Here is a 56,469-nt window from a genome sequence, read left to right as displayed (position 1 = left end):
CGCTCCTTCGGCGCGTGGCGCGAAGCACAGGACCTCGCGCCACACGTCCCCGGACCCGAAGGGCTCAGACGCGGACCAGCTCCCGGTCCTCGTCCGGATCGCCCGGCCTGTCGGCGAGCTCCTTGTGGAGCTTCTCGCCCTCCACGTCCACGTTGGGCAGCACCCGGTCCAGCCAGCGCGGCAGCCACCAGGCCTTGTGCCCGAGCAGGGCCAGCACCGCCGGCACGATCGCCATACGGACCACGAAGGCGTCGAAGAACACCGCGATCGCGAGGCCGAAGCCGATCATCTTGACCATCTGCTCACTGGAGCCGATGAAGCCGGAGAAGACCGCGATCATGATGACGGCCGCCGCGGTCACCACGCGCGCCCCGTGCCGGAAGCCCGTCACGACGGCCTCACCGGGGCGCTCGCCGTGGACGTACGCCTCCCGCATGCGCGTGACCAGGAACACCTCGTAGTCCATCGCGAGACCGAAGACCACGCCGATCATGAAGATCGGCATCATCGACATGACCGGGCCGGTCTGCTCGACGCCGAACAGCGAACCCAGCCAGCCCCACTGGAAGACCGCCACGACCGCGCCGAGCGCCGCGACGACGGAGAGCAGGAAGCCGAGAGCGGCCTTGAGCGGCACCAGCACCGACCGGAAGACGACCATCAGCAGCAGGAACGCGAGACCCACGACGAGCGCCAGGTAGGGCAGCAGCGCGTCGTTCATCTTCTGCGAGAAGTCGATGTTCATCGCGGTGGCACCGGTGACCAGGACCTCGTCACCGCTCCTGTCGCGGATGTCCTGCACCAGCTCCTCGGTGGCGACCGAGGACGGACGGTCCTTCGGGACGACAGTGATCACCGCGGTGTCACCGGCCTTGTTCAGCGTCGGCGGGGTCACGGCGGCGGCGCCTTCGAGGCCCTTGACGACCTCGACCGTGCGGTCGGCGGCGCTCCTGCCGCCGTCGACGACGACCATCAGCGGACCGTTGAAGCCCGGGCCGAAGCCCTCGGACAGCAGGTCGTACGCCTTGCGCTGCGTGGTGCTGACCGGCTGGGCGCCGTCGTCGGGCAGGCCGACCTCCAGCGAGGCGGCCGGTACGGCCACGGCGCCGAGGCCGACGACGCCGGCGAGCAGGACGGCGACCGGGCGGCGGAGCACGAAACGGGCCCAGCGGGTGCCCGCGTTCGGCTTGTCGGAGACCGGCTCGCCCTTGCGGGCCTTGCGGCCGAGGACCCGCTTGCCCGCGAAGCCGAGCAGCGCCGGGATCAGCGTGAGCGCGATGAGGACGGCGATGACGACGGTGCCCGCCGCGGCGAAGCCCATCTTGCTCAGCATCGGGATGTTGACGACGGCGAGGCCGACCAGGGCGATGACGACGGTCAGGCCGGCGAAGACGACCGCGGAGCCCGCGGTGCCGACGGCACGCCCGGCCGCCTCCTCGTGCTCGCGGCCCTCGGCCAGCTCGGCACGGTAGCGGGAGACGATGAAGAGCGCGTAGTCGATGCCGACCGCGAGACCGATCATCATCGCCAGCGTCGATGTGGTGCTGCCGAGGTCGAGGACGCTCGCCAGGGCGGTGATCGTGGAGATGCCGATGCCGACACCGATGATCGCGGTGAGCAGCGGCAGTCCGGCGGCGACCAGCGACCCGAAGGTGATGACCAGCACGATCCCGGCGATGACCACGCCGATGATCTCGCCCGCACCCTGCTCCGGCATGGTCTGGAGCGCGTCACCGCCGATCTCCACCGTCAGCCCGGCCTCGCGCGCCTCGGTGCCGGTCTCCTCCAGCGCCTCGCGCGTGGCGTCGGTCAGCTCCATGGAGGTGACCTTGTAGGTGACGGAGACGTACGCGGTCGAGCCGTCCTTGGACACGGCGCGCGCGGTGTACGGGTCGGTGACGGAGGCGACCTGGTCGGAGCCGGACTTCAGCTCGGAGACCGCCTTCGCGACCTCGTCCCTGGGGCCGGCGTCGGTCATCTTCCTGCCGTCGGGCGCCTTGAAGACGACCCGGGCGGTGGCGCCGTCGGCGCTGCCGCCGGGAAAGCGCTCCTCCAGCAGGTCGAAGGCCTTCTGGGCCTCCGTGCCCGGGATCGAGAAGGACGAGGACGTGGCGGTCGGCGCGGACGCCGCGCCGGCGCCCGCGAGCACGAGCAGGGCCACCCACAGCAGGGCGACGAGACGGCGGCGCCGGAAGGCGGTCCGTCCGAGTGTGTAGAGGAACGTGGCCACGAGGGCTACTCCCGTGTGTGAGGTGAACAGGGCAGGGGAGCCGGCCCGACGACGAGAGCGGCGCGCGTCAGGTGGTGCGGGTGAGCGGATCGTGCGGGTGATCCGGGGAAGGCGGCGGAGTGGGGCTCCGCCGTGTCAGGCGCCGAGGGCGGGGAAGACCACGGCGTCGAGGTAGTCGGTGAGGAAGGCCCGGTCGGGTGCGCGGTCCTCGATGAGCTGCCGGGCGACGACAGCGCCGAGGAACATGTGCGGGACGTATCCCAGGGCACGGTTGTCCGCCCTGATCTCGCCCCGGTCCACGGCCCGCCGCAGCAGCACGTCGAGTCCGGTGATCTCCGGCTCGATGAGCAGCTCGCGCAGGGCCGTGTGCAGATCGGGGTTGGAGTGGACCGCCTGGGCCAGACCCCGCATCAGCGCGGAGTCCTTCTCCATACGGCAGTCGTCGGTGCGGGCGAGCATCGCGTGGAAGTCGCCGCGCAGCGTGCCGGTGTCGATGTCGCCGACGTGCACCGGCTTGCTGTGCCTGAGCGCCCTGGCGACCAGCTCGGGCTTGCTCCGCCACTGGCGGTAGAGCGTGGCCTTGCTGGCCCGCGTGCGCCCGGCCACGGCGTCCATGGTCAGGGCGTCGTAGCCGACCTCGCGCAACAGGTCGAGCACCGCTTCGTACAGCTCTGCCTCGCGCTCGGGGGTGAGCCGGCTGCGCGTCATGTCGGCCTCCCTCGATCGCTGCCGAACGAAACTGTTTCGTACACCTTCACTGTACCCAGCCCTCGAACGAAACGAAACCGTTTCGCTTGTGGGCTGGATCACGCGCCGCCCGACGCGAGTCACCCGGCGCCACGAGTTGCCGCGCCCCCCGGGCGCGGAAAGCATGGGTGGGGTGAGTGACGACGCCGCGTATCTCCGCTTCCCGCACCTGCACGACGACTTGCTGTGCTTCGCGGCCGAGGACGACCTTTGGGTCGCGCCCCTGGTCCCGGAGGGTCAACGGCCGGGCCGCGCCTGGCGGCTGACCGTCGACCGGACCAGAGTCGGCCACCCCCGCTTCTCCCCCGACGGCAGCCACATCGCGTACACGAACTGGCGCAGTCTCGATCCGGAGATCCACCTCGCGCCGGTCGACGGCGGCCCCGCGCGGCGGCTCAGCTACTGGGGCTCGACCGACACCCGGGTCTGCGGCTGGACCCCCGACGGCCAGATCCTCGCCGTGTCCTCGCACGGCCAGCCCTTCTCCTACTTCTCCTGGGCCTACAGCGTCTCGACCGACGGCGCGCCCGGCGGACGCCTGCCGTGGGGCCCGGTCTCCGACATCGCCGTCATGGACGTGGCGGCCGGGCCCACCCACGCCGGCGGCGCCGGCTGCGAGCGGCGCACGCTGCTGCTCACCGGCAAGCCCCCGCACGAGCCGGCCGCCTGGAAGCGGTATCGGGGCGGGGCGACGGGCCGGCTGTGGCTGCACGGCAAGCGGCTGCTGCCCGACCTGGACGGACACCTGGACTGCCCGATGTTCATCCGCGGGCCGGGAGCCGACCGGTGGTCGCCGGAGGAGGGCGGCCGGATCGCGTTCCTCTCGGACCACGAGGGCGTCGGCAACCTGTACTCGTGCCTGCCCGACGGGACCGGTCTGCTGCGCCACACCGACCACGACGCGTTCTACGCCCGGCACGCCTCCAGCGACGGCCGCAGGATCGTCTACCAGTGCGCCGGCGACCTGTGGATCGTCGACGCGCTCACCCCGGACGCCGTCCCCCGCAAGCTGGAGGTACGGCTCGGGGGGCAGCGCGCGGGCCGGCGCACGTACCAGGTCCCGGCAGCGGGCAATGTGGACGCCCTGTCCGTCGACGAGACCGGCCGGGCGAGCGCGGTGGGCGTCCGCGGCAGCCTGTACTGGCTCACGCACCGCGACGGGCCGGCCCGTTCGATCGCGGACACCCCGGGCGTGCGGGTGCGGATCCCGGCGATGCTCGGCAACGGCCAGGTCGCGTACGTCACCGACGCGGAGGGCGAGGACGCCATCGAGATCGCGTACCTGCCGCGCGCGAGCGGCGACCGCGAGCCGCGGCGGCTGGCGCAGGGCGCACTGGGGCGGGTGCTGGAGATGGCGCCGGACCCGGACGGGGAGCGGATCGCCGTCGCCTCGCACGACGGCCGGCTGCTGCTGGTCGACGCGTCGGAGGAGGGCACGGGCGAGGTCACCGAACTGGTCAGGTCCGACAACGGCCCGGTGCGCGACCTGGCGTTCTCACCGGACGGCGGCTGGCTGACCTGGTCGCACCCCGGCATCGGCCGCTCGCTGCGCCAGATCAGGATGGCGCGCATCGCCGAACCGGGGGCGCACACGATCGTCGATGTCACCAACGGCCGCTTCGAGGACGAGAACCCGGTCTTCACGAGCGACGGCCGCTACCTCGCCTTCCTGTCCTGGCGCGGCTTCGACCCGGTGTACGACGTGCACACCGGCGACCTGTCGTTCCCGCTGGGCTGCCGCCCCTACCTGGTGCCGCTGTCGTCGACGACGCCCTCGCCCTTCGCGCTCACACCGGAGGGCCGGCCGGCCGCGGGCGGGCTCGACCCGCTGGAGGACTCCGGCGACCACACGGCGATGGTCGAGATCGAGGGCCTGGCGAACCGGGTCGTGCCGTTCCCCGTCACGGCCTCCAAGTACTCGGCGCTGCATCCGGTGAGCGGCGGCGGCCTGGTGTGGCTGCGCTGGCCCATCTCGGGCGCGCTGGGCGAGACGTTCGCCAACCCGGCCGACGTGTCGGGGCGTCCGACGCTGGAGCACTTCGACCTGTCCAAGGCGCGCAGGACGGAACTGGTCGACCACCTCGACTGGTTCGCCGTCAGCGGCGACGGCAGCCGGCTGGTGGTCGTCGACGAGGGCGAGCTGCGGGCCGTACCCGCGACGGAGACCGGCGACGGCGACTCCACGGTCTATCTCGACATGCGCCGCATCCTGCACGAGGTGGACCCGGCGTCCGAGTGGCGCCAGGCGTACGGGGAGGCGGGCCGGCTGATCCGGGACTACTTCTGGGAGCCGGACATGTGCGGCATCGACTGGGACGCGGTCCTCGAGCAGTACCGCCCCCTGGTCGAACGCGTCGCGTCCCCCGACGAGTTCGCCGACCTGCTCCGCGAGGTGCTGGGCGAACTGGGCACCTCTCACGCCTATGTGACCCCGGCACGGCGCAACGAGGGGCCGCCGCACTACCAGCGGGCGATGGGGCTGCTCGGCGCCAACCTGGTCTGCCGGGACGGCAGGTGGGTGGTCAAGCGCATCCTGCCCGGCGACTCGTCCGACTCCAAGGCCCGTTCGCCGCTGGCCGGTACGGGAATCCGCGAGGGCGCCGTCCTCACCCACGTCGACGGGCGGCCGGTGGACCCGGTCACGGGCCCCTACCCGATGCTGTCGGCGGCGGGCGGCACCACGGTCGAACTCACCTTCCTGACCGCGGAGGGCGCGGAGGAGGGCGAGGCGCACCCGCGCCGGGTCGCGATCGTTCCGCTGATCGACGAACGCCCGCTGCGCTACCAGGACTGGGTGGCCAAACGGCGGGAGGTCGTACGCGAGCTGAGCGACGGCAAGTGCGGCTACCTGCACATCCCGGACATGGGCGGCTCCGGCTGGGCGCAGTTCAACCGGGACCTGCGCATGGAGGTGTCGCGTCCGGCGCTGATCGTGGACGTGCGCGGCAACGCGGGCGGCCACATCAGCGAGCTGGTCGTCGAGAAGCTCACCCGCAAGATCCTCGGCTGGGACCTGACCCGCAACGCCGAGCCCGTCTCGTACGCCTCGAACGCGCCGCGCGGCCCGGTCGTCGCGATCGCCGACGAGGCGACGTCCTCGGACGGCGACATGATCACCGCCGCGTTCAAGCTCCTCAACCTGGGGCCTGTGGTGGGCAGCCGCACCTGGGGCGGCGTGGTGGGCATGACCGGCCGGCACCGGCTCGGCGACGGCACGGTGATCACGGTGCCGATGAACGCCGCCTGGTTCGACGCGTACGGCTGGTCCATCGAGAACCACGGTGTCGAACCGGACCTGAACTCGCTGCGCACCCCGCTGGACTGGGCCGAGGGCCGTCACACCGACATGGACGACGCGGTCCAACTGGCCCTGGACATGCTGAAGTCCTCGCCCGCGGCGCTCCCGCCGGACTACTCGGCGGCACCGGACCTGCGCCGCCCGCAGCTGCCCCCGCGGGAGCCGTGACCGCTGCCTCGGCAGACGGCGAAGGCGCACCCGCGAGGAGCGGGCGCGCCTTCGTGTGTACGCGGGTTCGTGTGTCCGCGGGCCTTCGTACGCGGCGTGTCAGGCGTCGTAGTCCTGGTTGAACCGGTCCAGTTCCTCCTGCAGCGCCTCCTGCGTGTCCCGTGCGTCGTCGGGTCCCGTCCCCCACGGCGGCGGTGCCTTCTCACGGTCCTGGCCGGTGCCCTTCGACGGCTGCTCGCCCTGTGCCTTCTGCTGCGCCCGATCGGCGCTCTCCTGCGACTTTTCCTTGGACTGGTCCGGCATTCCCATGAGACGTCACTCCCGGAAGGATGAGGAGGTCGGGGGCGGGCACACACCCGAGAGGTCCGCCGCCCCCTGCACCACGACCAGCCTCGCACGCGGGCATATCCCGTGCATTTCGATCAGCGGCCAGGGCCCCGCGCGGTCGAGGCGTCCGTCGCGCGGGCCGACTCGTCCGCCGCTCCACCCGCTCCCACCAGGCTCTTCGAGACGCCCGCGAGCCTGGGCGCGAACCGCCGCACCTCCCGCTGGCCGACGGTCCCGATGACCGCGGGCAGGCAGCCGCGCACCGGCTGCATGCCCCGCAGCCACCACTGCGCGTACACGTGTGCCGAGCGGCGCTCGATCCCGGCCACGATGCGGTCCACCGCCGGACCCAGCGGATACGTGCGGTTCGCCGGCCACGGCAGCCGTTTGCGCAGGTCGCGCATCACGTCGTCCTGGTCCGCTCCGCGCACCATGTCGGTGTCCGTCCAGGACAGGTAGCCGACGCCGACCTTCACGCCCCGGTGGCCGACCTCGGCGCGCAGGCAGTGCGCGAACGCCTCCACGCCCGACTTGGACGCGCAGTACGCGGACATCATCGGCGCGGGGGTGATCGCCGCCAGCGACGCGATCTGGAGGAAGTAGCCCCGGCTCTCCACCAGCGCGGGCAGGAACGCCCGCCCCGTCACGGCGCTGCCGATCAGGTTGACCTCGATCACGCGCCGCCAGGACACCGGGTCGGAGTCGAGGAACGGACCGCCCGCCGCCACGCCCGCGTTGGCGACGACGATGTCGACCTTGCCGAAGCGCTCCTTCACCTCCTGCGCGACCCGCGCCATGGCCTCGTGGTCGGTGACGTCCGCGTACCAGTGGTCGCACTCGGTGTGGAGGCGGGCCGCGACCTTCTTCAACTCGTCCGGTTCGAGACCGACGAGCGCGACCTTCGCCCCGCGGGCCGACAGCTTGCGGGCCAGCAGCTCTCCGACGCCGCGCGCCGCGCCGGTGACGACCGCGACCTGTCCTTCCAGGCTCTTCCTGCTCATGCGACCTCCTCCTTCGTGGTCAGGTACGTGCCGGTCAGCTCGCGGATCTTCCCCGTCACCGCCTCGGGCGCCTCGACCGGTGTCATGTGTCCCATGCCCGCGAGTTCCACCAGCTCGACACAGTGCGGCAGATCGAGAGCGAGGCGCTTGGCGTGCACCAGCGGCGTGAGCCGGTCCACCGTGCCCGCCACCACGACGGTCGGCACGGTCAGCGCCCGTACGCCCTCGTCGAGGTCGAGCTCGCCGAGCACGTGCGACCACGCCACGCGGGCCGTCCGCGGACAGGCGTGCACGATGCGGGCGCACGCGTCGACCCGCTCCGGCGACGAACCGGGGCCCATGGTCGCGTACTTGAGAATGCGCCGGGACAGCGGCGTGACCGGCCCGAGCGGGGCGCGCGCACCGAGGATCAGATGCGTGAGCCGGGTGCGCAGCGGACCGGGCCGCATCGGCACGACCAGTGACTCGGCGGTGAGCCGGGCGGCTCCGGTGCTGCACAGCAGCGACGCGGCGGTGTGCTCGCGGAAGCGGGGACGCCGGGACGCGGCCATGATCGTCATGCCGCCCATGGAGTGTCCGGCGACGACGGCCTTCTCGCCCGGGGCGAGCGCCGCCCTGAGCACGGCCTCCAGGTCGTCGGCGAGCCGCTCGGTGCCGACGGGCCCGGCCGGGGTGCGGCCGTGCCCGCGCTGGTCGTACACGACGACGCGGTGGTCGGCGGCGAGGTCGCGTATCTGGGCCGCCCAGAAGAGGGTGGAGCAGGTCCAGCCGTGGGCGAGGACCACGGCCGGCGCGTCCTCGCGGCCGTGGACCTCGACGTGGATGCGCGAGCCGTCGGCGGAGTGCGCGGTCAGTTCGCGGTCGGCGACGGGGTGCGCGTCGGTGCGCCGGGCGCTTCGGAGCAGGCGGCTCATGCGACGACCTCCGCGTCCTTCGTGTCCTTCGTGCCCTTCGCGCCCTTCGCCGCCCGGACGCCCGCGGCGGCGGCCGGAGCCGGGGCCTTGCGGGCGCGGATCACCTCGTACTCGGCGAGGTCCACCCGTCGCGTCTCGCTGCGGAACTCGGTCGTCGTGCCCGGCCAGATGGTGGTGTTGCGGCCACTGGCGTCGAGGTACCAGCTGGTGCAGCCGCCGGTGTTCCAGACGGTGCGCTTCATGCGTTCCTGCACGCGCCGGTTCCAGGCGTGCACGGCGGAGGGCCGGGCGGCAAGGACGCTGCCCTCGCCGAGCAGGCTGAGCTGGCGCATGTAGTCGGCCATGTAGTTCAGCTGCGACTCGATCATCAGGATCATGGAGGAGTTCCCGAGCCCGGTGTTCGGGCCGATGATCGTCATGAAGTTGGGGAAGCCCGCCGCCGAGGCGCCGCGCAGCGATTCCATGCCGTCCTTCCACGCCTCGGCCAGCGTGATCCCCTCGGCGCCGACGACGCGCTCGGCGATCGGCATGTCGGTGACGTGGAATCCGGTGCCGAAGACGATCACGTCGGCCTCGGTCCGCGTGCCGTCGGCGGCGACCAGGGTCGAGCCGTGCACCTCGGCGAGGCCGGACGCGACGACGTCCACATTGGGCTGCGCGAGTGCCGGGTAGTACGTGCTGGAGAGCAGGATGCGCTTGCAGCCGATGCGGTACGAGGGCGTCAGCTTGGCGCGCAGGGCGGGGTCCTTGATCGCCTTGGCCATGTTGGCCTTGGCCAGCCGCTCCACGATCCCGAGCTCGCCCGGCCGCTTGGTGAACGCCTGGACCTGGATCTCCCGTATGCCCCAGAGCAGGCCGCGCCGCGCGGTCCCGGTGAACGGCAGCTGACGGTGCAGCCAGCGCTCGGCCCCGGAGATCCTGCGGTCGATGCGCGGCATGACCCAGGGCGGCGTGCGCTGGAACACGGTCAGCCGGCCGACCTCGGGCTGGATCGCGGGCACGATCTGGATCGCCGACGCCCCCGTCCCGATCACGGCCACGCGCTTGCCGGTGAGGTCGTAGTCGTGGTCCCAGCGGGCCGAGTGGAAGACCTTGCCCGGGAAGCCGTCCAGGCCGGGGACGTCGGGGGTCCTCGGGTCGGACAGCGGTCCGCTCGCGGAGACGACGACGTCCGCGGTGAACCGGCCGCGCGAGGTCTCGATGTCCCACCGGAGGGCGTCGCCGTCCCAGCGCATCATCAGCACCTCGTGCCTCAGGCGCAGGTGGGGACGGAGCCGGAAGGTGTCGGCGACGTGCTCCAGGTACGCGCGGATGTGTTCCTGCCCGGAGAAGGTACGCGGCCAGTCGGGGTTGGGCGCGAAGGAGAACGAGTACAGGTGCGAGGGCACGTCGCAGGCACAGCCCGGGTAGTCGTTGTCGCGCCAGGTGCCGCCGACCGAGTCCGCGCGCTCCAGGACGACGAAGTCGGTGATGCCTTCGCGGCGCAGCCGGACCGCGGCGCCGAGGCCACCGAATCCGGATCCGATCACCGCCACTCGTACGTGCTCGTGCTGCTCGCTCATGCCGCTGCCTCCCGCTGAAACCGCTGGACGTCCCGGATCGCCGTACCGCAAAGAAACTGCCAGCAATCACTGGCATGGTTGGGAGGGTAGAGCAGCCGCATACCGAGCGGTAGGGGTCGGGGGCCACAAGTTACCGGCGGTACAACATAGGCTTCTGCTGTGACCGAGGCGCGCGAGTACCGCATGGAGGAATTGGCCAAGGAGGCCGGCATCACGGTGCGCACCCTGCGCTTCTACCGCGAGCGCGGCCTGATCCAGCCGCCTCGTCGCGAGGGCCGCATCGCCTGGTACGACGAACACCACCTGGCCAGGCTCCGGACCATCGCCGCCCTGCTGGAACGCGGCCACACCCTCAACGGCATCGCGGACCTCGCTACCGCGTTCGAGAGCGGCCGGGACGTCGGCGAGGTCCTCGGCCTCGGCGAACCCACCGAGGAGACCCCGGTCCGGCTCACCCCGGAGGCCCTCGCCGACTACTTCGAGGGCGAGGTCACCCCGGAGAACTTCGCCAAGGCGCTGGAGCTGGGCTACCTGGCGACCGACGGCGACGAGATCGTCCACATCAGCCGCAGACTCCTGGACGTCTCGGCGGAGCTGGTACGGGAGGGCGTGCCGCTCGCGGCCGTCCTGGAGGCGGGCCGCCGGGTCCGCACGCACGCGGACGCGCTGGCGGAGCTGTTCATCGACGTGCTCACGGCCCACAGCGCGGAGTCCGAGCTGGAGCGTCTGCGCCCGCTGGCCAAGAGCGTGGTGGACGCGGAGCTGTCGATGGCGATGGACCGGCGGCTGCGCAAGCCGTCACCGCACGAGGCACACGAGAGCCCCGAGCACCCGCCCCCGGCCCCGGCCGGCAGCCCGGACGACGGGCCCGGCCGCCCGGACGCCGCTCAGAGTTCGTAGACGGCGCTCACCGGCGCGTGGTCGCTCCAGCGCTCGCCGTGCGTCGCGGCGCGCTCCACCCACGCCTTCACGGCCCGCCGCGCGAGGCCGGGCGTCGCCACCTGGAGGTCGATGCGCCAGCCCGTGTCGTTGTCGAAGGCCCGCCCGCGGTAGGACCACCACGAGTAGGGGCCCTCCTGGTCCGGGTGCAGGGCGCGCACCACGTCGACGTAGCCCGCCTCCCCGTACACGCGGGTGAGCCAGTCGCGCTCCTCGGGGAGGAAGCCCGAGTTCTTCCGGTTGCCCTTCCAGTTCTTGAGGTCGGCCTCCTGGTGGGCGATGTTCCAGTCGCCGCAGACCACGACCTCGCGGCCGTCCGCGGCCGCCCGTTCCCGCAGCTCCTTCAGGTATGGCAGGAACTCGCCCATGAACCGCGTCTTCTCGTCCTGCCGCTCCGTGCCCACCTCACCGGAGGGCAGGTACAGGCTCGCGACGGTGACACCGGGGAGGTCGGCCTCCACATACCGGCCGGCGCCGTCGAACTCGCTCGACCCGAAGCCGATCCGCACCCCGTCCGGCTCGCGCCGCGTGTACAGCGCCACCCCCGCACGCCCCTTCGCGGCGGCCGGGACGTGCACCGTGAACCACCCCTCGGGGCTGCGCACGTCGGCCGGCAGCTGGTCGGCCTCCGCGCGTACCTCCTGGAGGCAGACCACGTCGGCGGAGGAGCCCGCCAGCCACGGTCCGAAGCCCTTCTTCGCGGCGGCGCGCAGCCCGTTCACATTCACGGAGGTCACGGTGAGCATTGGGGCAGCCTACCGACCCGGCGGCGGGCCCGAGCGTCGCCCGGCTCCCTCTCGCATGCCCGTACGCTTTCGGCATGCAGCTCAGAGCCGTGGCGTTCGACCACCCCGACGCCGTCAAACTCAACGACCAGGTACAGCTGGAGTACGTCGAGCGCTACGGAGACGGCGAGGGCGACGCCACCCCCCTCGACGCCTCGATGTTCGCGCCGCCGAGTGGCCTGTATCTCATCGCGTACGACGTCGACGAGCGCCCGGTGGCCACCGGCGGCTGGCGGACCCAGGACGAGAACCCGATGGGGTACTCGGACGGCGACGCCGAGCTGAAGCGCATGTACGTCATCCCCGAGGCCCGCGGGCTCGGCCTCGCCCGCCGCATCCTCGCCGCCCTGGAAGAGGACGCCCGCGCCGCTGGCCGGACCCGGATGGTCCTGGAGACGGGCGACATGCAGCCCGAGGCGATAGCGCTCTACCGGTCCAGCGGCTATGAACCGTGCGCGAAATTCGGCCACTACCGCTGCTACGAGAGCAGCCTGTGCATGGCCAAGCCTTTGACGCGCTCCTGACATAACCGCGCCCTTCGTGGCACCCTGCCTCACGCACGCCCTTCCGCACCGCTTCGTCCCCCACCCCGCCCTCGTGCGCCACTGGGCGGGCACGGCAGAAGGAGACCTGCGTGAGACGCCATCGCACCCTCGCCGGCACCGTACTGGCCGTCGCGGCCCTGTTCGCCGGGGCCCTGTCGGCCACGTCCGCCGCCGCGGCCCCCGTCCCCTCTCCACCCTCCACCGCCGCGTCCTTCACCCCCGCGCAGGCACCGATGGGGTTCTGGACCGCCGAGCGCATGCGCGCCGCCACCCCGCTCGACCTGATCCGCACCGCTCCCGGCTCGCTCAGGGCGCCGAAGTCCGGCGGCGAGAAGACGGTGATCGCGCCGACCGCCTTCCCGCAGCCCGGTGGCCCCTGGACCGGCGGCGGCGCCGTCGTGAAGACGTCGGGCCGGGTGTTCTTCACCTTCCAGGGCCGCACGGCGTCCTGCTCCGGCAACTCGGTCACCAGCCAGAACGGCAGCACGGTCATCACCGCCGGCCACTGCGTGAAGTACCAGGGCTCCTGGCACACCAACTGGGTCTTCGTCCCCGCGTACAACAACGGACAGGCTCCCTACGGGCAGTGGAGCGCGACGAAGACCCTGGCGACCGACCAGTGGGCGGCGAGCGAGGACATCAACTACGACGTCGGCGCGGCCGTCGTCGCCCCGCTGAACGGCAAGACGCTCGCGCAGACCGTCGGCGCACAGGGTCTGCAGTTCAACGGCGGCTACAACAAGGCGATGTACGCCTTCGGCTTCCCCGCCGCCGACCCGTACGACGGCAGCAAGCTGATCTACTGCAGCGGCAACAGCTCGAAGGACTTCCTCTTCTCGCAGGACCACAGCCTGGGCTGCAACATGACCGGCGGCTCCAGCGGCGGTCCGTGGTTCACCTCGTTCAGCGAGGCGACCGGCACCGGCCTGCAGGTCTCGGTGAACAGCTTCGGGTACACCTTCTGGCCCAACCGGATGTTCGGCCCGTACTTCGGCAACGAGGCCAAGGCGGTCTACGACAAGGCCCAGGTCTCCTGAGCCCCTGTCGTCCCTGTCCCGCGTGGCCGGACCGGATCGGGGTCCGGCCACGCGGGGCCTGACGACCACGGCCGCACGGCCCTCCCGCGGCCGTGCGGCCGAGCGCCACCGCGAGCAAGTCCCCGACCTCCCGGTCCAGTTCCCTCTCCCGGTCGCCGTTCACGAGGTGTCGCCCCGGCCGGCGCGACGGTCCGCGCCGTCCTGCGCCACGCGTCCTGAGTCCCTCGCCGCATTCGACCCCCGGTGGTCCGCGACGCTCCCCGGGCTCGCGACGACGGAAGAGACATACGCCACACCTGCAGCACCGGCGGCCCCGACGGCTCGCCCCGGAACGCCCCGGAACGCCGAAGAGCCCCGGTCGGATCTCTCCGATCGGGGCTCTCAGCTGCGGTGGACCTGTGGGGATTTGAACCCCAGACCCCCTCGATGCGAACGAGGTGCGCTACCAGACTGCGCCACAGGCCCTTGCAACGAGTGAAACTCTAGCATCCCGATCGGGGTGCTTGGAAATCCGTTCCCCGCTGGTCACGGATGCCGCCGGGCGGCGTCACTCGTTGGCCGCGCGCGGCCGGTCCTCGTCCGCGTACTGGTCGAAGAGCGGCGTGCGGCCGCGGTCACGGGAGCGGCGCGACTGGGGAGGCCGCCGGCCCGCCGGCGGCTCCGCGGTCGGCGCCGGGGCACCCGGGGTCGTCGGCTCCGCGGCCGAGGAGCGGGCCGCGCTCCACGTCTCCGGATCGCTGACGTCCACACCGCTCGACGCACGCGGGGCGACGGGCGCGGTGACGTACGTCGGCAGCGGCACCGGTACGGGGTCCCAGCTGTCGCCGGTCGCCGGGCCGCGCTGACGCTGCTGATCCACCCACTCGGCGTGGTCGGTCTGCTCGACCAGCGCCCGGCGCCCGGCCTCCTGCGGGGAGAGCCTCGGCGCCGGTTCCGGCTCGGCGTGCGCGGCGGGCTCCTCGTCGGGCTCCGCCGCACCGACGGGCGGCTGGCGGCGCGGCCGGTTCTCCCGCAGCCGCTGCGCCGCGGCCTCGGCCTGCCTGCGGTCCATGACGTACGCGAAGCGCCGCCGCTCCTGGGCCCGCAGATGCACGATGTAGACGCTCAGCAGGACGGCCGGGACGCCCGGCGCCCACAGGAAGCCGAGTCCGCCGACCGCCGCGACGATCGCACCGGCCGTGAAGGCGACGAACAGGATCGATGTCGTCCGTCTGCGGCGGGCCAGTACCTTGCTGCGCCGCGCCCGCTCGACGGCGGCGCGGCTCTGCCGCTGCCGCGGGGCCGGGCGCCTGGCCGGCGGGCGGCCGGGAGGGCCGGCGTCCGAGGACGCGTCGGACGACACGTTCTGGCGCACTTCGGTTCGGGGCGCGGCGAAGGCCCGGACGTCCACAGAACTCAGCCGGTCCGTGGCGGCATCCGGGTCCACGTCGCGCTCGGGCCCCTCTGTGGTGCGTTCCCGCAGCTCCTTGGCGTACCGGCGCTCCATCCCCGCCCGGCCGGACAACAGCCGGATGGCGGTGGAGAAGCGTTCCGTCGGACGGGCTTCGTTGAGCTCGTCCTGCCTGCGGAGCCACATCGGCACCAAGTAGGCGGCCCAGGCCCCGACGATGACTGCGTAGATGAGGCCGCTGCTGCTCACGCATCACACCGTAGAGGGATTCGCGCAAGGGGATCCGCCAATTGGCCCGGTGTGTCGCACGATCTGGCTGATATCACCGACTTTTTTTGTGATTACTCAGGCCAGTTCGCCTTCCACGACGACCGGACGGCGGTCAATTTCGAACACTTATTTTATTTCCTGTGCTGTGCCGGATGCCGTTCCAGGTGTTCCGGGTGCCGATCCGGGTCGTGCCTGGTGCCAGCGGGTCACCAGCCCTTCCGGCACTTCCTCGGCCGTCAGCGCGAAGACAAGATGGTCACGCCACGCACCGTCGATGTGGAGATAACGGGGCCGCAGCCCCTCCTCGCGGAATCCGAGTTTCTCCACGACCCGGCGGCTGGGCACGTTCTCGGGCCGGATGCACACTTCCATCCGGTGCAGCCCGACCGTACGGAAGCAGTGGTCAACGGCGAGGGCCACCGCGGTGGGCATCACGCCGCGGCCCGCGACGTCCCGGTCGACCCAGTACCCGACGTGGCCCGAGCACATGGACCCCCAGGTGATCCCGGCGACGGTCAACTGCCCCACGAGACGCCCTCGGTACTCGATGACGAACGGCAGCATCCGGCCCGCGTTCGCCTCCGCCCGCAGGTGGCGGACCATCTGACGGTAGGTCGGGCGCTGCGTGGCCGGGCCGCCCGGGGCGGGCGGCGGGATCGTCGCCTCCCAGGGCCGCAGCCAGTCGCGGTTGCGGCGGTTGACCTCGCGCCAGTTCCGCTGGTCGCGCATCTTTATGGGGCGCAGGACGACATCGCCGTCCGCGAGGACCACGGGCCAGATCACGTTCATGACGTCGGTGACGACTGGTCCGCCGGACGTGGATGGTCCCCGCCGCGGATCTGGTCCACGGCGTGGCGCAGGACCCCCTCCAGCACCGCCAGCCCGTCGCGTACCCCTCCGGTGGAGCCCGGCAGGTTGACGATCAGGGTGCGGCCGGCGACCCCGGCGACGCCGCGCGAGAGCGCGGCGGTGGGCACCGTGTCCCGCCCGTACGCCCGGATCGCCTCGGGGATGCCGGGCACTTCGTGGTCGAGCAGCGCGCGCGTGACGTCGGGCGTGCGGTCGGTGGGCGAGATGCCGGTACCGCCGGTGGTGAGGATGACGTCGTAGCCGTCCTCCACCCCCGCCCGCAGCGCCTCGCCGACCGGGTCGCCGTCGGGCACCACGCGGGGGCCGTCGACGGCGAAGCCGAGGACGGTGAGCCTCTCGGCGATCAGCGGGCCGCCCTTGTCCTCGTACACCCCGGCGGAGGCGCGGTTGGACGCGGTGACGACCAGCGCCCGGTACGGCGCGGTGGCGTGGGCGGCGGTGGTCATGACTGCGCTCCCTCGCGTGTCCAGTCGCCGGACTTGCCGCCCGTCTTCTCCTCGACGCGAATGTCCGTGATCACGGCCGCCTTGTCGACCGCCTTCACCATGTCCACGACGGTGAGCGCGGCGACGGAGACGGCGGTGAGGGCCTCCATCTCCACGCCCGTGCGGTCCGTCGTCTTCACGGTGGCCGCGATCTCCACGGCGTCGTCGGTGACCGACAGGTCCAGCTTCACGCCCGAGACGGCGAGCGGGTGGCAGAGCGGGATCAGATCGGGCGTGCGCTTGGCGCCCATGATCCCGGCGATCCTGGCCGTGGCGAGCGCGTCACCCTTCGGCACGCCCTCGCCGCGCAGCAGCTCCACGACCTGCCGCGATACGAGGACGCGCCCGGTCGCCCGCGCGGTGCGGGCGGTCACGTCCTTCTGGGAGACGTCCACCATGCGGGCGGCCCCCGCCTCGTCGATGTGCGTCAGCCTGCCTTGCGTACTCATCTGCTGTGGCGCTCCCGGTCCGGTCCCCTCAGGGCCTTGTGTGGGCAGACACGCTACCGCCACACGGCGCCTCTCACCCCAGGAGGACCACGTCGACCTCGGCGCCGGGCTCCACGGAGGTGTCGGTCTCCGGGACGACGATCAGGCAGTCGGCCTGCGCGAGGGCCGCGATCAGGTGGGAGCCGGAGCCTCCGACCGGGGTGACGCTGCCCGCTTCGGCGTCGTACGTCCCCCGCAGGAACTGTCGCTTGCCGGCCGGGGACGACAGCGCCTTGTCCGCCTTCAGCGCGGCTCTGGCCTTCGGGCGGTGCACGTCCGGCAGACCCATCAGTGTGCGGATCGCGGGCCGGACGAAGAGCTCGAAGGACACGTAGCTGGAGACCGGATTGCCCGGCAGGGCCAGCAGAGGCGTGCGATCACGGCCGATGGAACCGAAGCCCTGCGGCTTGCCCGGCTGCATCGCGAGCTTGCGGAAGTCGACCCCGCTGCCGGGCGCGTCCTCGTCGCCCACCGAGGCGAGTGCCTCCTTGACCACGTCGTACGCGCCGACGCTCACTCCGCCGGTGGTCACCAGCAGGTCGGCGCGGATCAGCTGGTCCTCGATGGTGGCGCGCAGCGTCTCGGCGTCGTCGGTCACCGCGCCGACCCGGTAGGAGATCGCGCCGGCGTCGCAGGCGGCGGCGGCCAGGGCGAAGCTGTTGGAGTCGTAGATCTGCCCCTCGGCCAACTTCTCGCCGGGCTGGACCAGTTCGCTGCCGGTCGACAGGACGACCACGCGCGGGCGGGGACGAACCCGCACGGTGCCGCGGCCGATCGCGGCGAGCAGACCGATCTGCGGGGGGCCGAGCACCGTGCCCGCGGCGAGCGCGAGATCGCCCGCCCGCACATCGCTGCCGCTGACCCGCACGTGGGCGCCCGCCTCGGCCGGCCGGTGGACCCGGACCTCGCCGCTCGCGCCCTCGGGCGCCTGGCCGGCCGGGCGCATCGTGCTGGCGGCCCCGCCTCCGGTGCCGCCGTCGGTCCACTCGACGGGGACGACGGCCTCGGCTCCGGGCGGCAGGGGCGCGCCGGTCATGATGCGCGCGGCCTGGCCCGGGCCGACGGTGGGCAGCTCGCCGCTGCCGGCCGCCACGTCGCCGATGACGGTGAGCACGGCGGGGAACTCCTCGCTCGCGCCCGCCACATCGGCGACCCGGACCGCGTAGCCGTCCATGGAGCTGTTGTCGAAGGGGGGCAGCGCGACCGGGACGGTGACGTCCTCGACAAGGACACAGCCCTGCGCGTCCGGCAGCTGGAGCTCGATCGGGTCGAGCGGCCGGATCGCGGCGAGGATGTCCTCCAGGTGGTCGTCAACCGACCAGATCGTGCTGCTCACGGTCCTACATCTCCTCGGTCACAAAACTGCGAAGCCAGTCCCGGAACTCCGGGCCCAGGTCTTCACGTTCGCACGCGAGTCTGACAATGGCACGCAGATAGTCGCCACGGTCACCTGTGTCATAGCGGCGGCCCTTGAAGATCACCCCGTGCACCGGGCCGCCGGAGCGTCCCGCCTCACCCGCGGACTGCTCCGCCTCGGCGAGCTTCTGGATGGCGTCGGTGAGCTGGATCTCGCCGCCGCGGCCCGGCTCGGTCTCGCGCAGTATCCCGAAGATCGCGGGGTCGAGGACGTAACGGCCGATGACCGCGAGATTGCTGGGAGCCTCGGAGGCGTCGGGCTTCTCGACCAGGTCGGTGATCTTCACGACGTCGCCGTCACCGGTGGGCTTCACGGCGGCGCAGCCGTACATGTGGATCTGCGCCGGGTCGACCTCCATCAGCGCGACGACGGTGCCGCCCTCGCGCTCCTGAATCTCGATCATGCGCGAGAGCAGCGGGTCGCGCGGGTCGATCAGGTCGTCGCCGAGGAGGACCGCGAACGGCTGGTCCCCGACGTGCGGCTCGGCGCACAGGACGGCGTGACCGAGGCCGCGCGGGTCACCCTGGCGCACGTAGTGCATGGTGGCGAGGTCGCTCGACTCCTGAACCCGCGCGAGGCGTCCGGCGTCACCCTTGCGGGAGAGCGCCTCCTCCAGCTCATAGTTGCGGTCGAAGTGGTCCTCGAGGGGTCGCTTGTTGCGCCCTGTGATCATCAGGACGTCGGAGAGGCCGGCCGAGACCGCCTCCTCGACGACGTACTGGATCGCGGGCTTGTCGACCACAGGCAGCATCTCTTTGGGAGTGGCTTTCGTGGCAGGCAGGAACCGGGTGCCAAGGCCTGCGGCGGGGATGACAGCCTTGCTGATCCTGGAGTGCGACTGAGTCATGCCGAGCACCATATCCGCTGAATATGGGCGGAAGATGATGCTCCGGTTAACTTCGCCCCCATAGAGACGTATACGAGAGGTTTACAGGCGACCAATGGGCAACGAAATGTCCGGAAAGACTGGCCTTCGCGCCGAACTGCTCCAGGCGCGACGGCTTCTGTCCGCCGACGACGCGCGCGAGGCGGCGGCGGCGCTCGCCCGGCACGCGCTGTTGCTGCCCGAGCTGGCCGAGGCCGGCACCGTCGCCGCATACGTCTCCGTAGGGCGCGAGCCCGGCACGCATGCGCTCCTCGACGCGCTGCTCGCGCGCGGCACGAGGGTCCTGCTTCCGGTCCTCCTTACGGACAACGACCTCGACTGGGGCGTCTACCGCGGCCCCGGACAGCTGGTGGCCGCCGGACGCGGCCTGCTGGAGCCGGACGGCGAGCGGCTGGGCCCTTCGGCCGTCGTCGGCGCCGACACCGTGCTGCTGCCCGGGCTGGCCGTCGACGCCGAGGGCATGCGGCTGGGCCGAGGCGGCGGCTCGTACGACCGTGTGCTGGCCCGGCTCGCCGCGGCCCACGCCGATCCCTCACTCGTCGTGCTCCTCTACGCGAACGAGGTGGTCGCGCGGGTCCCGGTGGAACCGCACGACCACCCCGTCCACGCCGTGGTCACCCCTCAGGGGGTGCGCCGCTTCATCGGGCCTGCCCGCCCGGCGGGACGAGCTTGAGCGTGTCGACGGTCGCGGCGTCCACCGCCTGGGCGCCGTAGACCCAGTCGAGCAGCTCGCCCTCGGCCCACTTGTCGGTCTGGTCGGTGTAGTGGGCGCTGTACGCGTGGCCCGACGCCCCGGTCAGATTGATCCACCGGGACTTGTCCCACTCGCCGACGGTGACGACCATCCGCATCGACGGGACCCACACGACGCCGTAGCCGCCTGCCGCATTCCAGCCGGTGGCGTTGACCGCGGCCTCGCCGCCGCCCAGGTTCCACGGGCCCCGGTTGAGCATGAACTGCAGGAAGCCCGGCCCCTCGGTCCCCAGCGTCTGGTTCTTCAGCGTCAGCTGGTGCAGTCGGCCCCAGCTCCAGCTGGAGGCGTCCTTGCCGAGTTCCGCGGTCAGCTCCCAGCGGGCGTCCTCCATGGCGCGGCCGAGGAGCCCGTCACGGGTGTCGGTCGCCTCGTCCGTACGCGTCTCCGGCGTGCGCCACCACTCGTTGTCCTCGTCCTTGAGCAGCCGGCGCACCACCTCGTACCAGCGGTCGCCGCCGTCGGGCTGCGCGGACTCGCTGTCCCGCTGGCCGCACTCGCGCACCCGCTCGGTCAGGTCGTCGTCCGGCGCGGTGCTGTCGGCGGGGAGCACGTTCAGGCACTCGCCCTCGACCCGGAGCTCCTTGGGGAGCTTGTTGCCGAAGGCCAGCTTGAGCACGTTGCGCCACACGGCGTTGAAGTACGCGGCGGCACCGGAGTCCGGTTCCTGGGTGTAGTCCCAGCCCTCGAGCAGCTTCTGCGCCTCGCGGACGTAGGGGTCGGAGACGTCGATCTTCAGCAGGTAGGGCGTCAGCAGCTTGGCGATCTCGCTGCTGTTGTCCATCTGCATGGTGCGCATGTCCTCGGTGGAGACCTTGCCGCCGCCCCGGATCTTCGACTCGATGAGGTCGTTGATCCGCTGGCTCCGGGCTCCGTAGCCGTAGTCCTCGGTGATCAGGTACGGGTACTTCTTCGCGTCGACGACCGCCTGGTTCGCGGTCACGATGTAGCCGCGCTCCGGGTTGTACTCGTAGGGCAGCTCGTCGAAGGCGATGTAGCCGTCCCACTTGTATTTCGGGTCCCAGCCGGGCGCGGGCGTCGTACCGTCGCCCTCGGCGCGCAGCGGGATCTTGCCCGGCGCCTGGTAGCCGATGTTGCCCTTGGTGTCGGCGTAGACCAGGTTCTGCGAGGGCACCTCGAAGTCGCGGGCGGCGCGGCGGAAGGACGGGAAGTCCTTGGCCCGGTTGAGCGCGAAGACGGCGTTCATCGACGTGCCGGGCTCAAGGGCCGTCCACTGCAGGGAGACCGCGTAGCCGGTGCCGCGATCGGGTGCGGCGTTGGACACCGGCGCCCGCTCGCCGACCTTCTCCAGTTCGTCGCTGCGGTCGGAGACCAGCGGGCCGTGCTCCGTGGAACGGACGGTGATCGTCTTGTCGGAGCCGCCGGCGACCTTGATGACCTCCTTGCGGGTGGTCAGCTTCTTCTCCCGGCCGCCGACGAGGTAGTGGTCCCCGCTGAGCTTCTCCAGGTAGAGGTCGGTCACGTCGGCGCCGAGGTTGGTGAAGCCCCAGGCGATGTCCTGGTTGTGGCCGATTATCACGCCCGGCATTCCGGAGAAGGTGTAACCCGCGACATCGAAGGAGCACCGGTCGGAGACCGTGCGGCAGTGCAGGCCCATCTGGTACCAGAGGGACGGCAGCTGAGGCGCGAGGTGCGGGTCGTTGGCCAGCAGGGGCTTGCCGGTCGTCGTGTAGTCCCCGGAGACGACCCAGGAGTTGGAGCCGATTCCGTTGCCGCTGGGGCCGAGCAGCGCGGGGATCGCGTCGAGGGTGTCGGAGAGCGCGCCCAGCTGGGCGTTCAGCCCCTGGCCCGCCCCGGCCGCGCTGCCCGCGCCGCCAAGCGCTTCACCGCTCCCGGCCGAACCGCTGCCGGCCGCGCCGTCGCCCGCCGGACCGTCGCCCGCCGGGCCGGAGGGCTTGGCGGCGGGGTCGTACTTGCCGGTGGCCGGGTCGATCCCGCCCCGCCGCACTATCGGCTCGTTGCGTTCGTAGGGGTAGGGCGGGTACAGGTCGCGGATCTGCTTCTCGCTGAGCCTGCTGGTGAGCAGCGAGCGGTCGATCTCCTCCTGCATGTTGCCGCGCAGGTCCCAGGCCATCGCCTTGAGCCAGGCCACGGAGTCGACCGGCGTCCACGGCTCGGGCTTGTAGTCGTTGGTGAAGGCCAGGGCCGCGTACTCGACCGACAGTTCCTCGGCCGAGCGTCCCTTGAGGTATGCGTTGACGCCGTCCGCGTACGCCTGGAGGTGCTTCTTCGTCTCGGGCGAGAGCTTGGTGTCGTACTCCTGCTGTGCCACCCTGCGCCAGCCGAGGGTGCGCAGGAAGGCGTCCGTCTCGACCTGCCCCGAACCGAACATCTCGGAGAGCCGGCCCGCCGTCATGTGCCGGCGGACGTCCATCTCCCAGAAGCGGTCCTGCGCGTGGACGAAGCCCTGGGCGCGGAACAGGTCCTCGTCGCTGTCCGCGTAGATCTGGGGAATGCCGTAGTCGTCGCGCTTGACCTCGACCTGGCCGCCGAGGCCTGCCAGTTCGATCGTGCCGTTGGTGGTGGGGAACGAGGCGCGAACCGTGCTGACGCTCCAGTAGGCCCCGTAACCGACACCCGCGACGAGCGCCAGCACCAGGACGAGCACGAGCAGTCGGGCGCGTCGCCCCTTCTTCTTCTTGGGGGAAGAGGCGGTTGTGTTGGCGGGCATCGCTGTCCTTCGAGGGGCAGGGTGGTCCTGGGAATGCTGAGGCAACTCTAGGCGCAGCGCCCCACCGGCCCCGACGCGGTATCCACAAGACCATCCCAGCAGTCGGACAAACAGATCATCAGGCCATCAAGGAAACGTTAAAGATTAGGTAAGGTAACGAAGTGTCGCCACCGGTACGAAGCTCACCGGTATGAGGGCGCGAGGGGAAGGATCGGCCACTGACTGTCCACCAGCTCAACGAACTCCTGCTCATCTGCTCGCTCGTCCTGCTCATCGCCGTCGCGGCGGTGCGCATCTCGTCCCGCAGTGGGCTGCCCAGCCTGTTGCTGTATCTCGGGATCGGGATCGCGATGGGCCAGGACGGCCTGCTCGACGTCCACTTCGACGACGCCGAACTGACGCAGGTGATCGGTTATGCCGCACTTGTGGTGATCCTGGCCGAAGGTGGCCTCGGCACCAAGTGGAAGGAGATCAAACCCGCGCTGCCGGCGGCCGCTGCGCTGTCGACGGTCGGTGTCGCGGTGAGCGTGGGCATCACGGCCGCGGCCGCTCACTACCTCGTGGGCCTGGAATGGCGACAGGCACTGATCATCGGAGCGGTCGTGTCCTCCACGGACGCGGCGGCGGTCTTCTCCGTCCTGCGCAAGGTGCCGCTTCCGTCCCGGGTGACAGGCGCCCTGGAAGCCGAGTCCGGTTTCAACGACGCCCCGGTCGTCATTCTCGTCGTGGCCTTCTCCTCGGCCGGCCCGATCGACCACTGGTACACCCTCGTCGGGAAGATCACGCTGGAACTGGCGATCGGCGCGATCATCGGACTGGCCGTCGGCTGGCTCGGCGCGTTCGGGCTGCGGCACGTCGCACTGCCCGCGTCCGGCCTGTACCCCATCGCCGTCATGGCCATCGCCGTGGTCGCGTACGCGGCCGGCGCCATGGCGCACGGCAGCGGCTTCCTCGCCGTCTATCTCGCCTCCATGATCCTCGGCAACTCCAAGCTGCCCCACGCGCCGGCGAACCGGGGCTTCGCCGAGGGCCTCGGCTGGATCGCGCAGATCGGCATGTTCGTCCTGCTCGGCCTGCTCGTGACACCGCACGAGCTGCTGCGGGACTTCTGGCCGGCGGTGGTGGTCGGCCTGATGCTGACCGTGCTCGCCCGCCCGGTGGGAGTCCTCGTCAGCCTCATGCCGTTCCGCATCCCGTGGCAGGAGCAGGTGCTGATGTCCTGGGCCGGCCTCCGCGGCGCCGTGCCCATCATTTTCGCGACCATTCCCACGGTCTCCGGCGTCGAGGGCAACGACCGGATCTTCAACATCGTCTTCGTGCTGGTCGTCGTCTACACCCTGGTGCAGGGCCCGACGCTGCCGTGGCTGGCGAGGGCGCTGCGGCTCGGCGACTCCTCCGAGGCCACCGACCTCGGCGTCGAGTCGGCCCCGCTGGAGCGGCTGCGCGGCCATCTGCTGTCGGTGGCCATCCCGGACACCTCGAGGATCCACGGCGTGGAGGTCGCCGAGCTGCGGCTGCCCTCCGGCTCGGCGGTCACCCTCGTCGTGCGCGAGGGCAAGAGCTTCGTGCCGCTCCCCTCGACCGTGCTGCGGCACGGCGACGAGCTGCTGGTGGTGGCCACCGATCCGGTCAAGGACGCCGCGGAGCGGCGGCTCAAGGCCGTCAGCCAGGGCGGAAAGCTGGCCGGCTGGCTGGGCACCGGAGGCGGGTCCACATGACCGCGGACCGTGGACCGCGCGCCCTTCAGCGGCCAGGATCTGCCTAACCCAGGAACAGACGGGGTGATCTCTGCCATTTCCCAGGTGGTGATGGCAGGAATCCCTGTACGATGAAGGCACACTGATCGACCAACTCTGCCTGACGCAGAGCTGGCGCGACCGTATGGCGGCCGCGGCGTCCCCCGAGCGGACCCCGGTATCTACCGCAGTTCCGCGCAAGAGGACAGCTCTCGGCGACTCCCGACACCCAGGGGAGCGCTACCAGGCGGCAGAAAGGCAAGGGGCCGTGGCATCCACGGTCGCTTCTGGCAGGCGTCCTGGCTACGGACAGCTGCTCCGCACCCCTGGGGCCTGGACATTCCTGCTCCCCGGTTTCGCTGCCCGGCAGCCCTTCGCGATGCTCACCATCGGCATCGTCCTGCTCGTGCAGCACACGACCGGCTCCTACGGCAGCGCCGGTGCGGTCGCCGCCGTCACCGGCGTCTCCATGGCGCTGTTCGCCCCGCAGAGCGGAAAGCTCGCCGACCGCTTCGGCCAGCGCGCGGTCCTGGTGCCCGGCGTCCTGGTGCACACCGTCTCCGTCGCCTCGCTGACCGCACTGGCCCTCACGGGGGCTCCCCTGTGGGCCCTGTTCGCCGCCGCGGTGCCCACCGGTGCGTCGGTGCCGCAGATCGGACCGATGGTGCGGGCCCGCTGGGCCGCCGCACTCCAGGGCTCGCCCCTGATGCAGACCGCCGCCGCTTTCGAGTCGGTGACGGACGAGTTCACCTTCGTGGTGGGCCCGGTCCTCGCCACCGCCCTGTGCACGGGCGTGCACCCCGCCGCCGGCCTGATCGCCGAGGCGGCGCTCACGCTGGCGGGCGGCCTGCTGTTCGCGGCCCAGCGCCGCACCCAGCCTGCTCACGGCCACCTGGGCGCCGGGGTGCGCGCGGAGCGTACGTCCGCGCTCTCCGTACCCGGCGTGCGGGTGCTCGCCGTGGCGTTCCTGGGCATCGGCGCGGTCTTCGGCGGCATGCAGGTCTCGCTGACCGCCTTCACCGAGGAGATCGGGCAGCCGGGCATGAACGGTCTGCTCTACGGTCTCTTCGCCGCGGGCAACATGCTGGCCGGCATCGCCGTGGGAGCCATCGCCTGGAAGAGCGGACCGCGCCGCCGGCTCGTCGTCGGCTACGCGGCGCTCACCGTCGCCGCGTCCCTGCTGTGGACGGCGCACTCCGTGGCACTGCTCGGCACGCTCGGCCTGGTCGTCGGCCTGTTCATCGCACCGGCCCTGATCAGCGGCTACACGCTGGTCGAGTCGCTGGTGCCCGCGTCCGCCCGCACCGAGGCCTTCACCTGGCTGACGGGCGCGGTGGCACTCGGGCAGGCGGCGGCCGTGACGGTGGCCGGACGGCTTGCCGACGGCTACGGCGCGAGCGCCGGATTCGCCGTCCCGCTCGTGGGCACGGGGCTGGCGCTGGCCACCCTGCTGGCACTGCGTTCGCGGCTCGTTCCGGCGGCCGGCGGGCGAGTGGCCGCACGTGGGATCGGTCACCGAGTGCCGGTGACGGTGGACTGATCCAGCGGAATACGTCACTATGGATCGTCGTTAGCACTCATCGAGTGAGAGTGCCAGGAGGAAGACAAGTGCCGACGTACCAGTACCAGTGCACCGAATGCGGCGAGGGCCTCGAGGCGGTGCAGAAGTTCACCGATGACGCCCTGACCGTGTGCCCGAGCTGCGACGGACGCCTCAAGAAGGTGTTCTCGGCGGTCGGCATCGTCTTCAAGGGCTCCGGCTTCTACCGCAACGACAGCCGTGGCTCGTCGTCGAGCAGCTCGCCTGCCTCGTCGAGCTCCAAGTCGTCCGAGTCGAAGTCGTCCTCGACCACGACCTCGTCGTCGAGCTCCGCCTCGTCCTCCTCGACGAGCGCCGCGAGCGCCTCCGGCTCCGCCGCCTGATCCCCACGATGCGCGGACCTCGCCGTGGCCAGTGCCACGGCGGGGTTCTTGGCGTTTTCGCGTCCGGCTAGTGTGAGCGCCATGGCGACCAACGCGCACCCGAACGCAGGACCCGAGAGCGGTTCCGGTTCTCCTGACGGCTCCGCCCGCGCCGAGATCGGCGTGATCGGCGGCTCGGGCTTCTACTCCTTCCTGGACGACGTCACCGAGATCCAGGTGGACACACCCTACGGCGCTCCCAGCGACTCGCTGTTCCTCGGCGAGATCGCCGGCCGCAAGGTGGCCTTCCTGCCCCGCCACGGCCGCGGCCACCATCTGCCGCCGCACCGCATCAACTACCGGGCCAACTTGTGGGCGCTGCGGTCGGTGGGCGTGCGCCAGGTGCTGGGTCCGTGCGCCGTGGGCGGTCTGCGGCCGGAGTACGGCCCGGGCACACTGCTCGTGCCCGACCAGTTCGTGGACCGTACGAAGTCCCGGGCCCAGACGTACTTCGACGGGCTGCCCCTGCCGTCCGGTGAGGTGCCGAACGTCGTGCACGTCTCACCGGCCGACCCGTACTGCCCGCGGGGGCGCAAGGCGGCCCTGCAGGCGGCGCGCGGACGCGACTGGGAGCCGGTGGACGGCGGCACTCTGGTGGTCGTCGAGGGGCCGCGCTTCTCGACACGTGCCGAATCGCGCTGGCACGCCGCGATGGGCTGGTCGGTGGTCGGCATGACCGGGCACCCGGAGGCGGTGCTCGCCCGTGAGCTGGAGCTCTGCTACACGTCGATGACCCTAGTCACGGACCTGGACGCCGGGGCGGAAGCGGGCGAGGGCGTGTCCCACGAAGAGGTCCTGAAGGTGTTCGCCGCCAATGTGGACCGGTTGCGGACCGTGCTGTTCGACGCGGTGGCCGCGCTGCCTGCGAACGAGGACCGCGACTGCACGTGCGGGAACGCGCTGGCGGGAGTCGACCCGGGCATCCAACTGCCGTAATCACCTTCACGAGTGGCCGAGTTGTCCACAAGCCGGGGACTGTCCACAGGCTTCGGTGGGCTGGGGCCGGAAGGTGGATCGTGAGGAGCGGTCGGACACGGGCAGCAGGCCCGGTCCACCCTCCATGACAGGCGGTGCTCGGCATGTCCCTGTACTCCTCTTCCGGCCCCGGCTCCTCTGCCTCCTCCGGTCCCGGTTCCTCCCCGGCTCCCGGTTCATCCCCTGGTCCCGGTTCCTCTCCCGGTCCCGGCTCACTCACCGACCCGGGCTCCTCTTCCGGTCCCGGCTCCCCTGCCTCCCCCGGCTCTGCTTCCGCTTCCGCCTCACTCACCGGCCGCGTGACACCGCCGGCGACCTCCGCCGCCTCGGCGCCAGCCTCGTCCGCGCCGCCTTCGCCGGACGCGTCACCGGACGCGCCGGCCGGCGCGTCGGGCCCGGTGAGCTCTCCGCCGACCGTTCCGTTCACGCTGCCGAGGGCCGCTCCGTTCACCGTCCCGGCCGGATTCTCCATGGCGTCGTCACCGGCTCCGGAGCCCCTGGGCGTGCCGCAGTTCGCGCCGCTGCGGGTGCGCGGTGGCAGCCGTCGGCTGCGGCGGGCGCTGCGCAGGCAGCGGCGTGCGATGGCTGCCGGGCTGGCGGTGACGGCCGCGGCGCTGGCCGCCTCGAGCGCGCGCGGCGCGGACGATCCGGGCAGCCGGTCAGGGGCGCATGGACAAGGCGGCTCCGGCACGGGGGCCTTGGCTGCCGCCGCTCCGGCGCGTGACCGCCACCCTGGTGACGTTCTGGTGTCGGCTCCCGTGCGGATCGCCGACGCGGCGACGGTCCGCCTGCTGCGGCCGGGAGACCGGGTCGATGTGATCGCAGCCGCCGATTCGCCGGCGGAGGATTCGCCGGCGAAGGTCGTGGCCTCCGGCGTCCGGGTCGCCGCGATCCCGCGAGCGGGCGAGGACCCGGCTGGGGGCGGCGCGCTGATCGTGCTGTCCGTTCCGCGGGCCACCGCCGCCACGCTGGCCGGAGCGGGGGCGACGTCCCGACTGGCGGTGGCAGTGTGCTGACGCTCGATGCGCCGACTCGTGCTGACGTATCGCCAGGGCGGCTGTCGTCGGCTGCGGATTGGACAGGGCGGCCGGGGGCTGACGTAAGTTGCGCAACTGCCCCCCTCCCCTACCGCACATGTGAAAAGAGGCTCATTCGTGAGCGAGAAGAAGCCGAGCCTGCTCGAAGGCTTCAAGGCCTTCCTGATGCGTGGCAACGTGATCGACCTCGCGGTCGCCGTCGTGATCGGTGCCGCGTTCACCAACATCGTCAACGCTGTGGTGAAGGGCGTGATCAACCCGCTCGTCGGAGCGTTCGGCACGAAGAACCTGGACTCCTACAGCTCCTGCCTGAAGGCCCCGTGCCGGGTCGTCGACGGCGAGATGCAAGGCATCCAGATCATGTGGGGATCGGTGCTCGGCGCCACCCTGCAGTTCCTGATCACCGCGGCCGTCGTGTACTTCCTGATGGTGCTGCCCATGGCGAAGTACCTGGCACGCCGCGAGGCACAGCGCAAGGCGAAGGAAGGCGTGCAGGAGACGCTGGAGGTGACGGAGCTGGAGGTCCTGAAGGAGATCCGCGACGCTCTGGTCGCCCAGCGCGGCGGGGAGGCCGGGGGCCCGGCAGGGGCCTCGGCACCCGGCGACCGCGGCTAGCCACCGCAGCAGCCATGAGCCCCCGGGGCTCAGAGGTGGTGAGGCGGCTTCTCGTCGAGGAAGCGCGCCAGATCGGCGGCGCTGTCACCGCCGGCCTGAGGCCGCTCACCCCACCCGCGGTCCGTGTCGTCCGACGACTGCTCGTCCATCGGATCGTCGAAGATCAGCTCCGGCTTGGAGTGCTGGCGACCGGGCTGCTTCGCATCTCGCGGTCCGGGGGCGGGGGCGGTGCTCATACATCCAGGGTAAGGCGGCCGGGGCCCCTGAGGTCAACGGTCTTCGGGGCCGGCGACCGCAGGACGAGGACCACGAGGAACGACAGGGGCCGGGAGGCCCGCACCCCACCAGGCGGCGTCGCCCTGTGCCCCGAGCCGTCGTGCCGTCGCCTCGCCACGGCGGTGCGGGAGGCACAGGCGGCACGGGCGGCGGCTCGGACGGGGGCACCGACGGCTTCGTCGGTACGGCGGGAACTTCCGGCTCCTCGGTCACGAAGCCACGCTAGGGCGGTCTGTGCGGATGAGCCCGTTGTGGAGGACAGGGGGGTGAGAGAGGACCCCGGCAGATGACCGAGTGACCGGATCGGCCGGCTCGCGCGTCCGGCCATCGGCGAGCGGACCGTTCTGCTGTGCTTTGCCCATGATGTCCACACCTGCTCCGGACAACGGGTCCGCTCACCCCTATCACGGCAGGCCTCTGCGGCGGATGACGGCCCGCAGCCGGGAGGAGGGCCACCGCACCGCGACCCCGCTGGAGCTCTTCTTCGACCTGTGCTTCGTCGTCGCCGTCGCCCAGGCCGGGCTCCAACTGGTGCATGCCGTCGCCGAGAACCACGCGGCGACGGGAGTCGTCGGCTACCTGTACGTGTTCTTCGGAGTGTGGTGGGCGTGGATGAACTTCACCTGGTTCGCCTCCGCCTACGACTGCGACGACGTGCCGTACCGGATCGCCACACTCGTGCAGATCGCCGGCGTCCTGGTCTATGCGGCGGGCGTGCCGCGCGCCTTCGCCGACAACGACTGGACCGTCGCCGTCGTCGGCTATCTGCTGATGCGCGTGGCGCTGACCGCCCAGTGGCTGCGCGCCGCCGCCTCCGAGCCGTCGGGCCCCGCCCGGCGCACGGCTGTGCAGTACGCGGTGGGCCTGGTGCTCTGCCAGGCCGCGTGGGTCGCGCTGCTGTGGGCTCCGGAGGGATCGCGGCGCTGGCTGTTCCTGATCGTCGTGGTCGGCGAGCTGCTCGTCCCCGTGGTCGCCGAGCGGAATCACCAGACGGCCTGGCACCCACACCACATCGTGGAGCGGTACGGGCTGTTCACGCTCATCGTGCTCGGCGAGACCATGCACGCGGCCACCACGGCCGTCCAGTCCGCGCTCGACGAGAACGACGCCCTCGGCGACCTGCTGCCCATCGCCTCGGGCGGGCTGCTGATCGTCTTCGCCGCGTGGTGGATCTACTTCGCCGTCCCGGCACACGAGCGGCTGGGGTCCAACCGCCAGGCGATCCCATGGGGTTACGGCCACCTGGCGATCTTCGCCTCGGCAGCTGCGGTCGGCGCGGGGCTGGAGGTCGCGGTGGAGGAGGCGGTCGGCAAGGCGCACGTGTCGGTCACCGCCGCGTCCGCGGCCGTGACCATCCCGGCCGCGACGTTCTTCGTGACGGTGTGGCTGCTGCACGCCCGCTACTTCAAGCGCGGCGCGGCGCAGCAGCTGCTGCTGCCGGCCGGCGCGCTGGCGATCCTGGCGTGCACGTTCGTGGGCCACTGGGCGGTGTTCGCCGCGGGGCTGGCCGCGGCGGCGACGGTGGCGGTCGGCGTGACACTGGCCGCCCGCCCACCGCACCCCGCGACGGCCGGTTGACCAACTACGGTGGGAGCCATGGGCGTCGACGAATTCAGCGGGCCGGTGGCCGGCCCCGGCTCGGGCAGCGGCGGACTGACGGACGTGGCAGGTCTGCGGGTCGGGCATGCGCAGGTACCGGGCGAGCGCGCGCTCAGCGGCACCACCGTCGTCCTCGCGCCGGCAGGTGGTGTGGTGGCCGCGGTGGACGTGCGCGGCGGCGGGCCCGGCACCCGGGAGACGGACGCCCTGGACCCGCGTAACCTCGTCCAGCGCATCGAGGCCGTCGTGCTGACGGGCGGCAGCGCCTTCGGGCTCGAATCCGCGGCCGGGGTGATGGCGTGGCTGGAGGAGCAGGGCCGGGGCGTGCGGGTGGGGCCGGATCCCTCGCAGGTCGTTCCCGTCGTGCCGGCCGCGTGCGTCTTCGACCTCGGCCGCGGCGGGGACTGGCACGCCCGGCCCGACGCCTCGACCGGACGGGCCGCGGTGGAGGCCGCGGCGGCGAGCGCGGAAGGCACCCCGGTCGTCGAGGGAGCGGTGGGCGCGGGCACGGGTGCCGTGATCGGACAGTTCAAAGGCGGTGTGGGGACCGCCAGTTGTGTCCTGGAGTCGGGGATCACCGTGGCGGCGCTGGTCGTCGCGAACGCGGTCGGCTCGGCGGTGGACCCGCGCACGGGCGCACTGTACGGCGCGTACGGCAGCGAACGCACCACCGAACCGGAGCCCGCCGTGCACGCGGCGGCCCAGTCGCGGCTGGCCGAGGCACGCGAGAAGAACGGGCCGGCGCCGCTGAACACCACCCTCGCGGTCGTCGCCACCGACGCCGTCCTGACCCGCGCCCAGGCCCACAAACTCGCCGGCACCTCGCACGACGGCATCGCGCGCGCCGTACGGCCGGTGCACCTGCTCAACGACGGCGACACCGTGTTCGCCCTGGCCACGGGCGCGAAGGCCTTGGACAAGGACGACCCGCTCGCCCTCAACGACATCCTCGCCGCGGGCGCGGACATGGTGACCCGGGCGATCGTGAGGGCCGTGCGGGCGGCCGACGGCGTCGACGGACCCGGCGGCGTCTTCCCCTCGTACCGGGAGCTGTACGGCGCCGGATGACGTCACCGCGCGGCCAGTTGGGAACGTCCCGCGAAACGGGAACCCGGCCGCTCGCCCCTTCGTTTTGTCTGAACCCCGAACGTGCTGTCAGACCCAAGCGCTACGTTTAGCAATCAGCAAGTGACGTGTGGCGACGGCCTGGAGACCCACCTTGAACGATCCGATCGATCCGTACGAGACAACCGAGACGCACCTCGAGCGACTCCTGGGTCGGGCGCTCAACTCCTTCGATCTGCCCGACGCGACGGTCGAGCGGCTCGGATCGGCGCTGACTCACGCCAGTTCGCTGCACTCCTCCCACCACGAGGCGGGGCTGCACCGCGCGACCTACCGTCATACGTACCTGCTCGGCGACGGCAGTTCGCTCACTCTGTGGGAGCTCGTCCACAGCAACAGCAACGCCCGTGACACGGAGCAGTACGAGCTCTACGCGGACGAGTCCGAGGCCCGGCTCGCCGCGTCCCGCCTCCCGGCCGGCTTCCCCGGGTTCGCCCAGGACGCCCCCGGCCCCGGCTTCTGCCTGGACGCCGACCTGGAGCTCCTCGCCTCGCTGATGACGCCGCCCCCGCCGCCTCCCCCGCCGATGTACGTCCCCGACGACTCGGCCGACCACGCCCGCCGGGTGCTGCGCCGCGCGGAGAACGAGAACCGGCCCGGCGAGGAGACCGCCCGTCGGTTGCAGGCGGCGTTCGCGCACCACATCACGCAGGTCTTCGGACGACAGTTCCGGGTGGCGGGCAAGGACGCCGGTTTCACGCTGTACGAGCACGCGTTCCTGCTGCTGGACGGCACGGAGACCAGCCTGTGGGAGGTCGAGCACACGGCGACGCCCGACGGCCGCCACATGTGCGAGGTCTACGAGGCGGAGCACGCCGCGCGCGAAGCCATGGAGCTTCGCGCGCGGGTGCGGTAACGGTCCGGATCAGGCGGCGACGGACACCTTCTCCGCCGACGCCGCCTCGGCGGACGCGGCGGCCTGAGCCGGCTTGCGTGCGCCCTTGAGCAGGAGCACCAGGCCCGTGCTGACGAGCGTGCCCGCGACGATGGCGAGCAGGTAGAGGAACGGGTTCCCGATCAGCGGCACGACGAAGATGCCGCCGTGCGGGGCGCGCAGCGTGCACTCGAAGAGCATCGACAGCGCGCCGGTGACCGCGCCGCCCACCATCGCGGAAGGGATGACCCGCAGCGGGTCGGCCGCGGCGAACGGAATAGCGCCCTCGGTGATGAACGAGGCGCCCAGCACCCAGGCCGCCTTGCCGTTCTCCCGCTCGGTCTTCGTGAACAGCCGGCCGCGCACGACCGTCGCCAGCGCCATGGCGAGCGGCGGGACCATGCCCGCGGCCATCACGGCGGCCATGACCTTGAGCGAGCCCTCGGTCGGGTTGGCGAGGCCGCCGACGGCGAAGGCGTAGGCGACCTTGTTGAGCGGGCCACCGAGGTCGAAGCACATCATCAGGCCGAGCAGGACGCCCAGGATGACGGCGTTGGCCCCGGACAGGCCGGACAGCCAGTCGGTCAGGGCCTGCTGGAGCTCGGCGATCGGCTTGCCGACGACGAGGAACATCAGGAAGCCGACCACGATCGAGGAGATCAGCGGGATCACGACGACCGGCATGATGCCGCGCAGTGGCTTGGGCACCTTGAGGCGCTGGATGGCCATGACCGTGAAGCCTGCGAGCAGACCGGCGATCAGGCCGCCGAGGAAGCCGGCGTTGATGGTCAGCGAGATCGCACCGCCGACGAAACCGGGGACCAGACCGGGGCGGTCGGCCATGCCGTAGGCGATGTATCCGGCGAGCACGGGCACGAGGAAGCTGAACGCCAGCCCGCCGATCTGGAACAGCAGCGCGGCCCAGCTCGAGAGGTCGGCCCACACGAACTGCTCGGCCACGGACTTGGCGTCGGAGATCTCGTAACCGCCGATGGCGAAGCCCAGAGCGATGAGCAGACCGCCCGCCGCGACGAACGGGACCATGTAACTGACGCCGGACATGAGCCACTTGCGGAGCTTGGTGCCGTAGCCCTCGCCGGGTTCGCCCGCCCTGTCCACAGGGGCCGACGTCCGCGCCGCCGCGGTGACCTCGCCGCGCTCGGCCTTGCCGCGCACCTCGGCGATCAGTTCGGCGGCCCGGCTGATGCCGGCCTTGACGCCGACGTCCACGGTGGGCTTGCCGGCGAAGCGCTCCTTGTCCCGTACGGGCACGTCGTGCGCGAAGATCACGCCGTCGGCGGCGGCGATGACGGCCGGGTCGAGCCGGGCGAACCCGGCCGAGCCCTGCGTCTCGACGACCACCTCGACACCGGCGGCGCCACCGGCCTTCTCCAGGGCCTCGGCCGCCATGTAGGTGTGGGCGATCCCGGTGGGACAGGAGGTGACGGCGACGACACGGAACGGGCCGCGCGGGGCGGAGCCGGCGGCCGCACCGTCGTCCTCGGCGGTGGCGGTGTCGGCGCCGGTCCGCCCAGCGTCAGCGTCCGCGTCGGACGGCCCCGCGGCCGAAGCCTCGACGGCGCCGCCCTCCGACGGCCGGGAGGCAGCCGTGCCGTGCTCATCCGCGGCCGCACGCACGTCCGACGACGCCGCCTCGCCCGCCTCTTCCGTGACCGGCGCCTCGGCCCGCGACGGTGCGTCGCCGCGGATCAGGGACGCCGTTGCCGAGCGGTCCGTCGACGTGCGCAGCGCGCCGGTGAAGGACTCGTCCATCAGGCGACGGGCCAGCGACGACAGGATCGTCAGATGGGCGTCGTCCGCGCCCGCCGGCGCCGCTATCAGGAAGATCAGGTCCGCCGGCCCGTCCGGCGCACCGAAGTCGATGCCTGCCGCGCTGCGGCCGAAGGCCAGCGTCGGCTCGGTGACGTGGGCGCTGCGGCAGTGCGGGATGCCGATGCCGCCGTCCAGGCCGGTGGGCATCTGCGCCTCGCGCGCGGCCACGTCGGCGAGGAAGCCGTCCAGGTCGGTGATCCGGCCGAGCTCCCTCATCCGTTCGGCCAGCGAACGGGCCGCCGCTTCCTTCGTCGTTGCGGCCAGGTCGAGGTCGACCAGGTCCGCGGTGATCATGTCGCTCATCGCGGGCTCCCTTGTTCGGTGAGGACTCGGTCCAGGGGGATGTCGGCGGTCACGGTGACCGCGGACAGGTCGAGGTCGGCGGGGGTGGGCATCACGCTGCCCGGCAGCTGCACCGCCGCCGCGCCGTGGGCGACCGCCGCCGCCAGTGCGCCGCGGCCCTCCCCGCCGGCGGCGAGGAATCCGGCGAGGGAGGCGTCTCCCGCGCCGACGTTGCTGCGCACGGCGCTCACGGCAGCCGAGCCGAAGTACGCGCCCGCCTCGCAGACGAGCAACTGGCCGTCGGCGCCGAGGCTGGCGAGGACGGAGCGCGCGCCGAGAGCGAGCAACTCCTCCGCCGCCTTGACCGCCTCGCCGACGGTCAGCAGCGGGCGGCCCACGGCCGCGGCGAGCTCGTCGGCGTTCGGCTTGACGACGTCGGGGCGCGCGGACAGCGACGCGAGCAGCGACGGGCCCGACGTGTCGAGGGCGACGCGCGCTCCCGCCGCGTGGGCACGGGCGACCAGTTCGGCGTACCACTCGGGTCCGAGGCCGCGCGGCAGACTGCCGCAGCAGGCGATCCAGTCCGCGGACGCGCAGTGCCTTCGGATCGCGGCGAGCAGCAGGGCCGACTCGACGGGGCTCAGCTCGGGACCGGGAGCGTTGATCTTGGTGAGGGTGCCGTCGGGTTCGGCGACGGCGATGTTCGAGCGGGTGTGCCCGGCCAGCGGCACGGACACGACGTCGATGCCCTGGCCCGCGAGCAGGTCGGCGACGAGTGCGCCGGGCGCGCCGCCGAGCGGCATGACCGCGACGGTGCGGTGTCCGGCCGCTGCGACGGCCCGTGACACGTTGACGCCCTTGCCGCCCGGGTCCATCCGTTCGCCGGTGGCGCGCAGCACCTCGCCGCGGTCCAGCGACGGGACCTCGTAGGTGCGGTCCAGCGACGGGTTCGGAGTGACGGTCAGAATCATGCGCGTACGACTTCCGTGCCCGCGGCTTCGATGGCCGCGGCGTCCTTCGGGGCGAGCCCGCTGTCCGTGATGAGCAGGTCGACGTCCGAGAGGCCGCCGAACCGTGCGAAGTGCTCCTGTCCGTGCTTGGCCGAGTCGGCGAGCAGGACGACGCGGCGCGCCGCGGCGATCTGGGCGCGTTTGACGGCTGCCTCGGCCAGGTCGGGGGTGGTCAGGCCGCCGTCCACCGAGTACCCGTTCGCGCCGATGAAGAGGACGTCGGCGTGGATCTCGCCGTACGCCCGCAGGGCCCAGGCGTCGACGGCCGCACGCGTGCGGTGCCGTACGCGCCCGCCGACCAGGTGCAGGTCGATCCCGGGGTGGTCGGCCAGACGCGCGGCGACAGGCAGGGCATGCGTCACGACGGTGAGCGAACGGTCCAGGGGGAACGCGGCCGCGAGGCGGCCGACGGTGGATCCGGCGTCGAGGATCACGCTGCCCTCCTCGGGCAGTTCACCCAGGGCGGCCTGGGCGATGCGGTCCTTCTCGTCGGCGGCGGTGGACTCCCGCTCGGCGAGGTCGGGCTCGAAGTCGAGCCGCCCGGCCGGGATGGCACCTCCGTGCACCCTCCGCACCAGCCCGGCGCGGTCCAGGGACTTGAGGTCGCGCCGGATGGTCTCGGCGGTGACCTGGAACGACTCGGCGAGCGACAGGACGTCGACGCGTCCGCCGTCCCGGGCGAGCCGCAGGATCTCCTGCTGGCGCTCCGCTGCGTACATGTGGTTCTACATCCGATCCATGCCCGAAGCTGTGGTTTCTCCTAGCAGGCTACGCCCGCATTTCGCCGAAGTAAACAGATTCGGGCATATGAATCCACACAGCCGGGCATCAGGGCAGGCCGATGCCCGCGCCACGACATCGTGGCGCGGGCATCGGAGCACCGGTTCCCCTGCCGGGACCGGCGGCCTCCAGGACAGCGGCATCCAGGACCTGCGGTGGTCTCAGGGCACGAGCACCGGCTCCGGTTCGCCTCCCTGCGCACCCTCCACCTGCTCCGCCGTCCTCTCGACCGGCTCCGAGGCGTCGTCCGCCGCCCCCGCCTCCAGGTGCTGCTTCGGGCGCGCCGGCAGCGCGAACATCACCAGGAAGATCGCGACGAGCACCGCCGCCACCCACCACAGCGAGTGCTGGAACGCCTCGGCGAACACCCGGCCCACCGCGCCCGGTGCCGGCGTCTCCTCGTCGATCGTGCCGAAGAAGACCACGGACACCAGGCCGAGGCCGAGGGCGTTGCCCATCTGGCCGGTCGTGTTGATCAGGCCCGACGCCGAACCGGCGTGCTCGCGCGGCACCTCCGAGAGCACGGCGTCCGTGAGCGGCGCGACGATCAGACCCATCCCGGCACCCATGACGACCAGCGGCAGGCTCATCTGCCAGGGGGCGATCGCCGTGCCGTACCGGTCCGCCTCCCAGATGTAGATCAGCAGACCGGCGACCATCGTCACCGAGCCGGCCTGCAGCACCTTCCGCCCGAACCGCGGCACCAGCAGCTGCACCGACATCCCCGCCGCCGCCGAGACGGCGATCGAGAACGGCACGCCGGTCAGACCGGCCTTGAGCGGGCTCCAGCCGAGCCCGATCTGCATGTACAGCGTCCAGACCAGGAAGAAGATGCCCAGCACGACACCGAACGTCAGCTGCACGGCGATGCCCGCGGCGAAGCTCTTCACCTTGAACAGCGACAGCTCGACCAGCGGGGAGCCGTCCTTGCGGGTCTTGTACTTCTCGTACGCCACGAACACGGCGAAGACCAGCGGGCTGGCGGCCATGCACAGGTGGCCCCACAGCGGCCAGTCCAGCTCGCGGCCGCGGGTGAGCGGGTAGATCAGCATCAGCAGGCCGAGGGTGACCAGGGCGACACCGACGAGGTCGAGCCGGAGCGCCTTCGGGGCACGGGACTCGGTGATGAACTTCCGTCCCAGGATCAGACCGGCGATGCCGACCGGAAGGTTGATCAGGAAGATCGGGCGCCATTCGAGGCCGAAGAGGTTCCACTGGGTCAGCAGCGCGCCGAGCAGGGGGCCGGAGACCGCCCCGAGACCGACGACCGCGCCGAACAGGCCGAACACCTTGCCGCGCTCGTGCGCCGGGAAGGTGACGTGCACGATCGCGAGGACCTGCGGCACCATCATGGCCGCCGCCGTGCCCTGCAGGAGGCGGGAGGCGACCAGCATCTCCTCGTTGGGGGCGAACCCGCAGAGCGCGGAGGCGATCGTGAATCCGGTGATGCCGATCAGGAACAGCCGCTTGCGGCCGTAGATGTCACCGAGCCGGCCGCCTGTGATCAGACCGGCGGCGAAGGCGAGCGCGTACCCCGCGGTGATCCACTGGATCGCGCCGAACGAGGCGCCGAGATCCCGCTCGATGCTGGGGATCGCGATGTTGACGATGGTGACGTCGACCAGGTCCATGAAGGCCGCGGTCATGACGATGGCGAGAGCGATCCATCGCCGGCGGTCCGATGCCGTACCCGTTACGGCGGGCTGCTGTGAACTCATACGAGGATTCTGGAGTGCATATAGGTCAGATCACGTCCTAGATGAGCGCCATCCTGGACAGCATGACGGACACTCCGGCACGACTCCTCAATCTGCTGTCGCTCCTCCAGACACCGCGCGAATGGCCCGGCAGCGAGCTCGCCGACCGCCTCGGCGTCAGCCCGCGCACGATCCGGCGCGACATCGACCGGCTGCGGGACCTCGGTTATCCGGTGGAGGCGACCAAGGGCGCGGACGGCGGGTACCGCCTGGTCGCGGGCGCGGCGATGCCGCCCCTCCTGCTGGACGACGAGGAGGCGGTGGCCATCGCGGTCGGCCTGCGGGCGGGTGCGGGCCACGCCATCGAGGGCATCGAGGAGGCCTCGGTGCGGGCCCTGGCCAAACTGGAGCAGGTGCTCCCGTCCCGGCTGCGGCACCGAGTGACCACCCTCCAGGCGGCGACGCTGCCCCTGACCAGGGGAGACGGCGCCACGATCGATCCGCAGACGCTGACGGTCATCGCGGGCACCGTCACCGGCCGCGAGCGGCTGCGTTTCGCCTACCGCGCCGGCGACGGCGCACAGACGCGCCGGCAGGTCGAGCCGTACCGGCTCGTGTCCACGGGGCGCCGGTGGTACCTCGTCGCGTACGACCTCCAGCGCGAGGACTGGCGCACGTTCCGCGTGGACCGGGTGACGGAACCGTTCGCCACGGGGGCGCGGTTCACTCCGCGGGAGGCTCCGGTGGGGGACGCGGCGGAGCTGCTGAGCCACACGATGTCGCGACAGCAGCAGGAGCACGACGTCGACGTGAGCTTCCGCGCCCCGGCGTCGTTCGTCGCGGCCAGGCTGCCCGAGCACCTGGGCGCGCCCGTCCCGACCGGCGACGACACCTGCCGGCTGCGGACCCGGGCGGCGGACTCGGTGGAGTGGCTGGCGCTGCGTCTGGCGCTGGTGGACTGCGAGTTCACGGTGCACGGACCGCAGCCGCTCCGGGATTACGTGAGGGACCTGGCGACTCGCCTGACGAGGTCCACGGCCTGACGCGGGCGTTCGGGGGCAGCGGACGGTTCTGCGCGGCCCCGCAGCAGCGGACGGTTCTGCGCGGCGCAGCATCGGACGGCCCGACACGCCCGTCACCTGGGATCGCGGACGCCCGGGGGCGCGGTGGACTGCCCCCCAGACGCGCGGCGGCGGACGGTCCTGGTGGATGCCAGGATCGTCCGCCACATGCCCTCGTCCGCGCCGCGCCCAGCGGACGTGACTACGCCGCCGCGTCGAAGCCCGTGTCGCGGGCCATGCGCTTCAGCTCCAGCAGCGCGTGCTTCTCGATCTGACGGATGCGCTCACGCGTCAGGCCGTGCTCCTTGCCGACCTCCGTCAGCGTGCGCTCCCGGCCGTCCTCGATGCCGTACCGCATACGGATGATCGAGGCGGTGCGGTGGTCGAGCCTGCCGATGAGGTCGTCGAGCTCCTCGCTGCGCAGCAGCGTGAGCACCGACTGCTCCGGCGACACCGCCGAGGTGTCCTCCAGCAGATCGCCGAACTGGGTCTCACCGGCGTCGTCCACGGACATGTTCAGGCTGACCGGGTCACGGGCCCAGTCCAGGACGTCGGTGATGCGCTCCGGCGTCGAGCCCAGCTCCTCCGCGATCTCCGCGGCCTCCGGGTCCCTGCCGTGCTCCCTGTTGAACTCGCGCTGGACACGGCGGATGCGGCCGAGCTCCTCCACCAGGTGGACGGGAAGCCGGATGGTGCGGGACTGGTCGGCTATGGAACGGGTGATCGCCTGGCGGATCCACCAGGTCGCGTACGTGGAGAACTTGAAGCCCTTCGCGTAGTCGAACTTCTCGACCGCGCGCACCAGGCCCGCGTTCCCCTCCTGGATCAGGTCGAGCAGAGGCAGTCCGCTGCGCGGGTAGCGCCGGGCCACGGCCACGACGAGGCGCAGGTTGGACCGGATGAAGACGTCCTTCGCCCGCTCACCGGCCGCGGCGAGCGCCTCCAGCTCCTCGCGTGTGGCTCCGCCGGCCTCGCTCTCCACCTCTCCGTCGAGGATCTGGCGGGCGTACACACCCGCCTCGATGGTCTGGGACAGCTCGACCTCCTTGGCGGCGTCGAGCAGTGGCGTGCGCGCGATCTCGTCGAGGTACATGCCGACCAGGTCGCGGTCGGCGATCTCCCCGCCCACGGCGCGAACGCTGCTCGCCCTGTCGGTCCCACCCCCGGAGCCGGAGACCTGAGAGGTGTCCCCAGCGTCGGACTGGCGACGGGCGACGGCACGGGTTGCCATGCGAGCTCCCTTGCTGAGTAGGTCACGACACCCTCCCGGGTGCCCTGCATCCGAAGGAAACAACGACTGGAATCCGGACAGAATTCCCATGGGATGCATCGATTTCCGCGATCATGCAGTACCCTGTGCCGCCACGAAGGGAGAGGACGGATGCCGCCGGAGCGCAGGGACGTGCAGGTCAGGGCTGGCACGGAGGCCGATCTGGACCGCCTCACCGACATCTACAACCACTACGTCCGTGAGACCGCCATCACGTTCGACACCGTCGAATTCACCCCCGGACAACGTCGTCCGTGGCTGCACTCCCACCCTGAAGACGGCCCGCACCGCCTCCTGGTTGCGTGGGACGCGGCCCGAGGCGTCCTCGGCTACGCGACCAGCAGCCCCTTCCGCCCCAAGCCGGCCTACTCGACGTCGGTCGAGGTCAGCGTCTACCTGGCGCCCGAGGCCACCGGCCGAGGCATCGGCACGCTCCTCTACGAGGAGCTCTTCGCGGCGCTCGAGGGCGAGGACGTGCACCGGGCCTACGCGGGCATCGCTGGGGCCACCTCCGCCGAGGGCACGGGGACGAACGAGCCCTCCCACAGGCTCCACGCCCGCTTCGGCTTCCGGCACGTCGGGACGTACGAGCAGGTGGGCCGCAAGTTCGGCCGGTACTGGGACGTGGCCTGGCTCGAGAAGCACCTGAACTGACGGGCGCTCGCCCCCTGTCGGCGCCTCAGCCGGACCGCGCCTCAACCGGACCGCGCCTCAGCCGGACCGCGCTTCAGCCGAACTGCACGGAGCGCTTGGCCAGCCCCATCCAGAAGCCGTCGATCACGCTCCGGCCGGTCCCCAGTTCGTCCTGCGCCGCGCCGAGGGTCACGAACAGCGGGGCGAAGTGCTCGGTGCGCGGGTGGGCGATGCGGCCGGCGGGGGCCTTGTTCTCGAAGTCCAGCAGGGCGTCCACGTCGGCGGCGTCCAGCGCGCGCCGCCCCCAGTCGTCGAACTCCGTCGACCAGCCGGGCGTCCCGGCGTGCCGCAGCGCGGCCAGGTTGTGGGTGAAGAAGCCGCTGCCGATGATCAGTACACCCTCGTCGCGGAGCGGGGCGAGCCGCCGCCCGATCTCCAGGAGCCTGCCGGGGTCGAGCGTCGGCATGGAGATCTGGAGCACGGGGACGTCCGCGCCGGGGAACATCTCGACGAGCGGGACGTACGCGCCGTGGTCGAGGCCCCGGTCCGGGACGTCCTGCACCGGCGTACCCGCGCGGCGGAGCAACTTGCGGACGGAATCCGCCAGTTCGGGTGCACCGGGAGCCTCGTAGCGCACCTGGTAGTAGTGCTCGGGGAAGCCCCAGAAGTCGTACACGAGAGGGACGGTCGCGGTGGCGCCGAGCGCGAGCGGGGCCTCCTCCCAGTGCGCGGAGACCACGAGGATCGCCTTGGGGCGTGGCAGGCCGGCGGACCAGGCGGCGAGCTCACCGGGCCAGACCGGGTCGTCGGCGAGGGGTGGGGCGCCATGGGACAGGTAGAGGGCGGGCATGCGCTCCGCGGTGTGGCTTGCGTTCATGGCGACTGACTCCCATTTCATTGAACATTCAAGTTCAACTCACGAGACTACTCCTGCGGTCAATTTTGTTCAACTTTCAAGAACAGGGGTCGTACAGTGGGATGCATGAACAGGGCATCCATGGGCGACAGCGAGTCCGAGCCGCGCTGGCTGACCGAGGCGGAACAGCGCGTCTGGCGCTCCTACCTGCATGCCACCACTCTCTTCGAGGACCATCTCGACCGCCAGTTGCAGCGGGACGCGGGCATGCCGCACGTCTACTACGGCCTGCTCGTCCAGTTGTCCCAGGCACCGCGCCGCCGCCGCAGGATGACCGAGCTCGCGATCGACGCGAAGATCACCCGCTCCCGGCTCTCACACGCCATCGCCCGGCTGGAGAAGAACGGCTGGGTGCGCCGCGAGGACTGCCCCTCCGACCGGCGCGGCCAGAACGCCGTGCTCACGGACGAGGGTTTCGAGGTCCTCAAGCGGGCGGCGCCCGGGCACGTGGAGGCGGTGCGCCAGGCGATGTTCGACCGGCTCACGCCTGAACAGGTGCGGCAGCTGGGCGAGATCATGCAGGTGATGGCCGAGGCACTCCAGCCGCAGGACACGGGCGCGGACCTGCCCTGGCTGCGCTGAGCGGATCCGGCACAGCGGTTCGGCACGCCGGTACCGCGGCTCGGCACGCCGGCACCGCGGCTCGGCAACCCGGCACCGCGGCTCCGGCCGGTACGCGCGCGCTCGTGCACGGGCAGGGGCCCGGCCCGGGTGATCGACCCGGGCCGGGCCCCTGCCGCGCGGCCTCTCGTATCCGCCTCAGTGCGCCACGACGGGAACCCTGACCTCGTCCTCGGCTCCGTCACCCTCGCCCGAACCCGCGGTGGGCGAACCGGCCCCCGGGCGCCCGGTGTTGATGAACGTCGCGGCGATCACGGCCGACACGGCCAGGATGCCGACCGCCCACCAGATCGCGGACGAGAAGCCGTGCACCATGCCCTGGAGCTCCAGGAGCTTCGGGTCGGCCGCACCGGCCGCGTGCGAGGCGATGTACGAGGTCGTCGCGGACGCGGCGATCGTGTTCAGCAGCGCCGTACCGATCGCGCCGCCGACCTGCTGCGAGGTGTTGACCATCGCGGAGGCGACACCGGCGTCGGCCGGGTTCACGCCGTGCGTGGACAGGGACATGGCCGGCATGAACGCCGTACCCATACCGAGGCCCAGCAGCAGCTGCGCCGGCAGGATCAGGCCCGCGTACGAGCTGTCGATCTCCAGCTGGGTCAGCATCAGCATGCCGATGGCGGCGACGACGAAGCCGGGGGCCATCAGCAGCCGCGGCGGCACACGGGTCATCAGCCGGGCACCGATCTGGGTCGAGCCCGTGATCATGCCCGCGATCATCGGCAGGAAGGCGAAGCCGGTTCTGACCGGCGAGTACCCCTTCACCACCTGCAGGTAGAACGTCAGGAAGAGGAACAGCCCGAACATCGCGATGATCGCGAGGCCCAGCGAGAGGTAGACACCGCCCCGGTTGCGCTCGGTCAGGACGCGCAGCGGCAGCAGCGGGGAGCGGACGTTCGCCTCCGTGACCACGAAGGTGCCGAGCAGCACCGCGGAGGCGACGAACATGGTCACGGTCAGTTCGTCGGACCAGCCGGCGGACTCGGCGCGGGTGAAGCCGTAGACCAGCGCGACCAGACCCAGGGTCGACAGCACGACGCCGGGGATGTCGAGCGACGAGCGGTTCCGCGCGCCCTCCGGCTCGCGGACGACGAGGTACGCGCCGACGGCCGCGATGATCGCGAACGGGATGTTGACGAAGAACGTCCAGCGCCAGTCGAGGTACTCGGTGAGGAAGCCGCCGAGGATGAGGCCGACCGCACCACCGCCGCCGGCGATGGCACCGTAGATGCCGAACGCCTTGGCGCGCTCCTTGGCGTCGGTGAACGTCACCGCGAGCAGCGAGAGCGCGGCGGGCGCGAGCAGCGCGCCGAAGACGCCCTGCAGGGCGCGGGCTCCGAGCATCATCGCCTCGCCGGTCGCCGCGCCGCCGAGCGCGGAGGCGGCGGCGAAGCCGAGCAGGCCGACGACGAAGGTCCGCTTGCGGCCCCACAGGTCGGCGATGCGGCCGCCGAACAGCAGCAGACCGCCGAAGGCGAGGGCGTAGGCCGTGATGACCCACTGCCGGTTGCCGTCGGAAATACCCAGGTCCTGCTGGGCGGTGGGGAGCGCGATGTTCACGATCGTCGCGTCGAGGACGACCATCAGCTGGGCGAGGGCGATGAAGACCAGAGCTTTCCAGCGGCTCGGATCCGGCAGGGATGTGTCAGGTGTTCCGGGTGTTTTCGGCATGGGTGAGGCCACCTAGGGAGTACGAGAGGTCACGCGAGATGCGTGATGGCGTCAAGAGGCCCGCGCGGAAAGGGTTCTCGGCGTTGAGAACCCGGAGGCGGGGTGAAGTCGTCGGCCGGTTCGGGCCCGGCCCGGCACCACCGGATCGGCACGCGGCGGGTGACCGCGAGGCGAGGGCGCTGCCGTCATCGGCGCTACGGCGTCAGGAGCTGCTCCGCAGGTCTTCGAGGGTGGCGGCCGCACCCGGCAGCTCGGAGCGCGCGGGCGCTTCGAGTCCGTCCAGGAACAGCTGCAGATGACGGTGGACGAACCGGTCCATGTTCAGGCACGCGGTGCCCGGCAGGGGCCGGGTGAGCTGGGAGAGGGCGACCATCAGGTCCCCGACAGCGACGTCACCGCGCATCCTGCCCGCCGACTGGGCCCGCTCGACGAGACCGCGCACGGCCTCCTCCAGGAGCTCACGTCCGGCGTGCAGATCCGGGTGGTCGGAGTCGAAGGCTCCGGAGAGCATCGGGCACAGCGCGCCGATGCGCTCGTCGGCCGCCTCGTGGACGAACCGGCGCAGAGCGGCGAACGGGTCGGCCTCCTCGGCCGTCGCCGTCGTCGCGCGCTCGGTGGTGCGGGACATCACGAAGACGACGACCGCGCGGACGAGGACCGCGCGGTCCGGGAAATGGCGGTAGAGCGTGGCGTTGCCGACGCCGGCGCGACGGGCGATCTCGTCGAGCGGGACCTCGGGCCCGTACTCGACGAACATCTCACGCGCGGCCGACACGATCCGCTCACGGTTCCGCAGGGCGTCGGCCCGCGGGCGCGAGGTGCGGCGCGCTGCGGTGGCGGCGGGGCTCACGGCTCCACTCCCTTCCGGTCTCGGTGGGTCCGGCTCCCTCTCCCGACGGGCCTCATCAGGTCTCGACGGGCCTCGCCGGGCTGCGCCGAAGCGGGGAGCCCTTCCCCGTTTCACGGGGACACGGGTGTAAACGGGGAGAGCCTCCCCGGTTATTTCCCGCCCTGGACGTGACCTGAGTCACTTCGACAGGGATGGAACGTGCGGACCCGGAAATACCCTCGATCGGACCACCTCGGCGCGCGGCCGGCCGGAGGCCGACACAGGCTGACGCACAGAGCGCAGCGAGGGTCAGGCCTGCTGCCGCGGACCCGAAGGCGAACGCATGCAGCAGTCCCGCCCCCGGATACGCATACGGAGCAGCCGCCGCCGGCTCGGAGGGCTCGCCGCGTTCGCCGCCCTCACCCTCGCGGCGCTGGCCACGGCGAGCTCCACGCTCCCCGGGCCCTCCGAGGCGTCGTCGGGACCGGTGGCCGCTCCGGACGCTCCGGGCCTCGGGCCCTGCCGCATCCCCTCGGTGTCCGGCGTGCAGATGTCGGAGGGCCTGCCCACACCACCGGGGTACACCCGCTCCACCGGCGAGCTCAGCGCCCTCAACCTCATGATCGATTTCTCGGACGCGGCGGGCGAGGGGCCGGCGCTCGACCGTCTGGCGGAGTTCTTCCCGCAGACCTCCGAGTGGTTCACCACCAGTTCGTACGGCCGGCTCAGCTACCGCCCCCACGCCCCGGTGAGGGACTGGCTGCGGATGCCGCTGCCGTTCGCGGCGTACGGGATAGACCGCGGGTCACCGTACGAGCCGGGGTACCGCAAGCTCGTCGAGGACCTCGTGAAGGTCGCCGACGCGAAGGTGGACTTCAGCCGGTACGACCTGGTCAACGTGCTCGTCACGCCCAACGCCGGCCCATCAGCCCTCGACACCGTGCTGTCCGTGACCTTCTCCGGCAACGACGAGGCTCCGTACGCGGACGGGGTGCCGCTGGCCAACACGTCCTTCGTCTACAGCCGCCAGGACGACGGCTCGGGATCGTACGCCCGGACCGGCTACCGGGTCCTGCCGCATGAGAACGGCCATGTCTTCGGCCTGCCCGACCTCTACACCGCCACGGGCGGAGGCGCCGTCGGCCACTGGGACATCATGTCCGAGGACTGGGGCGCCAACAACGACCTGCTGGGCTGGCACAAGTGGAAGCTGGGCTGGCTCGACCACGACCAGGTCCGCTGCGCCTCCGCGCCGGGCACGACGGAGTACGCGCTCACACCGCTCGCCACGGCCGGCGGCTCCAAACTTGCGGTCGTGCCGCTGGACGAGAACAGCGGATACGCGGTGGAGGTACGGACCCGGGCGGGCAACGACGACGTCGTGTGCGAGCCGGGCGTGCTGATCTACCAGGTCACGTCGAGCGTGGACACGGGCCAGGGCCCGGTGAGGGTGGTGGACAGCCAGACCGACAGCGGCGGCTGCACCCGCAGCCCCAACGTCCACGCGGAACTGTCCGACGCGCCGTACCAGCCGGGCCAGACCTTCGCTGACGCCGAGAACGGGGTGCGCATCTCGGTGGTGCGCAAGGAGAAGGGCAGCGTGTACCGGGTGCGGGTCACCCGCTCCTGAGCCCGCTTCCGTGTGCTTCAGGCGGCTCCGAACCCCGCCCTCAGCTCCCGCTTGAGGATCTTCCCTGTCGGATTGCGCGGCAACGGCTCGCCGCGCAGCACCAGATGCGCCGGCACCTTGAACGCGGCGAGCACCTTGCCGACGTGTGCCCGCAGCTCCTCGGCATCCGCCGTGGCACCGGGCCGCAGCTGCACCACGGCCGCGACCTCCTCTCCGAGCACCGGATGCGGCACCCCGAGAACGGCGGCGTCGGCGACATCGGGGTGGTCGTGCAGAACGCCCTCCACTTCGACGCAGTACACGTTCTCGCCCCCGCGGATCACCATGTCCTTGATCCGGTCGACGACACTGACGCGCCCCTCACGGACGGTCGCGAGGTCCCCGGTCCTGAACCAGCCGTCGCGGAACGCCTCCGCGGTCGCCCGCTCGTCGCGCCAGTAACCCCGCATGACGCCCTGCCCGCGCAGCCACAGTTCGCCGACCTCGCCGTCGGGCAGCGCCTCGCCGCCCGGCCCGGCGATGCGGACCTCGACGGCGGGCGCGGGGCGGCCGACGCTGGTGGGGTGCGCGCGGTAGGAGTCGCCGAAGTTCGCCAGCACTCCCCCGCTGGTCTCGGTGAGCCCGTACCCGTTGCGCGGCTCGATCCGCCGCCCGTACACGGCACTCAGCCGCGCCACCAGGTCGGGCGGGGCGGCGGCCCCGCCGGTGCTCAGGTTGGTGAGCGTCTCGAGGCCCGAGCCGGCCCGCTCGGCCGCGTCCAGCAGTTGCAGCGCCGTGGTCGGCACACCGGAGTAGTGGGTGACCCGGTGCCGCTCGACGAGCGCGAGCGCCTTGCCGGCGTCCCACTTGCGCATCAGGACGAGGGCACCGCCGACGCCCATCATCGCGTAGAGCGTCGTGAACGCCGCGACGTGGAAGAAGGGGAAGGTCATCAGGGTGACGGGGGCCGCCCCCCGCCCCGGCACCTCTCCGCGCCCGAGAGCGGCGGCCGTGGCGTGGTAGCGCGGATGCACGGTGGCCCCGGCCTGCGCGAGATGCGTGGCGACGGCGCCCTTGGAACGGCCGGTGGTCCCCGAGGTGTAGATGATGGTGGCGTCGCTCCCCGCCGCCACGTCCACTGCGGGCGGCCCGGCGAGCGGGTCGGGCGCGTCGAAGTCCTCGTACCGCTCGACGCCATCGGCGGTCGCGCCGTCGTGGTGGAAGACGACGGCCGGCGCGCCGTTCGCCCGCCGCCACGCCTCCACACGGGGCAGCCGCTCGCCGTCGACGAGGAGCACGGCCGGAGTGCAGTCGTCGAGCGCGTAGGCGAGCTCCTCCTCGGTCCACCAGGCGTTGAGCGGCACGGCGACGAGCCCGGCCAACTGCGCGGCCCAGAAGGCGATCTGCCACTCAGGGTGATTGCGCATGGCGATGGCGGCCCGGTCGCCGGGCCGCAGCGCGTGGACCTCGGTGAAGCGGCGCGCGAGGGCGCAGGCGGCGGCGAAGAACTCCCCGTACGTGTACGTTCGGCTCTCGGCGATCAGGAACGGCCGCTCCCCGTATGCCCACGTGGACTCGACGAACTCCCGCAGCGTGCGCGGCCCGGCCACGTACTGCAGCGCACCGTCCTCGCCCCGCACGACGGCGAAGGGCGCACCAGGCGCGGTGAGCCCGTCCCGCACGGCGTCGGACGTCTCGGGCTGCGGCACGGCTCGCCCCTCTCTAAGCGCTCGCTCAGTACGTCGGCGACGCTATGCGGCACCCCGTGCCCCGTCAAGGCCGGGCCGGCCCGACCGCACGCCGTGAGCTGCGAGAAGGGGAATCTCACCGGGCAGGAGAGCTTATCCGCTAGGCTAGGCGCCGGATCTCACGCGGATCCTCCGCCTTCGTAGCTCAGGGGATAGAGCACCGCTCTCCTAAAGCGGGTGTCGCAGGTTCGAATCCTGCCGGGGGCACATCATTAAGGGCCAGTTCAGAGGGTTGATCCCCTCGAACTGGCCCTTTGCCTTGATCGCGGCCGTGCCACGCACGTGCCACTAGGACTCCGCGCCGCCCTGTCTCTGGCGGATCATGACTCCCAGCCGATCGGCAATGGCACGGTCCCGGTCGGCGGTCATGTGCTGATAGATCAGCGCGGCCCGCGCGGTGCTGTGGCCCATGCGGGTCATCAGCTCTCGGGTGCTGGCCCCGGCGGCGACCAAGGTGTTCCCGGTGTGCCGAAGATCGTGGAAGTGGACCTCACTGGAGATGCCCGCCTTGGCCCGCGCCGTGGTCCAGTCATCCCGGAAGTTGCTGCGGCGGAGACGCCCACCTTGGGGACCGAGGAAGACGTGGCCATCACGGCCGGCACCCGCGTAGCGCTCCAGGTGTTCGGTCACGTCGTGCAGGATCTCGTCCGGGAAGGCGACGGGCCGGACGCCAGCCGCGGACTTCGGAGCCTTGTCGAAGAGCTTGCCGTCCTGCATCTCAGCCTGTGCCCGCTGGACCAGGACCACGCGACCCGATACGTCGATGTCTCGGCGGCGAAGAGACGCCAGCTCGCCGAACCGCAGGGTGGTGAAGGCCGCCAGGAGTACGAGCAAGCGGTACCGAGGAGCGATGGCGTCGGCCACGGCGTAAACCTCGGCCACGTTCAGCACCGGCCGCTCGGGCACGTCGTACCGATCGGCTCCCTTGACCCGGCATGGGTTGCGTCGGATCAGTTCATCGTCAACGGCGGTGTTCATCATGGCCCGCAAAATCTGATACGCCTTGACGACGGTCGGCTCCCCCACGCCCGCAGCGAGCAGGTTGGCCCGCCAGGCCCGCACCCGCGCGGTGGTGACGTCAGCCAGAGTCCCCGCGCCGAACGTCGGCTTAATGTGCAGCCGGATCACGGCCTCATTCCGCTCCCTGCTGCGGTCAGCCAGCTTGCGATCCCTCAGCCAGGCGTCCGCGTACTCCCCGAACGGCACGGCCCCCTTGTCAGGGTCTTCCCACTGGCCACGCGAGATGTCGGCCTCGATGTGCGTCAGCGCCACCTCAGCGTCGGTCTTGGTCGCGTAGGTCTGCTCCGCCGTGCGGAGTTGCCCAGTGGCAGGGTCGCGGTATCGAGCCTGCCAGCGCCCGGACTTGAGCTGTCGAACCGAGCCGAAGCGCCGGCGGCTCCCCTTCTTGTTGGCCATCAGGCGACCCTCCGCAGGACGGAGCGTCGGACAGTCACCGGCTCAACGGTGTTGGCCGCGACGAAGGCAGAGACTGCGCTCTCAGGGATGCGGACGTGTCGGCCGACCTTCACGAAGGTGATGCGGCGTTCCTCGATGAGCCGCCGGGGGAACCGGACGGTGGTGCCGAGGAGTTCGGCGACCTGGTCAACGGTGAGCAGTCGTTCCATGGTCACCACTCCCCCGTGGTGTCGAAGTCGTCCAGTTCGGTGCGGAGCTCCCGCGCGAGTTGTCGGTCTTGCTTGATGTCGTTGGCGATGGATTGGGCGAGCCAGGATTCGCCGGGTGTGTGGCCGTGCCCGGCGTAGGTCCAGTGGGCGAGCACGAGCGTGGAGCCCTCCGAGTCGTCGAGGTCTTCGGGGAGCCCGCGGGCCTGGCGTTCCTGGCGGGCGCGGTAGTCGGCCCTCACTTGGCGGAGTGCGCCGAGGGTGGTGGAGTAGCGGCGGGACTTGGTGGAGAAGTGGCCACGGAAGCCGAGCATGTGCGACCAGCGCGCCAGCAGCCGCTCCGGGTAGTCGCCGTCCAGCTCCCAGCACGCTTCGATCAGTCGCCGGGTGTGGGCGGGGAGGTCGAGGCGGTCGAGTTCGCCCAGTTCGACGATCCGGCGGTCCACGGTGCCGGTGGTCTCGGCGGCCTTGGTGGCGTACTTGGCCACGTAGGCGGCCACAGCCTGTTCGGTCAGGTCCTCGTGTCCGAGTGCGCCGATGGGCTGGACGTCGACTTGGGTTCCCCAGCGCAGTTGGCGTTCCGGGGAAGTGCCGGCGGGCGGGACGACGACCAGGACGCGGGCGGCAGCGGCGCGGATCGCGTCGTCCACGAGCGGGACGGTGGCCCAGGCCGGGGGCGCGGAGTCGGGGCCGTCCGGGCCGTCGAGGCGGACCACGGCGTGGAAGTGCACGGCACCGCGCTTTTGGAACTCGGCGACCTTGCCGAACGAGACGCGGCAGGCATCCGACAGCGCACGTTGCGACAGCCCGGCGCGGGCGGCGATCTCCCGGCGCAGGTAGATGGTGAAGCGCTGCCAGAGCTGCCCGGCGTGGTTGTTCCAGAGCACGGCGGCGGCGTAGTCGTAGCGGTCTGGGTTCAGCGCGGTACCCAGGGCGGGGTCGTCGTCCTGGTGGAGCTTGCCGCAGCGGCAGCGTCCGGAGGCGGGGCGGTTGTGGACCGGGCCGAAGGAGGGTGCCGTGAGCGTGGCGAAGACGCGCGGGTGATCGCGGACCGAGTCGGGGACGTCCTTGCGTACGTCGCCGGTGATCCCGGCGCGGATCAGGTGGTAGGTGTCCCCGGCGTAGGTCCAGGCACACGAGGGGCAGCGCGAGGCACGGCGGTTGCCGCAGGCGACCCGGAGCCGTCCACCGGGTTCGGTGGCGGTCGAGTAGGAGTACAGCGTCTCGGCGGTGGCCCTGTCTTTGGTGATCGTCCAGCCTTGGAGGTGGATGGGGTCCGAGCAGCCGCCCGTGCGCCGGATCTGTTCGCGCCAGCGGTCGAAGCCGGGGGTGTTGGCGACGCGCAGCAGGTCGGCCACGGTGATCGGGTCCTGGCCCACGGCCGCCGCCACGTCAGCAACGGCGGCCGAGGGAACGGGGAAGTGGGTCATGCGGCCACCGCCCGCAGTCGAGGGGCGTGGACCGGGGTGGCGGTGGCGAAGAGGTGATCGAGCGCGGTGAGGTAGCCGGAGGTGAGCGGGGCCGGGCCGAGGCGGCGCAGGTGCATCACGGGTGACAGCACCGGGACCAGGCCGTCGACCGGCGTGGTCACCAGCAGGTCGTCATCGGCCCGCACCACATCTGCGTGCAGCCCCGAGTGCTCAGCCAGCCGGACACCGGCCACGGTCAGGAGCGAGGGGAAGACGTCCGGCAGGGTCACGGGGGAAGTGCCGGCGGGGCCGACGATCCGGACGCGGACACCCGACGCGGCCTTGTCGGCAACCAGCGCGGCCAGGTCCCACACGGCATCCACCAGGAACAGCGGGTGCGCGACCACCAGGTCGATGGCGCCCACCGCGTTGAGGAGGACCGAGCGCCACAGGTCGAGCGGGACGACGCTTCGGGTCGGGTAGCAGGTGATCAGCTCATCCCGAGGTGTCGGCACCGACCGGTGACGCTCCCCGAGAGCAGGCCACAGCAGGTAGGCGTCCGTGTGGAGGAGCTTGGCGGCGGCGTGCGCGTTCCTTGCGTGCGGGGTGCGGCCGAGGGTGATCCAGCGCTCCACCGACTTCGGGTCGACACCGAGCCGAGAGGCCAGGCCCTCGATCGTCACGTTCGCGGCAACCATGGCCCCGCGCAGCCGCTCGTTCGCGGTGATCGTCGCAGTGGTCATGCCGCCACCGCCCCGGAGACAGAGACCAGCGGCGTGCCGGTCGACCAGTCGAACGACACGGCCACCGGGCAGTCCCCGCCCGAGCGGTGGACCAGGACGCCGACACCATCGCGCTTCACCCAGTCAGCACCGCCGACGGCGGAGCACGCCTGACACGGCGACGGGACGATCTGAGCGTCCTCGGTACGGGACAGCGGAGCGGTTAACGGCGCGGCGTGCGAGACGACGAGCGTCGCGGGCATGATGGAAGCTCCCTTCAAGGGACGAAGGAGGGCGGCGAAGCTGCTTGGCGGTAGATGCGCCGCCCTCCAGTTCGTATCGGGTGTCCTAGGTGTCACAGTACACCTCTGGTTGCGTGTGGCAAGAGTCCTGGGTGCCCTAGGACGGAAAACGGCGGTAATCTCGGGGGATGAGCCTGAGCCCCGACGATTCCGAGCCCGCTTCCCGTCAGGTAGCCAGCGCCATCCGGGGCGACATCAACTCTGGCGAGTTGGCCCCAGGCGCGAAGATTCCGTCTGTGCGGAAACTCGCCGAGCGCTTCGGCGTGGCGGTGATGACCGCTCAGAGTGCGGTGGAGATCCTTCGATCGGAAGGACTGATCTACACCAGCCCCGGCCGGGGAAGCTTCGTTCGCTCCGACATGCCCACCCAAGCGCCGGAGGGATCAGCCGAGTTCGTCGAGATCACGAAGCACCTCAGCGCGTTGCAGGCCACCGTCAAGGATCTGGCGGATCGCGTCGCTCAGCTCGAGGAAGCCGGTCGGCGGTCGTCGTAGTCAGCGCACCCACCCTCTGACTTAAGTCGGCGACCTCTTCCACGAGGTCCGTCAACTTCCTTACCACCATGGCCAGTTCGTCAGGTGTCACTTCGCTGACCGCCTTCCGTTCGGGTAGCTTCCGTCCTAGTGAAGCCAGCAAAGCGCAGGTCATGACGTTGATTACAGGCTGAGAGTCGATCACTCACAGATCACTCACAGGCACAGCCAGCGGAGGCGAGATGTCCCAGGAGAAGCCGGGAGCTGAGCCGTTCATCGCGGAGCTCAAGCGATGGCGAGACGTCCGGGGGGTTTCACAGTCCGCCTTGGCGAAGGCCGTCGGCTACACACCCTCGTACGTGTCCAAGGTCGAGGGCGGACAACAAAGGCCGGCGCGAGGATTCGCCGAGCAGGCCGACCGAGTTCTTCACGCTGGCGGAGCGCTCCGCCGGGCGTTCAACGAGATCGATCCCCAGGCCCGCAGTGAAGCCGTTCCGCACCAGCAGGCTCCCGACAGTTCCGCAGCGGACAGCCAACCGGCGAGCGTGATCGTCCAGCACGACGACGCCGAGCTGCACTACGACGGCACGACCTATCGAGCGACGCAACGTCGACAGCTCTACAACGCCAGTCCGGACCCGATCGCGCGGTACCTGATCCGTATCTCCGTCGATCGCTACCCCGGCAGCCCTGAGCAGTCGAACCGGCACTATCGCGAGAACCCGCTCACTTGGGAGGAGATCGGCCTTACCGCGAAGGTTGGAGACGAGCCGATCGGATGGCGGGTTCAGCACGACCGGGACGCGTTCAAGGAACTGTGGCTGCTCTTCGAGAACGACTACGGCCGCTACCCGCTCTACCCGGGCGAGTCAACGTGGATCGAGTACTCCTACACCGTGCGGGACGACAAGTGGGGCACCTGGTTCCAGCGCGCAGTCCGGCTCCCAACCGAGCGCTTGAGCGTTCGCCTGAACTTCCCGGCCGAGCTTGACCCGGCCGTCTGGGGGACTGAGACCACGATGACCGCGGCAGCATTCCCCTTCCGCACAGCCATCCATCAGGATGCGTCCGACGACCGGCGCATCTACTCATGGACCACTGATGATCCGCCGCTTCACGCCCGGTACCGGTTGGAGTGGAAGTTCCGCGCCCGACCTGAGCACGAGGAGACCGCACCGACCATGCCCACCAGCGCAAGCGACAAGATGCGATCCATCGGGGTCGTCCAGGCGGGCGATCCGATTCTCACCGGGACGGCGCGAGCGTTCGATCTGCCCCGCGAAGCCGAGGACGCGCGCCGAGTCGTGGCGGAACTGAACTCGGCAGCCGAGCGGGCAGCAGGAATCCATCAGTTCAGCAAGGGCATGGGAGTGGCCGCACCTCAGCTCGGAATCGATCGAGCAGCGGCCATCGTCCGCACCGCCGAGGGCGAAGTGATCACGCTCTTGAACCCGAAGGTCATCGAGCAGTCCAGCGAGACCGATGAGCAGTACGAGGGCTGCTGGAGCTTCTTCGACGTGCGAGGCATGGTGCCCCGACCACTCAGCATCAGCGTGGAACACCAGGACATCGACGGGAATCGCGGCATCACGATCTTCGAGCATGCCGTGGCCCGACTTGTGGCCCACGAGATCGACCACCTCGAGGGCGTTCTCTACACGGCCCGCATGCGTCCCGATGCCGAGCCCATCCCGGTTTCTGAGTATCGCGGCACTGGTCACACCTGGACCTATCAGCCGGACGGGGCGAAGCCCTGACGTCGAGCCCCATTGGGCCTGTTACAGGTTTCTCTACCTCGATCAAGGCGCATCCGCCGCGCACGGCGCGGCAGCGCGCGGCCCGGCGGCCGGGCCGCCGCTCCTGTCTTCGCCCCACGGCCACCCGACCGCCGGCCGCACGCCGAAACGGCGAAGGGTTGACGGTTGAGGAGGCCCGCTGTGGCTGGGGCGGTCGGCTCCACGGCTTTAGGCAGCCACCATGGGGCGAGCCTCGAAGATCGGGGCCCACATCGGGCTATTGCGGGCAGGTCCAGAGACTGCCCGAGTCGCGGGAAGCTTACGGGCCCCGATCTCTCGCCCCATGGCAGCTCCCGCCCAAAGCCGCTACACCGACCTGGTGCTCCCCCTGGTCACCCTGGGGCCGGCTTGAGGGTGACTCCCGGGGCCTGGGATCGAGTCGGCTGCGGATCGCGTCGGCGGTCATAAGCTGGCTGACCTCCAGCGATGCGCGCGTGAGGTATCCCTGCCACACGACGCCACCAAAGGCCAAGGTGCCGCCGATGGCACCGAGGGTGTCCCGGAAGGTGTCTGACATGGCGTGATTCTGGCGCCACCCTGTGTGGCAGGCGCAACTGCCCCCATCTGCTGGGGAATGGGGTTCCGGCAACGAGGCGTGGTGGGCGTTCGATCACGTGCTCGGGATGCCGCAAAGGATCATGCTAGCCTCCGGTGGCCGATGAGGCCTTTCTTCCAACGGGGGTTTGCAATATGGGGATGCGGCGTACTTTCGGGCGCACGGCTGCCATGGGTTCCACAGTGATCGCACTGGTTGGGGTGGTGCTGGCTCCGCAGGCAAGCGCTGCGCAGACCTGCCTTAGCACCACCGGGGCCAAGATGTGCTGGCAGTCCACGGGCGATGACGTGTACATAACCGACACCAAGGCCGATGGCCACCGAGCGGGCGGCTACTACGCCACGGACCGCGGAAGTTACGGATGGTGCGAGAACACCAAGGGCGCAAACACCACGGTGAAGTGCAACCTTGAGCTGGAGGAGCCCGACATGATCAGTTTCTACGCTGCCAGGTGCGAAGGCCCCTGTGGGCCCTTGGGGCATGGCGTTCTGAATCAGTCTGGCTGGAAGCGCGTAGCCGTGTGATTCGGGTGCCGTGCTGAGGTGCGGCTCTCCAGGTGCTCCGGGGGAGCCGCACATTTGGTGTACAACCGTGGGGAGGGGGCAAGGCCCCAGGTCACCCCCCAGCC

General features: G+C 71.3%; 49 protein-coding genes and 2 tRNA genes. 21 read left to right on the top strand and 30 right to left on the bottom strand.

The features are described 5' to 3' along the window. Positions 1-64: 64 nt before the first annotated feature. Together AB0K02_RS04850 and AB0K02_RS04845 are read right to left on the bottom strand one after the other, a co-directional pair. Positions 65-2,230, bottom strand: a complete 2,166-nt coding sequence (locus AB0K02_RS04850) for an MMPL family transporter (RefSeq protein ID WP_365990918.1) — start codon at positions 2,228-2,230, stop codon at positions 65-67. A gap of 135 nt (positions 2,231-2,365) precedes the next feature. Continuing rightward, positions 2,366-2,938, bottom strand: coding sequence for a TetR/AcrR family transcriptional regulator (locus AB0K02_RS04845; protein WP_365990917.1), 573 nt, complete (start codon positions 2,936-2,938; stop codon positions 2,366-2,368). Positions 2,939-3,110: 172 nt separating this feature from the next. Here AB0K02_RS04845 and AB0K02_RS04840 point away from each other — a divergent pair, with 172 nt between their 5' ends. Further along, positions 3,111-6,443 carry a S41 family peptidase gene (locus AB0K02_RS04840; RefSeq protein WP_365990916.1) on the top strand — a complete coding sequence of 1,111 codons (3,333 nt, stop codon included), beginning with the start codon at positions 3,111-3,113 and terminating at the stop codon, positions 6,441-6,443. Positions 6,444-6,542: 99 nt separating this feature from the next. Here AB0K02_RS04840 and AB0K02_RS04835 read toward each other — a convergent pair whose 3' ends face one another. The 4 genes from AB0K02_RS04835 to AB0K02_RS04820 form a co-directional block, all read right to left on the bottom strand. Beyond that, a complete protein-coding gene (locus tag AB0K02_RS04835) occupies positions 6,543-6,752 on the bottom strand; it encodes a hypothetical protein (protein ID WP_365990915.1) in 210 nt (69 codons plus the stop codon). A 113-nt stretch (positions 6,753-6,865) separates the two neighbouring features. Then, positions 6,866-7,771: an SDR family oxidoreductase gene (locus tag AB0K02_RS04830; protein ID WP_365990914.1), complete on the bottom strand. Its 906-nt coding sequence runs from the start codon at positions 7,769-7,771 to the stop codon at positions 6,866-6,868. Next, positions 7,768-8,685 carry an alpha/beta hydrolase gene (locus tag AB0K02_RS04825; protein ID WP_365990913.1) on the bottom strand — a complete coding sequence of 306 codons (918 nt, stop codon included), beginning with the start codon at positions 8,683-8,685 and terminating at the stop codon, positions 7,768-7,770. Before AB0K02_RS04825 ends, AB0K02_RS04830 begins: the two co-directional genes overlap by 4 nt. Continuing rightward, positions 8,682-10,247 (bottom strand): NAD(P)/FAD-dependent oxidoreductase, encoded by a 1,566-nt coding sequence (locus AB0K02_RS04820; protein ID WP_365990912.1) that lies wholly within the window; start codon positions 10,245-10,247, stop codon positions 8,682-8,684. Before AB0K02_RS04820 ends, AB0K02_RS04825 begins: the two co-directional genes overlap by 4 nt. 183 nt (positions 10,248-10,430) lie before the next feature. Here AB0K02_RS04820 and AB0K02_RS04815 point away from each other — a divergent pair, with 183 nt between their 5' ends. Then, a complete protein-coding gene (locus AB0K02_RS04815; protein WP_365991019.1) occupies positions 10,431-11,147 on the top strand; it encodes a MerR family transcriptional regulator in 717 nt (238 codons plus the stop codon). Here AB0K02_RS04815 and AB0K02_RS04810 read toward each other — a convergent pair. Then, positions 11,135-11,932, bottom strand: a complete 798-nt coding sequence (locus tag AB0K02_RS04810) for an exodeoxyribonuclease III (RefSeq protein ID WP_365990911.1) — start codon at positions 11,930-11,932, stop codon at positions 11,135-11,137. The genes AB0K02_RS04815 and AB0K02_RS04810 overlap by 13 nt on opposite strands. Before the next feature lie 74 nt (positions 11,933-12,006). On the opposite strand from AB0K02_RS04810, the gene AB0K02_RS04805 reads away from it, so the two are divergent. After that, complete coding sequence (locus AB0K02_RS04805; RefSeq protein ID WP_365990910.1) at positions 12,007-12,495, top strand: GNAT family N-acetyltransferase; 489 nt, start codon at positions 12,007-12,009, stop codon at positions 12,493-12,495. A gap of 110 nt (positions 12,496-12,605) precedes the next feature. Then, a complete protein-coding gene (locus tag AB0K02_RS04800; RefSeq protein WP_365990909.1) occupies positions 12,606-13,553 on the top strand; it encodes a peptidase in 948 nt (315 codons plus the stop codon). A 391-nt stretch (positions 13,554-13,944) separates the two neighbouring features. Here AB0K02_RS04800 and AB0K02_RS04795 read toward each other — a convergent pair. The 7 genes from AB0K02_RS04795 to galU form a co-directional block, all read right to left on the bottom strand. Then, positions 13,945-14,018 (bottom strand) — tRNA-Ala (locus AB0K02_RS04795). Positions 14,019-14,100: 82 nt separating this feature from the next. Further along, complete coding sequence (gene glpR / locus AB0K02_RS04790; RefSeq protein WP_365990908.1) at positions 14,101-15,192, bottom strand: gephyrin-like molybdotransferase receptor GlpR; 1,092 nt, start codon at positions 15,190-15,192, stop codon at positions 14,101-14,103. A 147-nt stretch (positions 15,193-15,339) separates the two neighbouring features. After that, positions 15,340-16,002, bottom strand: coding sequence for a GNAT family protein (locus AB0K02_RS04785; protein WP_365990907.1), 663 nt, complete (start codon positions 16,000-16,002; stop codon positions 15,340-15,342). Further along, positions 15,999-16,529 carry a MogA/MoaB family molybdenum cofactor biosynthesis protein gene (locus tag AB0K02_RS04780; RefSeq protein ID WP_365990906.1) on the bottom strand — a complete coding sequence of 177 codons (531 nt, stop codon included), beginning with the start codon at positions 16,527-16,529 and terminating at the stop codon, positions 15,999-16,001. Before AB0K02_RS04780 ends, AB0K02_RS04785 begins: the two co-directional genes overlap by 4 nt. Continuing rightward, positions 16,526-17,017 (bottom strand): cyclic pyranopterin monophosphate synthase MoaC, encoded by a 492-nt coding sequence (moaC, locus tag AB0K02_RS04775; protein WP_177150524.1) that lies wholly within the window; start codon positions 17,015-17,017, stop codon positions 16,526-16,528. The genes AB0K02_RS04780 and moaC overlap by 4 nt, the downstream gene beginning before the upstream one ends. A 73-nt stretch (positions 17,018-17,090) precedes the next feature. Further along, positions 17,091-18,392, bottom strand: a complete 1,302-nt coding sequence (glp, locus tag AB0K02_RS04770) for a gephyrin-like molybdotransferase Glp (protein WP_365990905.1) — start codon at positions 18,390-18,392, stop codon at positions 17,091-17,093. A gap of 4 nt (positions 18,393-18,396) precedes the next feature. Further along, a complete protein-coding gene (gene galU, locus AB0K02_RS04765) occupies positions 18,397-19,320 on the bottom strand; it encodes a UTP--glucose-1-phosphate uridylyltransferase GalU (protein ID WP_365990904.1) in 924 nt (307 codons plus the stop codon). Between the two features lie 94 nt (positions 19,321-19,414). Here galU and AB0K02_RS04760 point away from each other — a divergent pair, with 94 nt between their 5' ends. Then, the gene (locus AB0K02_RS04760) at positions 19,415-20,032 is read left to right on the top strand and encodes a 5-formyltetrahydrofolate cyclo-ligase (RefSeq protein ID WP_365990903.1); all 618 of its coding nucleotides are present in this window, start codon (positions 19,415-19,417) and stop codon (positions 20,030-20,032) included. On the opposite strand, the gene AB0K02_RS04755 is transcribed toward AB0K02_RS04760, so the two are convergent. Then, a complete protein-coding gene (locus AB0K02_RS04755) occupies positions 19,998-22,802 on the bottom strand; it encodes a penicillin acylase family protein (RefSeq protein ID WP_365990902.1) in 2,805 nt (934 codons plus the stop codon). The genes AB0K02_RS04760 and AB0K02_RS04755 overlap by 35 nt on opposite strands. A gap of 218 nt (positions 22,803-23,020) precedes the next feature. On the opposite strand from AB0K02_RS04755, the gene AB0K02_RS04750 reads away from it, so the two are divergent. The 6 genes from AB0K02_RS04750 (at position 23,021) to mscL (ending at position 29,127) form a co-directional block, all read left to right on the top strand. Beyond that, positions 23,021-24,520 carry a potassium/proton antiporter gene (locus AB0K02_RS04750; RefSeq protein WP_365991018.1) on the top strand — a complete coding sequence of 500 codons (1,500 nt, stop codon included), beginning with the start codon at positions 23,021-23,023 and terminating at the stop codon, positions 24,518-24,520. A 286-nt stretch (positions 24,521-24,806) separates the two neighbouring features. After that, the gene (locus tag AB0K02_RS04745) at positions 24,807-26,078 is read left to right on the top strand and encodes an MFS transporter (RefSeq protein ID WP_365990901.1); all 1,272 of its coding nucleotides are present in this window, start codon (positions 24,807-24,809) and stop codon (positions 26,076-26,078) included. 68 nt (positions 26,079-26,146) lie between these two features. Then, positions 26,147-26,461 (top strand): FmdB family zinc ribbon protein, encoded by a 315-nt coding sequence (locus AB0K02_RS04740; protein WP_365990900.1) that lies wholly within the window; start codon positions 26,147-26,149, stop codon positions 26,459-26,461. A gap of 81 nt (positions 26,462-26,542) precedes the next feature. Then, positions 26,543-27,436, top strand: coding sequence for an S-methyl-5'-thioadenosine phosphorylase (locus AB0K02_RS04735; RefSeq protein WP_365990899.1), 894 nt, complete (start codon positions 26,543-26,545; stop codon positions 27,434-27,436). A gap of 509 nt (positions 27,437-27,945) precedes the next feature. Next, positions 27,946-28,491, top strand: a complete 546-nt coding sequence (locus AB0K02_RS04730; protein WP_365991017.1) for an RcpC/CpaB family pilus assembly protein — start codon at positions 27,946-27,948, stop codon at positions 28,489-28,491. A gap of 138 nt (positions 28,492-28,629) precedes the next feature. Then, positions 28,630-29,127: a large conductance mechanosensitive channel protein MscL gene (gene mscL / locus AB0K02_RS04725; protein WP_365990898.1), complete on the top strand. Its 498-nt coding sequence runs from the start codon at positions 28,630-28,632 to the stop codon at positions 29,125-29,127. A gap of 29 nt (positions 29,128-29,156) precedes the next feature. Here the strand turns inward: mscL and AB0K02_RS04720 are convergent, their stop codons facing one another. Then, the gene (locus tag AB0K02_RS04720; RefSeq protein WP_365990897.1) at positions 29,157-29,363 is read right to left on the bottom strand and encodes a hypothetical protein; all 207 of its coding nucleotides are present in this window, start codon (positions 29,361-29,363) and stop codon (positions 29,157-29,159) included. A 403-nt stretch (positions 29,364-29,766) separates the two neighbouring features. Here AB0K02_RS04720 and AB0K02_RS04715 point away from each other — a divergent pair, with 403 nt between their 5' ends. The 3 genes from AB0K02_RS04715 to AB0K02_RS04705 all read left to right on the top strand — a co-directional run bounded on the left by AB0K02_RS04715 (position 29,767) and on the right by AB0K02_RS04705 (position 32,983). Then, a complete protein-coding gene (locus tag AB0K02_RS04715; protein ID WP_365991016.1) occupies positions 29,767-30,981 on the top strand; it encodes a low temperature requirement protein A in 1,215 nt (404 codons plus the stop codon). Positions 30,982-30,999: 18 nt separating this feature from the next. After that, positions 31,000-32,070 (top strand): P1 family peptidase, encoded by a 1,071-nt coding sequence (locus tag AB0K02_RS04710; RefSeq protein WP_365990896.1) that lies wholly within the window; start codon positions 31,000-31,002, stop codon positions 32,068-32,070. Between the two features lie 151 nt (positions 32,071-32,221). Further along, a complete protein-coding gene (locus tag AB0K02_RS04705) occupies positions 32,222-32,983 on the top strand; it encodes a DUF6227 family protein (RefSeq protein ID WP_365990895.1) in 762 nt (253 codons plus the stop codon). A gap of 9 nt (positions 32,984-32,992) precedes the next feature. On the opposite strand, the gene AB0K02_RS04700 is transcribed toward AB0K02_RS04705, so the two are convergent. From AB0K02_RS04700 to AB0K02_RS04685, 4 genes are all read right to left on the bottom strand, one after another. Further along, positions 32,993-35,137 carry a fructose-specific PTS transporter subunit EIIC gene (locus tag AB0K02_RS04700; RefSeq protein ID WP_365990894.1) on the bottom strand — a complete coding sequence of 715 codons (2,145 nt, stop codon included), beginning with the start codon at positions 35,135-35,137 and terminating at the stop codon, positions 32,993-32,995. Next, a complete protein-coding gene (gene pfkB / locus AB0K02_RS04695; protein ID WP_365990893.1) occupies positions 35,134-36,087 on the bottom strand; it encodes a 1-phosphofructokinase in 954 nt (317 codons plus the stop codon). The genes AB0K02_RS04700 and pfkB overlap by 4 nt, the downstream gene beginning before the upstream one ends. Next, positions 36,084-36,845 (bottom strand): DeoR/GlpR family DNA-binding transcription regulator, encoded by a 762-nt coding sequence (locus AB0K02_RS04690; RefSeq protein ID WP_365990892.1) that lies wholly within the window; start codon positions 36,843-36,845, stop codon positions 36,084-36,086. The genes pfkB and AB0K02_RS04690 overlap by 4 nt, the downstream gene beginning before the upstream one ends. 222 nt (positions 36,846-37,067) lie before the next feature. Continuing rightward, positions 37,068-38,624: an MFS transporter gene (locus tag AB0K02_RS04685; RefSeq protein WP_365990891.1), complete on the bottom strand. Its 1,557-nt coding sequence runs from the start codon at positions 38,622-38,624 to the stop codon at positions 37,068-37,070. A 62-nt stretch (positions 38,625-38,686) separates the two neighbouring features. Here AB0K02_RS04685 and AB0K02_RS04680 point away from each other — a divergent pair, with 62 nt between their 5' ends. Beyond that, positions 38,687-39,646 (top strand): YafY family protein, encoded by a 960-nt coding sequence (locus AB0K02_RS04680; protein ID WP_365990890.1) that lies wholly within the window; start codon positions 38,687-38,689, stop codon positions 39,644-39,646. 220 nt (positions 39,647-39,866) lie between these two features. Here the strand turns inward: AB0K02_RS04680 and AB0K02_RS04675 are convergent, their stop codons facing one another. Continuing rightward, the gene (locus AB0K02_RS04675; RefSeq protein WP_365990889.1) at positions 39,867-40,895 is read right to left on the bottom strand and encodes a sigma-70 family RNA polymerase sigma factor; all 1,029 of its coding nucleotides are present in this window, start codon (positions 40,893-40,895) and stop codon (positions 39,867-39,869) included. Between the two features lie 150 nt (positions 40,896-41,045). Between AB0K02_RS04675 and AB0K02_RS04670 the strand changes: the two genes are divergently transcribed. Continuing rightward, positions 41,046-41,588 (top strand): N-acetyltransferase family protein, encoded by a 543-nt coding sequence (locus AB0K02_RS04670; RefSeq protein WP_365990888.1) that lies wholly within the window; start codon positions 41,046-41,048, stop codon positions 41,586-41,588. A 73-nt stretch (positions 41,589-41,661) separates the two neighbouring features. Here the strand turns inward: AB0K02_RS04670 and AB0K02_RS04665 are convergent, their stop codons facing one another. Continuing rightward, a complete protein-coding gene (locus AB0K02_RS04665; protein WP_365990887.1) occupies positions 41,662-42,444 on the bottom strand; it encodes a class III extradiol ring-cleavage dioxygenase in 783 nt (260 codons plus the stop codon). A gap of 105 nt (positions 42,445-42,549) precedes the next feature. Between AB0K02_RS04665 and AB0K02_RS04660 the strand changes: the two genes are divergently transcribed. Beyond that, positions 42,550-43,065, top strand: coding sequence for a MarR family transcriptional regulator (locus AB0K02_RS04660; protein ID WP_365990886.1), 516 nt, complete (start codon positions 42,550-42,552; stop codon positions 43,063-43,065). A gap of 177 nt (positions 43,066-43,242) precedes the next feature. Here the strand turns inward: AB0K02_RS04660 and AB0K02_RS04655 are convergent, their stop codons facing one another. Both AB0K02_RS04655 and AB0K02_RS04650 read right to left on the bottom strand, forming a co-directional pair. Further along, a complete protein-coding gene (locus AB0K02_RS04655; RefSeq protein ID WP_365990885.1) occupies positions 43,243-44,775 on the bottom strand; it encodes an MFS transporter in 1,533 nt (510 codons plus the stop codon). Between the two features lie 202 nt (positions 44,776-44,977). Continuing rightward, complete coding sequence (locus AB0K02_RS04650; RefSeq protein ID WP_365990884.1) at positions 44,978-45,625, bottom strand: helix-turn-helix domain-containing protein; 648 nt, start codon at positions 45,623-45,625, stop codon at positions 44,978-44,980. A gap of 322 nt (positions 45,626-45,947) precedes the next feature. Here AB0K02_RS04650 and AB0K02_RS04645 point away from each other — a divergent pair, with 322 nt between their 5' ends. Then, positions 45,948-47,234: a M6 family metalloprotease domain-containing protein gene (locus AB0K02_RS04645; protein WP_365990883.1), complete on the top strand. Its 1,287-nt coding sequence runs from the start codon at positions 45,948-45,950 to the stop codon at positions 47,232-47,234. 17 nt (positions 47,235-47,251) lie between these two features. On the opposite strand, the gene AB0K02_RS04640 is transcribed toward AB0K02_RS04645, so the two are convergent. Next, positions 47,252-48,922 carry a class I adenylate-forming enzyme family protein gene (locus AB0K02_RS04640; protein ID WP_365990882.1) on the bottom strand — a complete coding sequence of 557 codons (1,671 nt, stop codon included), beginning with the start codon at positions 48,920-48,922 and terminating at the stop codon, positions 47,252-47,254. A 173-nt stretch (positions 48,923-49,095) separates the two neighbouring features. On the opposite strand from AB0K02_RS04640, the gene AB0K02_RS04635 reads away from it, so the two are divergent. Further along, positions 49,096-49,168: transfer RNA gene (locus AB0K02_RS04635), tRNA-Arg, on the top strand. An 81-nt stretch (positions 49,169-49,249) separates the two neighbouring features. Here AB0K02_RS04635 and AB0K02_RS04630 read toward each other — a convergent pair. The 5 genes from AB0K02_RS04630 to AB0K02_RS04610 are packed head-to-tail and all read right to left on the bottom strand — an operon-like array spanning position 49,250 to position 52,977. Beyond that, positions 49,250-50,377 (bottom strand): tyrosine-type recombinase/integrase, encoded by a 1,128-nt coding sequence (locus AB0K02_RS04630; protein ID WP_365990881.1) that lies wholly within the window; start codon positions 50,375-50,377, stop codon positions 49,250-49,252. Next, positions 50,377-50,586: a helix-turn-helix domain-containing protein gene (locus AB0K02_RS04625; RefSeq protein WP_365990880.1), complete on the bottom strand. Its 210-nt coding sequence runs from the start codon at positions 50,584-50,586 to the stop codon at positions 50,377-50,379. Before AB0K02_RS04625 ends, AB0K02_RS04630 begins: the two co-directional genes overlap by 1 nt. A gap of 2 nt (positions 50,587-50,588) precedes the next feature. Beyond that, on the bottom strand, positions 50,589-52,013 hold the full coding sequence (gene repSA, locus AB0K02_RS04620) for a replication initiator protein RepSA (protein ID WP_365990879.1): 1,425 nt from the start codon (positions 52,011-52,013) through the stop codon (positions 50,589-50,591). Beyond that, positions 52,010-52,735: a hypothetical protein gene (locus AB0K02_RS04615; RefSeq protein ID WP_365990878.1), complete on the bottom strand. Its 726-nt coding sequence runs from the start codon at positions 52,733-52,735 to the stop codon at positions 52,010-52,012. The genes repSA and AB0K02_RS04615 overlap by 4 nt, the downstream gene beginning before the upstream one ends. Continuing rightward, positions 52,732-52,977, bottom strand: coding sequence for a hypothetical protein (locus AB0K02_RS04610; protein ID WP_365990877.1), 246 nt, complete (start codon positions 52,975-52,977; stop codon positions 52,732-52,734). The genes AB0K02_RS04615 and AB0K02_RS04610 overlap by 4 nt, the downstream gene beginning before the upstream one ends. Before the next feature lie 167 nt (positions 52,978-53,144). On the opposite strand from AB0K02_RS04610, the gene AB0K02_RS04605 reads away from it, so the two are divergent. Beyond that, positions 53,145-53,510 (top strand): winged helix-turn-helix domain-containing protein, encoded by a 366-nt coding sequence (locus tag AB0K02_RS04605; RefSeq protein ID WP_365990876.1) that lies wholly within the window; start codon positions 53,145-53,147, stop codon positions 53,508-53,510. Positions 53,511-53,731: 221 nt separating this feature from the next. Continuing rightward, the gene (locus AB0K02_RS04600) at positions 53,732-55,246 is read left to right on the top strand and encodes a peptide deformylase (RefSeq protein ID WP_365990875.1); all 1,515 of its coding nucleotides are present in this window, start codon (positions 53,732-53,734) and stop codon (positions 55,244-55,246) included. Positions 55,247-56,469: the final 1,223 nt, after the last annotated feature.

It is taken from the genome of Streptomyces sp. NPDC049597, assembly GCF_040675505.1.
Taxonomy (GTDB): Bacteria; Actinomycetota; Actinomycetes; order Streptomycetales; family Streptomycetaceae; genus Streptomyces.
This window is presented reverse-complemented; position numbering and strand designations above follow the sequence as displayed.

Bases quoted from the DNA above. Each gene is read 5' to 3' on its own strand.
- AB0K02_RS04845 (WP_365990917.1), bottom strand. From the start codon at position 2,938: ATGACGCGCAGCCGGCTCACCCCCGAGCGCGAGGCAGAGCTGTACGAA.
- AB0K02_RS04835 (WP_365990915.1), bottom strand. From the start codon at position 6,752: ATGGGAATGCCGGACCAGTCCAAGGAAAAGTCGCAGGAGAGCGCCGAT.
- AB0K02_RS04830 (WP_365990914.1), bottom strand. From the start codon at position 7,771: ATGAGCAGGAAGAGCCTGGAAGGACAGGTCGCGGTCGTCACCGGCGCG.
- AB0K02_RS04825 (WP_365990913.1), bottom strand. From the start codon at position 8,685: ATGAGCCGCCTGCTCCGAAGCGCCCGGCGCACCGACGCGCACCCCGTC.
- AB0K02_RS04820 (WP_365990912.1), bottom strand. From the start codon at position 10,247: ATGAGCGAGCAGCACGAGCACGTACGAGTGGCGGTGATCGGATCCGGA.
- AB0K02_RS04815 (WP_365991019.1), top strand. From the start codon at position 10,431: ATGGAGGAATTGGCCAAGGAGGCCGGCATCACGGTGCGCACCCTGCGC.
- AB0K02_RS04810 (WP_365990911.1), bottom strand. From the start codon at position 11,932: ATGCTCACCGTGACCTCCGTGAATGTGAACGGGCTGCGCGCCGCCGCG.
- AB0K02_RS04805 (WP_365990910.1), top strand. From the start codon at position 12,007: ATGCAGCTCAGAGCCGTGGCGTTCGACCACCCCGACGCCGTCAAACTC.
- AB0K02_RS04785 (WP_365990907.1), bottom strand. From the start codon at position 16,002: ATGAACGTGATCTGGCCCGTGGTCCTCGCGGACGGCGATGTCGTCCTG.
- AB0K02_RS04780 (WP_365990906.1), bottom strand. From the start codon at position 16,529: ATGACCACCGCCGCCCACGCCACCGCGCCGTACCGGGCGCTGGTCGTC.
- moaC (WP_177150524.1), bottom strand. From the start codon at position 17,017: ATGAGTACGCAAGGCAGGCTGACGCACATCGACGAGGCGGGGGCCGCC.
- galU (WP_365990904.1), bottom strand. From the start codon at position 19,320: ATGACTCAGTCGCACTCCAGGATCAGCAAGGCTGTCATCCCCGCCGCA.
- AB0K02_RS04760 (WP_365990903.1), top strand. From the start codon at position 19,415: ATGGGCAACGAAATGTCCGGAAAGACTGGCCTTCGCGCCGAACTGCTC.
- AB0K02_RS04755 (WP_365990902.1), bottom strand. From the start codon at position 22,802: ATGCCCGCCAACACAACCGCCTCTTCCCCCAAGAAGAAGAAGGGGCGA.
- AB0K02_RS04735 (WP_365990899.1), top strand. From the start codon at position 26,543: ATGGCGACCAACGCGCACCCGAACGCAGGACCCGAGAGCGGTTCCGGT.
- AB0K02_RS04730 (WP_365991017.1), top strand. From the start codon at position 27,946: ATGGCGTCGTCACCGGCTCCGGAGCCCCTGGGCGTGCCGCAGTTCGCG.
- AB0K02_RS04720 (WP_365990897.1), bottom strand. From the start codon at position 29,363: ATGAGCACCGCCCCCGCCCCCGGACCGCGAGATGCGAAGCAGCCCGGT.
- AB0K02_RS04715 (WP_365991016.1), top strand. From the start codon at position 29,767: ATGTCCACACCTGCTCCGGACAACGGGTCCGCTCACCCCTATCACGGC.
- AB0K02_RS04710 (WP_365990896.1), top strand. From the start codon at position 31,000: ATGGGCGTCGACGAATTCAGCGGGCCGGTGGCCGGCCCCGGCTCGGGC.
- AB0K02_RS04700 (WP_365990894.1), bottom strand. From the start codon at position 35,137: ATGAGCGACATGATCACCGCGGACCTGGTCGACCTCGACCTGGCCGCA.
- pfkB (WP_365990893.1), bottom strand. From the start codon at position 36,087: ATGATTCTGACCGTCACTCCGAACCCGTCGCTGGACCGCACCTACGAG.
- AB0K02_RS04690 (WP_365990892.1), bottom strand. From the start codon at position 36,845: ATGTACGCAGCGGAGCGCCAGCAGGAGATCCTGCGGCTCGCCCGGGAC.
- AB0K02_RS04685 (WP_365990891.1), bottom strand. From the start codon at position 38,624: ATGAGTTCACAGCAGCCCGCCGTAACGGGTACGGCATCGGACCGCCGG.
- AB0K02_RS04680 (WP_365990890.1), top strand. From the start codon at position 38,687: ATGACGGACACTCCGGCACGACTCCTCAATCTGCTGTCGCTCCTCCAG.
- AB0K02_RS04675 (WP_365990889.1), bottom strand. From the start codon at position 40,895: ATGGCAACCCGTGCCGTCGCCCGTCGCCAGTCCGACGCTGGGGACACC.
- AB0K02_RS04670 (WP_365990888.1), top strand. From the start codon at position 41,046: ATGCCGCCGGAGCGCAGGGACGTGCAGGTCAGGGCTGGCACGGAGGCC.
- AB0K02_RS04665 (WP_365990887.1), bottom strand. From the start codon at position 42,444: ATGAACGCAAGCCACACCGCGGAGCGCATGCCCGCCCTCTACCTGTCC.
- AB0K02_RS04660 (WP_365990886.1), top strand. From the start codon at position 42,550: ATGAACAGGGCATCCATGGGCGACAGCGAGTCCGAGCCGCGCTGGCTG.
- AB0K02_RS04655 (WP_365990885.1), bottom strand. From the start codon at position 44,775: ATGCCGAAAACACCCGGAACACCTGACACATCCCTGCCGGATCCGAGC.
- AB0K02_RS04645 (WP_365990883.1), top strand. From the start codon at position 45,948: ATGCAGCAGTCCCGCCCCCGGATACGCATACGGAGCAGCCGCCGCCGG.
- AB0K02_RS04630 (WP_365990881.1), bottom strand. From the start codon at position 50,377: ATGGCCAACAAGAAGGGGAGCCGCCGGCGCTTCGGCTCGGTTCGACAG.
- AB0K02_RS04625 (WP_365990880.1), bottom strand. From the start codon at position 50,586: ATGGAACGACTGCTCACCGTTGACCAGGTCGCCGAACTCCTCGGCACC.
- repSA (WP_365990879.1), bottom strand. From the start codon at position 52,013: ATGACCCACTTCCCCGTTCCCTCGGCCGCCGTTGCTGACGTGGCGGCG.
- AB0K02_RS04615 (WP_365990878.1), bottom strand. From the start codon at position 52,735: ATGACCACTGCGACGATCACCGCGAACGAGCGGCTGCGCGGGGCCATG.
- AB0K02_RS04610 (WP_365990877.1), bottom strand. From the start codon at position 52,977: ATGCCCGCGACGCTCGTCGTCTCGCACGCCGCGCCGTTAACCGCTCCG.
- AB0K02_RS04605 (WP_365990876.1), top strand. From the start codon at position 53,145: ATGAGCCTGAGCCCCGACGATTCCGAGCCCGCTTCCCGTCAGGTAGCC.
- AB0K02_RS04600 (WP_365990875.1), top strand. From the start codon at position 53,732: ATGTCCCAGGAGAAGCCGGGAGCTGAGCCGTTCATCGCGGAGCTCAAG.